The following is a 55,382-nucleotide window of genomic DNA, read 5'->3' as shown; positions in this document are numbered from 1 at the left end:
GCTGGCCTACGCGCGCCAGCGCCACCCGGAGGTGACGTTCGCCTGCGGCGACATGCGCGACTTCGCCCTCGGCCGCCGCTTCGACGTGGTGACGTGCCTGGACAGCGCGATGCTGTACTGCCACACCAACGCCGACCTGGCCGCGTTCCTGGACCGCTGCCGCGAGCACCTGCGCCCCGGCGGCCTGCTGGTCGCCGAGATGCGCAACGGCGCCCACTTCCTCACCCACCCGGTTCCGGCGCCCTTCACCCGCAAGGTCACCCACGCGGGCGTCACCTACACCTCCCGCACCGAACTGCGGCTGGACCACGCCGCCCAGTTGCTGCGGCGCCGCCGCAGGTGGAGCTGGCCCGGCGGCGGACCGCTGGAGCAGCACTCCGCCTGGCGGCTGCTCTTCCCTCAGGAGCTCACCTACTTCCTGGCCGTCGCCGGGTTCGAAGTCCTCGACCTGTTCGACCAGCCCGGGCCCCGGGCCGAGCCGCACGACGGCCCGCCCCTGTCCGCCGACCGACTCCACCTCGTCGCCCGACTCGTGAAGGACCCCCACCATGCATGACCGTCTCAGCCGCCGCGGCTTCCTCGGCCTGACCGCCGGAGCCGCCCTGCTCGCCGGATGCGGCACCGGCACCGCCTCCTCCTCCTCCTCCTCCTCCTCCGGAGGCGGCTCCGGCGGGCGCCTGTGTGCCGTGTTCGCCGGCGGCGGCGCCACCGAGGTGCTGGACCCGCACCTGGCCAACCTGTTCAACGAGGCCGCCCGCGCCAAAGCCCTCTACGACAAGCTCGCCGACCTCGGAGCGGACGTCTCCCCGCAACCCCGCCTGGCCGAGAGGTGGGAGGCGAACGCCGACTTCACCGTCTGGCGGGTCACCCTGCGGCAGGCGCGCTTCCACGACGGGCGGCCGGTACGCGCCCAGGACGTGCTGGCCAGCTACGCCCGCATCACCGACCCGGGCAAGACCTTCCGCGCCAAGTCCAGCCTCACGCTCATCGACCTGCCCGGCAGCCGGGCCGTCGGCGACCGCACGGTCGAGTTCCGGCTCAAGCGGCCCTTCGCGGAGTTCCCCAACGTGCTGGCCGCGTTCGGCGCCTACATCGTTCCCGAGGGGACCACGGACTTCAGCAAGCCGGTCGGCTCGGGCCCGTTCTCCTTCGTGTCGTGGAAGCCGGGCAGCTCCGTGCTGCTCAAGCGCAACCCGGACTACTGGGACGGCGCCCCGTACATCGAGGAGCTGGAGTTCCTCATCGCCAACGAGGAGTCCGCGCGGATCAACGCGCTGCTGGGCGGGCAGGTCGAGTACGCGCACGACCTCAGCCCGGCCTCCGCCCGCCAGTACGAGGGACGCGTCACGGTCGTCCGCGCCCCCAACAGCGCGATGCAGGCGTTCGCGATGAAGACCGACCGCGCCCCCTTCGACGACCGGGACCTGCGCCAGGCGCTATTCCTGCTCACCGACCGGCAGCAGCTGGTCGACGCCGTCATGCCCGGTGCCGGGCAGATCGGCAACGACCTGTTCGGCAAGGGCTACCTGCACTACGCCGAGAGCATCCCCCAGCGCACGCCCGACCTGGACAAGGCGAAGGCGCTGATCAGGAAGGCCGGAGCGAACGGCCTCACCATCGAGCTGACCACCTCCACCGCCGCCGCCGGTTTCGTCGAGGCGGCCACGGTCTTCGCCGGCCAGCTGCGCGCCGCCGGGCTGAAGGCCACCGTCACGAGCGGCAGCAAGGACACCTACTGGGCCGACATCCTCACCAAGGGCTCCATCGCCAGCTTCCGCTCCGGGGCCATGCCGATCGAGACCCACATCGCGCAGCGGCTGCTGTCGGCCTCCACGACCAACGCCACCAAATGGGCGCGTCCGGAGTTCGACGCGCTCTACGAGACGGCCGTCTCGGCGCGCGACGCCACCGACCGGGAAGCCGCCTACCTGAAGATGCAGCAGATGCTGCACGCCGAGGGCGGACTGCTGGTGTGGGGCTTCGCCGACTGGATCGTCGCGACCTCGCCGAAGGTGAGCGGCGTGCAGGCGGCACCCGCCAACACCCTGGACTGGGCCCGGTTCGACAAGGTGAGACTGGGGTGAATCTGACCCGCTACGCCGCGCGGCGGCTGGCCGTGGGCGCCGTTCAGGTCGCCGCGGTCGCCTGCCTGGTGTTCCTGATGACGGAGGCGCTGCCGGGCGACGCCGCGGTGGTGCTGGCGGGCGACCAGCCGGACCCGGCGCGGATCGCACAGATCCGCGCCGGGCTCGGGCTGGACCGTCCCCTCGCCGAACGCTTCACCGCGTGGGCCTCCGGGATGGTACGGGGCGACTTCGGCGCGTCACTCGTCTCCGGCCGCCCGGTCGCCGAGATCATGCTGGACGCGCTGGCTCCCACCGCCGTGCTGGCCGGACTCACCCTGCTGCTGCTGATCCCGCTCTCGGTCCTGCTCGGAGTGGCCGCCGCGCTGCGCGAGGGCGGCAGGCTCGACCGGGCGCTGACCGCCGCCGGCGCCGCGCTCTACGCGGTTCCGGAGTTCGCGCTGGCCATCGTGCTGGTGGCGGTCTTCGGCGTGGCGCTGGCATGGCTGCCGCCGACCGGGCTGGGCGGGCTCACCGCCGCCGCTCTGGTGCTGCCGGTGACGGTGCTGCTGGTGCGGCCCGTCTGCTCCACCGGACGGCTGATCCGCTCCACGATGATCGACGTACTGGCCGCGCCGTACGTACGGCACGCACGGCGCCTGGGCCTGAACCGGCTCGCGCACGCGCTACCGGGCGCGCTCGCGCCCGCCGTGCAGCACCTGGCCCGCACCGTCGACTGGCTGCTCGGCGGGGTCATCGTGGTGGAGGCCGTCTTCATCGTCCCCGGGCTGGGCAGTACCCTGGCCGACGCGGTCGGCCAGCGCGATCTTCCCATCCTGCAGGGGCTCGCGCTGCTGTTCGCCGCCACGACCGTCCTGGTGAACCTCCTCGCCGACGTCGCGGCCTTCCGACTGGCTCCCCGCGCATGAGACTCCTCCTGCTCGCCGTCCCCCTGGCCGTCGCCCTGGCCGGGCCGTGGTTCGCCCCCGGCGAAACGGCCCATGGCGTCTCCTACACCGCGGCGGGCCTGCTCGGCACCGACTTCGCCGGACGCGACGTGTGGCAGCAGGTGCTGCTGGGCGGGCGGTCCCTGGTGCTGACGGCCGTGCTCGCCACCGCCGGGGCCTATCTGCTGGGCACCGTCTGGGGCCTGGCCGCGGCGGGTGCGCCGCGGATGGCCGACGAGGCGCTGATGCGGCCGCTCGACGTGCTCATGGCGGTGCCCTCCCTGCTGCTGATCCTGGTGGTGGCGGCCCTGACCCCCGGCGGCGCGCTCGCCTGGATCGTCATGCTGGTCCATCTGCCCGACGTCGCCCGCCTGGTCCGTGCCTGCGCGCTGGAGATCGGCACCCGGCCCGCCGTGGAGGCCATGCGGCTGCAGGGCGAGAGCCGGTGGCGGATCACCACCGGGTTCGTCCTGCCCTCCATGGCCCGTGTGCTCGCCACCGACGCCGGCACCCGGCTGACCGGATCGCTGTACCTCGTCGCCGCCGCGAGCTTCCTCGGCGTCGGCGTGCCGCCGGACGCCGCCGACTGGGCGGTGATGGTCGACCGCAACCGGGGCGGCCTCTTCCTCAACCCGTGGGCGGTCCTGGCCCCCGCGCTGCTGATCGTCATGCTCGCCGTCGGGCTGAACCTCACCGCCGACCGCGCACTGAGAAAGGCGGCATCGTGATCGACGTCGACGGGCTGACGGTCGCCGTCCCCGGCCGGACCCTGGTGGACGGGGTCAGCCTCACCCTGCCCGCCGCGAGGACTCTGGCCCTGGTCGGCGCCTCGGGCAGCGGCAAGACGACCACCGCGCTCGCGCTGCTCGGCGAGCACCCGCCCGGCGCCCGCGTCACCGGACGCGTCACCGTGGCCGGGCACGAGGTCACCCCCGCGCAACCTCCACCGCCCGGAACCGTCGCCTTCATCCCGCAGCATCCCTCCGCCGTGCTCAACCCGGTGCTGCGCATCGGGACCGTGCTCCGCCAGATCGCAGCGCGGCACGGCGGAGACGTCCGCGACGCGCTGCACCGGGCGCGGCTCCCCGGCGACCGTGCCTTCCTGCGGCGTTTCCCCCACCAGCTGTCCGGCGGGCAGCAGCAGCGGCTCGTCCTGGCGCACGCGCTGCTGACCGGCCCGTCCGTGGTCGTCGCCGACGAACCCACCACCGGCCAGGACGCCGTCACCCGGGCCGAGATCGCCGCCGAGCTGTCCGGGCTCGGCGTCGCCGTCGTCCTGCTCAGCCATGACCTCGACCTGGTGCGGGAGCTGGCCGACCAGGTCGTCGTGCTCAGAGGCGGGCGGGTCGTGGAGTCCGGGCCCGCGGTACTGAACGCGCCGCGCAGCGACTACGCCAGGGCGCTGGTCACCGCACGCCCTCGCGCGGCGGCCGACCGCGTGGAACCCAGCCCGGAACCGCTGCCGCTCCTCCAGGTCGCGGGTCTCGGCACGGAAGTGCTGCACGAGGTGGACCTCGACGTCTTCCCCGGTGAGCGGCTGGCCGTCGTCGGCCGCTCGGGCAGCGGGAAGACGACCCTCGCCCGCTGCATCGCCGGCCTGCGCCCCTGGACGTCCGGGACCGTACGGCTGGCCGGCCGGCCGCTGCCCCGGTCCCCCCGCAGGCGCGGCCGCGCCGACCTGGCCCGCGTGCAGTACGTCTTCCAGGACGCCCGGGCCTCGTTCGATCCCCGGCGCGCCGTCGTGGAGCAGGCCGCCAGGACCGCGGTACGACTCCGAGGCACACCCGCACCTGCCGCACGCGAGAACGCCTTCGCGACTCTGGCCTCCCTCGGGCTGGACCGCGAGACCGCGCGACGCCGCCCGGACGGGCTGTCCGGAGGCGAGCTCCAGCGCGCCGCCCTGGCCCGCGCCCTGCTCGCCCGGCCCGACATGCTGATCTGCGACGAGATCACCTCCGGGCTGGATCCCGTCACCCAGGCGGACGTCCTCGACCTGCTCACCGGCCTCGACCTGACCCTGGTCGTCATCAGCCATGATCTGCCCATCGCCGCGCGTATCGCCGACCGGGTCGCGGTCCTCCACGGAGGGCGCCTGGTCGAGCACGGCCCGGCCGACCGGGTGCTCCGCCACCCCGCTCATCCCGTCACCCGTGCCCTCACCGGCCTGACCGAGGAGTCCTCCCATGCCGTATGACATCCGCCCTGCCCGCCGTCAGGACCTGGACGGCGCCCGCAGCCTCATGCTCGACACCTTCTACCGGGAGTTCGGCCACGGCTACCATCCCGAATGGCACCGGGACGTGATCGACCTGGAGGGCGTCTACCTCCGGGCGCCCCGGCACGCGCTGTTCGTCGCCGTCCACGACGACGAGGTGGTGGGCACGACCTGTGTGCGGGCCACGGGACCGAAGAGCCCTCCGCACCCGGCGTGGCTCGCCGAGCGGTACCCCTGCGGCAGCACCGCCCAGCTGTTCCGGGTCTACGTACGGCCCGCGCACCGCCGTCGCGGTCTCGCCCGGGAACTGGTGAGGCGAGCATGCGCCCATGTCGCCTCCACTCCCGGCTACAGCCGCCTCTACCTGCACACCGACACCCGAATCGAGGGCGCCGAGGCGTTCTGGAGGTCGGTCGCCGTCCCGGTCCACGACGCCCGTGACGGCGATCCGTCCCGTTTCCAGACAGTCCACTTCGAGATCCCCCTTTGAACTGGCGCGAGAGCATGCGGACGCTGACCGCCGCGCTGCGATCCGGGCTGTGCTGCAGCGCCAGGCCGGCGGCGACGGAGAGGACGAGCAGGCGGTGCTTTCGCATGGAGAACGGCCACGGGTCCTGACCGCGGGCGGCGGAGGGAGCATGCGCTCCGATAGCGGGCACAGAAGCGTTACACCTATGAGCTCTCCTGACGGGCGATTGAGCTCTCCTGACGAGCGATCCACGAGGTGGGAGCGTGAGGACGGAAGACCGCGTCCGCGATCCGGAACGGCTCGAGGCGCTGCGCACCACAGGCCTTCTGGACGCTCCCCGCGTGCCGATCCTGGACGAGGTGACCCGGATGGCGGTCCGGCTGCTGCCCGTACGGGCCTCGCTGGTGACGCTGATCGCCGAGGACCGGTAGATCATCCTCCGCCACGCCGGAACAGACGGGCCCGCGCGGCAGACGCCCCTGTCGCAGTCGATGTGCCGCCACCTGCTCGTCGATGACGCCCCGCTGGCGGTGGACGACACGCGAGGCGACGAGCGGTGGCACGACATCGGTGCCGTCTCCCGCGGAGAGCTGGCCGCCTACGCCGGCACGCCGCTGCACGCCCCCGGCGGCCAGCCGCTGGGCGTCCTGTGCGTGATCGGCGACCGCCCCCACATATGGGAGAAGGCAGAGCTGGAAACCCTCGGCAGTCTCGCCGTGCTGGCGGCGGCACCGTCTTCACCCTGTGCCTGCCCGTTGATCCACCGGCACCGACATGAGCTGTGCCGACACCCTCAGGTGAAGGCGCCGGACCGGTGAGCCGCCGTCGCGCCCCAGGTACATGTGCATCTCCGCGGCCGACGCGTTGCGCGGACGGCCGGCGTCGGCCGCCAGGGCCCTGCGGCGCTGCCGCCCGAGCAGCAGAGCCGCGTTCAATCCGGTGGGGCCGCCGCCGGCCACGACCACCTCATACATGCGTGTCCTCTTCGACCATGTACATTCCGAGATCTCCCGGGCCGACGGGGGTCAGCCCCAGGCCGCGCTCGCCGAGTTCCTCACGCAGCGCCCGCTCGCCGAGCACCCGCCAGGCGTAGTCCGTCTCGACCTCGCGGACGAGCCGCTCCCCCTCGTAGACCCGGTAGGCCATGTGCCAGGTGACGCTGTCAGGGCCCGCAGGCTCGGCCCTGCCCCACCCCTCGTACCGGTGCCGGCCCAGCCGCAGGTCGGCGAAGCGGGCCATCGGCAGCTCGGCCGGCTCGGCGGGAGGCTGCAGGTTCACCACCACCCGGCTCCCGGACGCCGGCAGGTCCCACAGCCGGTGCCGCTCCGCGGGGGTGAGATGCCCGAGGACGTTCATCGCGACCACTCCCCCGGCCCTGGGCGGGAGCGCGGCCTGCAGCAGGCCATCGGGCAGCACGGTCACCCGGTCGCGCAGCCCGGGGCGTTCGAACATGCGGGCCGTCAGCACCGACCGGAGCACGGAAGACGGCTCGATGGCGATGATCTCGGCATCCGGCAGCGTGTCGGCGATCACCAGGGTGCCCAGCCCGCCGCCCGCACCGAGATCGACGACCGGGCCGGGTCCGAACGCCCGCAGCGCCTTCGCCAGCGCAGGACCGAGGGCGTCCCGGTGCGGAGCCATCATGACGTCGACGAACTCGGCCGACCTTTCGTATGGATCAGTCACTCGCCCCTCCTGATTGAGTTTGATAATGGTTTCTATTTTCGATGTGCTTCGAGCGCAGCATCAAGGGCGGTCCCCGGCGAGGAGGCGCCGCCCTGCCGGGCCGCCGGCCCGGCACGCCGGACGCGCAGCACCCGGACCGACGGCTCACCTCTCCAGGCAGTCCGGACAGGTCCCGTGGATCTCCTCGATCCGGAAACCGTCCGCCAGGGCGGTCTGCAGAGCGGACGCCGCGACCTCGGTGACCGCTCCGCAGGCACGGCACACCACATGGCAGTGCTCGTCCTCGCCGCAGATCCGGTAGGCGGTCTCGCCGTTGCGCTCGAAGGCGTGCACGAGGCCGGCCCGGGCCAGGGCGGCGAGCGTGCGGTAGACGGTTGTCAGGCCGACGCGGTCGCCGCGGGAGTGCAGGTGGGCGTGGATCTCCCCGGCGCTCCAGGGCTCCCGCCGCGCGCGCAGGCAGCGCAGCACCAGCAACCGGCTGCCGGTCGCGGTCATCCCCCGCGACCGGAGGTCGCGGGCGTCCCGGTGGTCCATCGATCACCCCTGTGCGGACGGCGGCGGGGACGAGGGGGCGGCGTCAGCCGCGGGGGCGGGAGGCGTAGGGCAGCAGGGCCATCTCCCGGGAGTTCTTGATCGCCCGGGTCAGCTGCCGCTGCTGCCTGCCGGTGACGCCGGTGACCCGTCGGCTGCGGATCTTGCCGCGGTCGGAGATGAACCGGCGCAGCAGGTCGGTGTCCTTGTAGTCGATGTGGTCCACCCCGTGCAGGGGGTTGCTCTTCTTGCGGGGCGTACGGCGGGGCTTCATGCGGTCTCCTTCAGGTCGAGGACGCCGGTGAACGGGTTGTCGTAGCCGGCCCAGGCGTCGGAGCCGGCCAGCGTCTCCTCCTGCGTGAGCAGGCAGGAGTCGAGCAGCGCGGTGATGCGGTCGGGGTCGAGGTCGGGGCCGCTGAAGACCAGGTGCTGCACCCGGTCGCCGGTGACCTCGTTCCAGTCGAGGGCGGCGGCCGTACGGCGGGCCGGGGAGACCATCTCCCAGGCGGCCTGCGGCAGCGCGGCGAGCCACGGGCCGGCGTCCTCCACCGAGAGGATGCCTGCGACCGCGTCCCAGGCGAGCATGCGCTCGTGCCGGGTGGCCAGCCAGAAACGGCCGCGGGAGCGGACCGAGGTGGTGGCCAGCTCGTCGACGGCCTCGAACAGGCGCGCCGGGTGCAGCGGGCGCAGCCGGTGCCAGACCACCGTGGTGATCTCGTCGGTGCGGGCCTCGACGGGCAGCCGGGCGGTGGCCGGGTCGACGCGCTCGGCCAGCTCGGCCGTGCACACCGCGCCGCCGCGGACCTCGGGCAGCTCGATGGCCCGGTGGACGGGGGTGAGCGGGGCCAGGTGCGCGAGCACGGCGCGGGCCAGCTCGGCATCCTCAGCGTCGCCGCCGTGCAGCACCAAACCGGTGGCGTACTCGATCTGCCGGACCAGCACCTCGGCCAGGTACCGCTGGTCGCCTGCCGCCGCGACCTGACCCGTCTCGGCCAGGCGGTCGCCCCGGGTGATGTCGATCGGCATGTGCGCGGCGTGCAGCGCGGTCAGCACCGAGGTCAGGCGCAACGTGCCGCGGGCCTCCTCGCAGTCGACCGCCTCGGCCACCGAGCGGGGCTCTACCGAGTCCCACAGGTCCACGACCAGCAGGGAGGCGGTGGCGGCGCACCGTATCAGCTCGGGCAGCAGGTCTTCGCGCACGGTGCAGGTGACGCAGCCGTGCGCGAGCCGCACCTCGGCCAGGTCGAGCACGCCGGAGCGGTCGCGGACGACCCGCTCGACCCGGCCGCGGGTCACCTCGCGCAGGTCGTGGTGGATCGCGACGGCGCCGGGGTGCTCGTGCAGTAGCCGGTCGACGGCGGCGGTGCGGGCCTGGGCGTGCAGACCTGCGACGAGGACGACAGGGGTGGACACGGGGTTCTCCTTTGCGGGCGCGGGCGCGGTGACGCGCCCGGCGGCGCGGTCGGGCACAGGTTGACGGAATGAAAACCGTTCCCATTATCATTACACAGGTCGGCCACACGGAAGGAACCCCATGGCCCGGAACGAACTCCGCCCCGTGATCAAACTCAGATCCAGCGCGGGCACCGGCTACACCTACGTCACCCGCAAGAACCGGCGTAACGACCCCGACCGGCTCACCCTGCGCAAATACGACCCGACCATCCGCAAGCACGTGCTGTTCCGAGAGGAGCGATGACCCCGTGAAGAAGGGCGTCCACCCCGACTACCGCCCCGTCGTGTTCCGCGACCCGGGCGCGGACTTCGCATTCCTGACCCGATCGACGATCACCAGCGACAAGACGATCGAATGGGAGGATGGCAACACCTACCCGGTCGTCGACGTCGACGTCTCCTCGGCCAGCCACCCCTTCTACACCGGCCGCACCCGGGTGCTGGACACGGCCGGCCGCGTCGAGCGCTTCAACCGGCGCTACGGGAGGGCCTGATGTCGGCCCACTGCATGCTGACCGGCGCCGCGCCGGTCTTCGGCAACCGCGTCTCCCACTCCCACCGGCGCACCCGCCGCCGCTGGAACCCCAACATCCAGCACCGCCGCTACTGGCTGCCCGGCGAGAACCGGTTCGTCCGGCTCACTCTCAGCGCCAGAGCGATCAAGACCGTCGATGCGATCGGCGTCGAGGCCGCCGTGGCCCGCATCCGCGCCCGGGGAGGAAAGGTCTGATGGCCAAGAAGAGCAAGATCACCGCCAACGAGCGCCGCAGGGCCGTGGTGGCCCGCCACGCCGAGCGCCGAGCCGCGCTCAAGGAGATCGTCCGCACCGGCACCGCCGAGGAGCGGGCGGCGGCCGTACGGGCACTGGCCCGCCAGCCCCGCGACGCCAGCGCCACCCGCATCCGCAACCGCGACTCCGTCGACGGCCGCCCCCGCGGCCACCTGAGCAAGTTCGGCCTGTCGCGCATCCGCTTCCGCGAGATGGCCCACCGCGGCGAGTTGCCCGGCGTGACGAAGGCGAGCTGGTGAGCCGTGGCCGTCCCCAAGCGCAAGATGTCGCGCGGCAACACCCGCCACCGCCGCTCCCAGTGGAAGGCGACGGCTCCCGATCTGGTGCCGATCACCGTGGACGGGCGGGACCTGCTGGTCCCCCGCCGGCTGGTCCGCGCCTACCGGCGCGGCCTGATCACTCCCTGATGAGACCCGCCCGGACCCGGTGACGAGATCGGACATCCGGGCGGCACGGATGGCCGGACGGCTGCCGTCGGCGCAGGTCGTCGGGGTCGACGACGATCCACTGCTCCCGGCCCTGGCCGGAGGCGAGCACCGCGTGTCGGCCTCCGGCCACGCAGAGCTGCTGCGCCGCGCCGGATTCGGCCCGGCCTGCCCCGCGCCTGTGGACCTGATCGCGGCGGACCCTGCAGGGCCGGTGGTCCGGCCGGCGCCCGGAACCACCGGCATCTCCCGGCGGACGTCCCTGCGCACCCGGGCGCAAGGGCTGCCGGCCGTTACCGAGGCGGCGACCTGGCATGCCGCGCATCCTGGTTGCGACCGCGACGCCCGCCCGCACCGGACAGCCCAGCAGATCCACGATTCCTCACGGGTCTCGACGACCAGGTCGGCTCACTACGGTCATCGGCCGCACCGGTCCCGCTCGCGGTGATCACCCGGCCATGACAGGCAGGCCGCCGTGCCGCAGGAAGAGCGGGCCGAGCGCCGGAAGGTGCTCCACGGACTGCTCGACGGGTACCGCCGAGTCGCACGGCCGGCGCGAAGAACGCGCAGTGCGGTCCACACGGGACGGATTCCAGAGCGGGACGGATACCCCGGCACCGATTCCGCACCCGTACAGAAGATCAGCCCCGATTTGAGTAATGATAATGATTATCAGTACAGTGATCCGCCGTCGCCCGATCACCGGCGGCGCCCCTCCATGACAACCGTTCGAAACCGAGGTCGCCCCCTTGTCCCAAGACGAAGAACTTCCGCCCCGCAAGGCCAGACGCGCATGGATCGCCGCGGCGTCGGCGCTCATCGTGGTCGTAGGGGTGACCGCCGGTGTCACCACACGGTGGGGCCGGGCAGACGAGGGCGCGTCGCCCTCGAGTGAACCGCGGCACCGCGGCACCGAGCTCGTCGTCGCCGTCGGGGACATCGCCGGCGGCGAGTTCGACCCGCTGAAGGGCTGGGGTTCCAGACCGGCGCAGATCCGGCCGATCCACAGCTCGCTGCTCACCATCGACGCCGACGTCGACTTCGTCGGCGACCTGGCCTCGGAGTACTCCGTGAGCGACGACGCGAAGACCTGGAGCTTCACGCTCCGCGACAACGCCCGCTGGTCGAACGGCGAGCCGGTCACCGCCCGGGACGTCGTCTTCACCTACGAGACACTGAAGAAGGACGGCACGCGATTCGACCTGACGTTCGTCGACCGGATCACCGCCACCGACGAGTCCCATGTCGAGTTCCACCTGGAGGAACCGCGCTCGACCTTCGTCAGCCAGCTCTCGGAGATCCCGATCCTGCCCGCCGCGCACTACGGCCCGGACTACTCGAAGAACCCGATCGGGTCCGGCCCGTACACCGTCGCCGACTACCAGCAGGGGCAGCAGCTCATCCTCAAGGCGAACCCGCACTGGTACGGGCAGCGGCCGGAGTTCACCAAGCTCACCTTCCTGTTCCTGGGCGAGGACGCGGCGCTCGCCGCCGCCAGGGCCGGGACCGTCGACATCGCCTACGTCCCTCCGGCCTTCGCCGACCAGCGTGTCCCCGGCATGACGCTGCGGAGCTTCGAGAGCATCGATTCCCGCGGTCTGTCCCTGCCGACGCGGCCGGCCGGCGGCAGGGGCGAGATCCAGGGCAAGGACGTCGCGGTCGGCGACGACGTGACCGCGGACCCGGCGATCCGCAAGGCGCTGAACATCGGCCTCGACCGCGAGGAGATCACCGAGATCGTGCTGCAGGGCCACGGCCGCCCGGCCTACACCCTCGTCGACGGTCTGCCGTGGTTCAACCAGGAGGCGGCGTTCGAGGACGGCCGGGCCGACGACGCCAAGCGCATCCTCGCCGAGGCCGGCTGGCGCGACTCCGACGGCGACGGAATCGTGGAGAAGGGGGGGAAGAAGGCCGGGTTCACGCTGATGTACCCCTCCGATGACAAGCTCCGCAGCGACCTCGCGCTGGTGGTGGCGGAGCAGGCGCGTGCGCTCGGCATCGAGATCACCACCAAGGGCAGCACCTGGGACGGCATCTACCTCGACGGCAAGGCCAACGCCGTCACCTGGGGCGGCGGACGCCACCACGCCCACCAGCTGTACTCGATGTACTCGTCGAAGGTCCTCGACACCGGCTACAACAACATGCCGCAGTACTCCGACCCGACGGTCGACGGCCACCTCGACCGCGCGCTGTCCGCCGCCACCCAGGACGAGGCGAACACGCACTGGAAGCGGGCGCAGTGGGACGGCAAGGCCGGCTTCGCCGGGGAGAACGGCGACGCGCCGATCATCTGGCTCGTCCGCATCGACCACCTCTACCTCGTCCGCGACGGGCTGCACCTCGGCGACCAGCCGATCCACGGCCACGGACACGAGTGGGCACTGTTCAACACCCTCGCCCAGTGGCGCTGGGAGCGGTGAACACCCGCCGGAAGGCCGGGGCGGTGCCCGTCATGCCGAGATTGATCCTGCTGCGCGTCCTGCGCCTGGCGACCCTGCTCGCCGGGGTGTCGGTGCTCGCCTTCACCCTGGTCCACAACTCACCGATCGACCCGATCCAGGCCTACATCGGCGCTGATGTGGACCTCACCGACGAGCAGCTGGCGAAGCTTCGCGAGCAGTGGGGGCTGGACCGCTCGCCGGTCGAGCAGTACCTCGCCTGGGCCGGCACCCTGCTCCAGGGCGACTTCGGTGTATCGACGCTGTACAAGGCTCCCGTGGTCGATGTCATGGGAACCCGCTTCGGCGCGTCACTCGCGCTGATGGGGGTCGCCTGGACCCTGTCCGGGGTGCTCGGCTACCTGCTCGGGGCCGTCGCGGCGATGCACCGGGGACGGCTCGCGGACCGGATCATCTCCTGGTACAGCTACACCCTGTCGGCCACGCCCACCTTCTGGCTCGGCATCGTCTTCCTCGTCGTGTTCTCCGTATGGCTCGGCTGGTTCCCCGTGGGGCTCGCGGGACCGCATGGCGTCCCGGCGGCCGACGTCACGCTCACCCAGCGGCTCCACCATTTCGTCCTGCCGGCGATCACCCTGTCCGCGATCGGCGTGGCGAACATCGCCATGCACACCCGCGAGAAGATGACGGACGTCCTGAACAGCGACTATGTGGCCTTCGCCCGCGCCAGGGGCGAGACCGACCTGCAGATCTTCATGAACCACGGGTTCCGGAACTCCGTGGTCCCGGCGGTGACCCTCCAATTCGCCTACTTCGCAGAACTCTTCGGAGGCTCGGTGCTCGCCGAGACGGTCTTCTCCTATCCGGGTCTCGGCTCCACCCTGACCGAGGCCGCACTCGGCGGCGACGTCCCGCTGCTGCTGGGCATCGTGCTGGTCAGCGCGGTGTTCGTCTTCACAGGGAACCTGATCGCCGACGTCGTCAACGCCGCGATCGACCCGCGGATCCGGAGCGGGGCATGAGCGCGCCGACCGCTCACCGCCCACGCCTGCGCGGACGCCGGGACGTCGTCGTCTCGCTCTGCGTCGTGGTGCTCATCACCACCTGCCTGATCGCGGGCCACCTGTTCCTGAACGACGCCTCGTTGCGGCCGAACTCCGCGCTGCGGCTGTCGCCGCCGAGTTTCGATCACCCGTTCGGGACCGACCACCTGGGCCGGGACCTCTTCACAAGAGTGGTGAAGGGACTGGCGCTCTCTCTGGGAATCGGCGTGCTCACGGCGGCGATCAGCACGGTGATCTCCGCGGTGCTCGGCGTCTGCGCCGCACTCCTGGGCAAACGGGTCGACGGCCTGGTCTCTTGGCTCATCGACCTGTCCATCGGCATCCCGCACCTGATCTTCATGATCCTGCTCGCCTTCACCGTCGGAGGCGGGATCCCGGGCATCGTCCTGGGCATCGCGTTCACCCACTGGATGTCACTGGCACTGCTGGTCAGAGCCGATGTGAAGCAGATCCGCAGCGCGGAGTTCATCCTCGTGGCGCGCGGGCTCGGCAGATCACCGCTGTTCATCGCGTGCAGGCACGTCCTGCCGCTCGTCCTGCCCCAGCTCCTGGTCGGATTCGTCCTCATGTTCCCGCACGTGATCCTGCACGAGGCCGCGCTCACCTTCCTCGGCTTCGGCTTCTCCCCCCAGACGCCGGCGGTCGGCATCCTCCTGTCGGAAGGAATGCCGCACATCTCCAGCGGGATGTGGTGGCTGGCGGTGTTTCCCGGCCTCGCGCTCCTGCTGCTCGTGCTCGGCTTCGCGCGACTCGGCGACCGGGTGCGCACGGTGCTCGACCCGGCGACGTCGAACGGATGAGGGATCCGATGAACACACCGGTCCTGACGATCTCCGATCTCGGCGTCGGCTTCACCCGGTACGCGAGCGGGCTGCGCACCCGGACGGTCACCGGCCTCACCGGGCTGGACCTCGAGGTCCACGAAGGAGAGGTCCTGGCGGTCATCGGCGCGAGCGGATCCGGCAAGACCCTGCTCGCCCAGGCGATCCTCGGCATCCTGCCGCACAACGCGCACGTCACCGGCGAGATCCGGTACCGGGGCGAGCGGCTGACCGCCACCAGGCGGCGGCGCACGCTCGGCCGGGAGATCTCCTACATCCCTCAGTCGGTGACGAACCTCGACCCGCTGATGCCCGTCGGCAAGCAGGTGCGCATCGGTCTCGATCCGAAGACGGCGCAGCAGGAGCAACGCCGGCTGTTCACCCGCTACGGCCTGGAGAGCGAGGCGGCGAGGCTGTATCCGTTCGAACTGTCCGGGGGCATGCTCAGGCGGGTGCTCTTCGCCACCAGCGTCCGGGACACCGTCCGGCTGATCATCGCCGACGAGCCGACCCCGGGCCTGCACGCCGAGGCCGTCGCGGAGGTGCTGGGGCACCTGCGTGAACTCGCCGCCGGCGGTGTCGCCGTGCTGCTCATCACCCACGACATCCTCTCGGCGGTCACCGTGGCCGAGCGGGTGGCGGTGATGAACGGCGGGCGCCTCGTCACCGTAGAGTCCGCCTCCGCCTTCACCGGGGAAGGCGACGGGCTCGGCCACCCCTTCGCGCGCGAGCTGTGGCGCGCGCTGCCGCAGAACCGATTCTCCGCCGGAGGTGCGGATTGGCACTGGTAGTCAACGGTCTCAGCTACGGCTACCCGGGCGGGAGGACGTTGTATCGCGACGCCTCCTTCCGAGTGGAGGCCGGCACCGTGGTGGGCATCACCGGGCCGAGCGGCAGCGGTAAGTCGACGCTCGGCGCACTCCTGGCCGGCGACCTCCGGGCGCGGTCCGGTGAGATCACGGTCGACGGCGCCCCGCTGCCCGGACGCGGGTTCCGGCCGGTGCAGCTGATCCACCAGCATCCCGGACGGGCCGTCAACCACAAGTGGCGGATGCGCTCGGTGCTGCGGGAATCCCATGCGGTGCCCCAGGAGACGCTCGATCTGCTCGGCGTCAGGAGCGAGTGGCTCGACCGCTGGCCGGGCGAGCTCTCCGGGGGCGAACTGCAACGCTTCTGCATCGCCCGGGCGCTCCATCCCGCCACCAGGTATCTCGTCGCCGACGAGATGACCGCCATGTTCGACGCGATCACGCAGGCGCAGATCTGGCACGCGCTCATCCGGATCGTCCGCGAACGCGGCCTCGGCATGGTCGTCATCAGTCACGAGCCGACGCTGCTCGACCGGCTCTGCGACGAGCAGATCGCCGTAGAGCGTCTCCGGGACCCCGCGGGGCGGCGTCTCAGCTGACCGGGTCGGGCCGCGCCTGGGGCGGTCGCCGGTGCCGGGTCCCGTCGTGATCGGGGCCGCACGGCGCCGTCGGGTCTTCTGCCCGGGAGACGACGGCCCCGTGTTCACCGAGGCGCCTGTTGTGGCCGGTCACGACCGTGCCGCACCGATTCAACGCATATCGGCGGTGCCTACGGGACGCCCGGTACGCGTCGGCGCTGATCAGAGTGAGTCTGACAGCGGGCCACGATTTCCCCTTGATGACCCGTCCGCCGCGATCGGAACATCCATCCCGGCATGGCCCCGTCGGCTCCCGTAGCAGGGCTCGCATCCTCCACGCCGGGCCCCGGCCGAGCCCGGATGAGTGAGGACGAGCTGGCCGGCGTCGTCGCCTACGCCCTGCACCGTGGCCTGTCGCGCCGGCCGGACATCCACGCCGAGGTCATGGACGACCTCACCCCGGCCGAACGGGACGAGGTCGCCCGCGCCTGCGACCGCCATGCCGAACGGGTCCGCCGGATCACCGGCACGACGGGGCCGAAGGCTCCCCGGCCCGTCGGCAACCATGAACGAGACGCTGGGCATCACGGCCATACTCATGCCGGCTCGGCCCGAACTGGCGACGATCTCCTCGGCCGCGGTCCGCGCGGCTGCGGCCCAGAGGCACCGGTGAGAGCGGACCGGCCCGTCAACGGTCTTCGGCGGCTGCAACGCCGCCGTGGGCGCGGCGGCCGAATTCCGTACCGACCCGGATAATGGATTCGCAGGAACGGCTGTAGCACCGGACGGGCACGTGAGGTGTAGTGGCCTCGGGACGCGACCTACCGACCGACAGAAGCATGGTGAAGGTGATGACGACCGCGGTGGACCGGCTCGCGCCGGGTGACCACATCTGCTGGACCTTCCGCACCGACGACGAGCGTCTGACGACGATGCTGGAGTTCGTCGGCGCCGGCCTGGGTGCGGGTGAGAAGGTGCTGTGCTTCACCGAGGAGATCGCACCGCGGACACTGCGGTCGGCGCTCGCGGACCTCGGGGTCGACATCGAGGCGGCCGGCGCTCGCGGGCAGGCGCGGTTCCACACCGCCGACGCCTCCTATCTGGCCACCGGGCGCTTCGACGCCGAGGCGGTGCTGGACGGCTGGCACCGGCAGCTCGCCGAGGCCCGTCAGGAGGGGTACACGGGCCTGCGGGTGATCGCGGACATGACGTGGGCGGCGCGTCGCCCTCAGGTGGACGGCGCCGAGAGGCTGGCCTGGTACGAAGCCCGGGCCAGCCGGATCTTCGCCGACGCCTACGCCACCGTGGTGTGCATGTACGATCAGCGGCTGTTCCCCGGCGATCGGCTGCGCGACATCGCCGCCGCCCACCCGGCGGCCGTCTCCCCCCGCACCGCGGACGACTGGCACCCGCAGTTGCGGCTGGTGCGCACCGCGGACCCGGCAGGACTGTGTCTGATCGGCGAGGCCGACCGTTCCTGCCGCGACGCCCTGGAGGCGGTGCTGGCCGGATTGGCCGAGGACCTGCCGACCGGTGGTCCGGTGACCGTGGACGTGAGCCGGCTGGCCTTCGCCGACGTCGGCTGCGCGGCGGCGCTGGCGCGCACCGCAGGTGCCCTGCCGTACGGCATGCGGATCGTGGGCGCCTCGGCCGCGCTGCACAGGCTCCTCGAGATGATCGGGGCTGACGCGCCCTAGCTGACGGTCCTACCGGCCGATGACGCGACCCCGGCTGCCGCGGCGGGCCGTCGATGAGCGCTCTGACCGACGACCCCGCGATCAGCGGCGCCCGCGTCGGCGCGTTCGAGCATGTGGGCCTGCTCTACGACGGCGCCGAAGATTACCTGGCCGGCGTCTTGCCGTTCGTGTACGACGCCCTGGCCGCCGGCCGGCCGGTGCTGGTCGCCGTCCCGCATGCCAATCTCGGTCCCCTTCGCACCGTGCTGGCAGCCGTCCCGGGCGTGCACTACGTGGACATGACCCTCGCCGGGCGCAACCCCGGGCGCATCCTGCCCGGCGTGCTGCTGGCCTTCGCCGACGCCCACCCCGGCCGGCGCGTCACCGTGATCGGCGAGTCGGTCTGGCCGGGGCGCAGCCGCCCCGAACACTCCGCCTGCGTCCTGCATGAAGCCATGGTCAACATGGTCTTCGCCGGAAGGGATGCGCTCATCGTCTGCCCGTATGACGTCCGTCTCGGCGCCCCTGCGCTGACCGGGGCGCAGCGCACTCACCCGGTCATGATGCGAGAAGGATCACGCTTGCCCAACCCTCGCTACGACGACCCACTGACCATGATCGACGAGCTCAACCTGCCGCTGACTCCGGCACCCGCCCACGCGGCCGCCATCACCTACCACGACGACGCCTGCCTGGCCGAGGTGCGGCGTTTCACCGCCGAGCAGGCCGCCGCGATCGGCCTCCGTCCCGACCGGGTGCAAGAACTGGTCTTGGCCGTCAACGAACTGGCCACCAACACCATGGAGCACACCAGCGCCGGCGGCCGGCTCAGCATGTGGAGCGAGCAGCGGATGCTGGTGTGCCAGGTCGATGACCACGGCCACATGGCCGATCCGCTCGTCGGTCGCGTGCGGCCTGCGGGAGCACGCGGCCACGGGCTGATGGTCGTCAACCAGCTGTGCGACCTCGTGCGTGTGCACAGCCGGCGCGGCCGCACGATGATCCGGTTGCACATGCTGATCTGAATCCGGCCTGACCGGTTCGGACGGTTCACTGATCGCGCTCCACCGCTTGAGCCCGAGCGTCTGGCCGGGAAAGGCCGGGCGGCATTGCGGGTGGGGCCGTCCGAAAGCGGTGCGGCCGGAGCGCGACAGGGCACCGGTCGATGCCGCCCGAGCCCAGGAGGGCTACGTCCCGCCGGAGGTCGTGACCCTAAGATGATCGCTGTTCGGTAAGGGCTGGATCATCCGGGATCGGCTGCCGGGCCCTCACCAGAAAACTCACCGTGACCTCTGATCCTGAGACCGTACTGGAAGTGCAGAGCCGGTGCCTGGGCGCCATACGGGCGCTGCGTCTGGTCGGTGAGCTGGACGCCTACACCGCGCCCGCCGCCCAGAGGAAACTGGACGAGGTGATCTCCGGTGGCGGAGCCCTTCGGCTGATCGTCGATCGCACACCGCTGACGTTCATGGCCACGATGGGGATCACCCTCATGATGAACCTGCGCGCGCAGGTCGCCGGCCGGGAGGGACGTCTGGTGCTGGTCCTTGCCTTCCATGGGTTCCCGCGGCGGCTGTTCGAGGTGACCGGGCTGGTGCACCGCTTCGAGGTCCGCGAGACCATCGAGGAGGCCGTGGCCGTGCTGCGACGCGAAGGGCCGGACGACGGCACGCGGTGAAAGCCGCACGCGACAGGCCGGGCGTTCTTTCGTGTTTCTGGTGACGGGCGCCGGGCGCCTGCAGGGGCGGGCTCGGCAGGCGCAGCAGACGTAACCTGCGACTCGGAGGCCGTGGTCATCGCTGGAAGCGGTGGTGGCATGGCCTGCGCAGGGGTTCTGTTCCGGGGGACGTCGGTGTTCGGATTGCGGCGCCTGTGCGGTCGATGCCCGGCCGACCGGCTGTTCGCCTGGGTCAACGCACCGGGCTGGTCGTCGGCACCGAGGTACGCGATGCCGGCGACGGCGGGGGCACCGCGGACCTGACGGGCCGAGCGGCGCCGGAAGAGGCGGGGAGCGTGACCACTGCGGCGTCGGCGACCGTCGCAGGTTCGGGCCGCTGGGCGCGGCGGTTCTCCCAGGCGAACAGGTAGCGGCGGATGATCTGCACCGTGGGCGCGGACAGGGAGTGGAAGCTCACCACGATGTGCTGGCCGATGCCGTCGGGGGTCTCGCGCACGATGGTGACCTTCCCGATGTGGCTCAGGATCCCGGTGCTGAGGACCACCTGGACGTGCAGCTCTTCGCCGACGGCGATGTCGGAGGCCGGCGCCCAGCAGCGCAGCGCCTTTTCGCTCAGGTCCAGCAGGGTGCTGTCGAAGGTGACGGCGGGCTGGGCGGCCAGGGTGGAGATGCGCATTTTCTCCCCGCCGCCGCCGCGCTCATGCTGGCGGCGGCCGGTTCGGCGCGGTTCGCCCAGCGGGCGCAGGTGCCAGCGCTCGCGCGGGCCGGGGGTGATGCGCTCGAGCAGGACCGGCAGTACCACGCGGCCGCCCTCGTCGATCCAGGACACCGTCAGGTGGCTGCCCGTCTCGGCGGCCACCAGGTTCTTGGCTTCGGCGGGCGCGGCGATGACGAGTTCGCCGTTGAGGGTCGCCTCCAGGCGGGAGCGGTGTGCGGTGTCGTCGTCGACGCAGACGTACAGAGCGCTTCTCAGCGGGGGAAGCGGGTTCATGGGACCACACCCTTGTGATCACGGGAAACGGTGGACGGGAACGGGGTCTACCCCCGGGGGCACGGTGGTGGCTCTTGCTGACGCGCTTGGCATGACCGTCGGAAAGGCCCACCTACGGTGCGCTCCTGCAGAGTAGGCGAGCACGATACGTACTTCATCCATCACTTTTCGCAGCCGTTCGGAGATTCCCCGCCCGGTGGCCGCGCCGGCTCCACTCCGGGATCGAGCATGGGGTCGAGAGCAGATCCGCCGGCCGGAAGCAGGGGAGACCGCGTCTGGTCTTCGGTGCCGTTCGCGCCGCCCGGTGGTGTCGGTGGAGATGCCGTCGACCATGGTCCGGCCGTCCTCGCGGCGGGGCGTGCCCCGGCTCCAGATCCAGCGGGTGACGCCGTCCAGGCCGGTGATGCGGTACTCGGCCTCGGCGGGCCTGCCCGCGCGGAATTCGGCGATCATGCCGGTGAAGGTCTGCCGGTCGTCGGGGTGGACGTGGTCGCGGATCCAGACTGGGCGGGCGGTGGCCTTCACCCGGCCGGGCAGCCCCTGCCCGCGCCGGACGGTCATCGGATCGCCGCCGGTGAAGGCGGACAGGTCGAGGTCCGGCCGCGCCCAGGACGCGGTGCGGGTCAGGCAGGTGCCTTTCGGGCCGGCCTGCCAGTACTCGCCGCAGGCCCAGCCGAGCGTGCGGGTGATCACGCGGGAGTAGCCGGCCAACCCGGTCGGCGCCGAACCGCGCTTCCTGGCGGCGAGGAGGTCCGCCCAGAAGAAGCAGACAAAACCCCATAAAGGGTATGGGCTTCCTCTGGGGGTGAGGGCATGAACGCAGACGATCACGTCCAGGAGCCGGACCGGGTGCGGACGCTGCACGCCACCGGCCTGCTGGAGGCGGCCGAGGCACCGCTGCTGGACCGGGTGACCGCCATGGCGGTGCGCCTGCTGGGCGTACGGGCCGCCACGGTGTCACTGGCCGACTCCGACCGGCAGGTCGTGGTCAGCGCGGCGGGGACCGGCACCCCAGAACGGCGGAGTGCTCTGTCGCAGTCGCTGTGCCGGCAGGTCGTGGCCGCCGGCATCCCACTGCTGGTGACCGACGCCCGCGCCGATGGACGATGGCGCGACGTCGATGCCGTGCACGACGGGCAGCCGGTGGCCTGCGCCGGGATGCCGATGCGTGCACCGGCCGGTCAGGTGCTGGGCGCGTTGTGCGTGATCGACGCCGAGCCCCGGCAGTGGAGCACCGCGCAGCTCGGCCTGCTGGAGGACCTGACCGCCATGGCGGAGACGGAGATCGCCCTGCGCCTGGCGCGCGCCTCGGCGGCCCACCTGCAGCACGTGCTCGACGACATCCCCGAGCCGTGCCTGTGCCTGGACGCCGACGGGACCACCACGGTGTGGAACACCGCCGCGACACGCCTGTTCGGCCTGTCCGCCGAACAGGCCATCGGGCGGCCGGTGGACGAGCTGATCAGTCCGAAGCGGTCACGACGCGACTGCGCGCACCGGCTGCACCGGGCACAGCACGGTGACGCCCCGGCCGGGCAGCGGGTGGAGCTGACCTGCGCCGACGGGTCCGGACGGGAGTTCCCCGCCGAGATGATCGTGCAGACCCGCGACGTCGACCACCGAAGCGCCTGGCCCGCGGTGCTGCACGACGTCAGCGGGCGGCGGCGGACCGAGAGCGAGCTGGAGCGGGAACGTACCTTCCTGGCGGCGCTGTTCGACAGCCTGGACGTCGCGGTGGGAGCCTGCGACAGCGAAGGACACCTGATCTTCAACCAGGTGCTGCGGGAGAGCATCTGCTCCGCCGAACGGCCGGTGGAGATGAAGGACTGGGCCGAGGTCTACCAGCTGTACACCCCTGACGGGACGACGCTGCTGCGGACGGAGGAGCTGCCGCTGGTACGGGCGCTGGCCGGTGAGCGCTTGGACGGTCAGCAGATCGTGATCCGGGTGCCCGGGACCGGTCCGCGCCGCTTCCAGTTCAACGGACGGCCGATCACCACCGCCGACGGGCGCCGCCTGGGCGCGGTGGCCGTCGGCCAGGACATCACCGAACGGCACCGGATCGAACAGTTGCGCACCGCCCAGCACGCCGTGGCCCAGGCCCTGGCCGAGGCCCCCTCCAGCGACCAGGCCGCCTCCGGCGTGGTCGCCGCCGTCGCCGACGCGCTGGGCTGGACCTGCGGCGAGTACTGGCAGGTCGACCCCGGCGGCGAGACCATCTCCCGGCTGGGCCTGTGGACCCGCCCCGGCCGTGACCTGTCGGCGCTCACCCGCGACGAGCCGGACGTCTTCCCACCCGGACAAGGACTGGCCGGCACGGTCTGGGCCACCGACCGTGAGATGTGGATCCCGGACCTGGCCGCCGACCCCCGTGACTTCACCCGCAAGCAGACCATGCTGCGGTGCGGCCTGCGCGCCGCCATGGGACTGCCGGTGCGCAGCGGCCGCCAGATCCTGGGCGTGCTGACTTTCTTCTCCGACACCGTCCAGGAGGCCGATCCCGACCTGGTCGATCTGCTCGGAGGGATGGGCGCGCACGCGGGCCGGTACATGGAGCGGCGCCGCGCCGAGGAGCTGGAGCTGGCCCTGGCCGCCAGCCGACGCCAGTTCGACCAGGTCATCGCCCAGATCGACGACTACATCTGGACCAACGAGATCACCGTCGACGGCCGGATGCGCTCGGTCTACCGCAGCCCCAACGTCGCCGCAATCATCGGTGACGAGCTGCCCCCGGACGCCGACATGGCCGCCGTCACCGCCCGCCACGTCCACCCTGATGATCAGGCGGTTCTGACGGAGTTCATCGCCGCGCTCAACGCCGGGAAATCCGCGCAGGCCGAGTACCGGATCATCGGCGTGGACGGCGTCACCCGCTGGGTGTGGCCCCGGGCCTGGACGAGGAGCACCGGACCTTCATCGAGGTGATCGACCGCAAGAGCGACCACCTGCAGCGCCTGGTCGACGACCTGTTGGACCTGGCCCGCCTGGAGACCGGCCGCGTGGCCCTCGACGCGCGCACGGTGTGGCTGTCCCGGCTGATCCACCAGGCCGTCGACGACCACCGGGCGGTCGCGACCGCCAAGAACATCACGCTGACCACCGAGCTGGCCCACTACCTGCACGCACACGCCGACCCGATGCGGCTGCGCCAGGTACTCGACAACCTGTTGTCGAATGCGATCAAGTACACGCCTCCCGGCGGGACCGTCACCGTCACCGCCGGCTCACCTGGCGACAGCGACGATCACCCGGGCCACCATGCGGCCGTCACCGTGGCCGACACCGGTATCGGCATCCCGGCCGGGGAGTACGAGCAGCTGTTCTCCCGGTTCTTCCGGGCCTCCACCGCCAAGGAGGCCGGCATCAAGGGCACCGGGCTCGGCCTGACCATCACCAAGGCGATCGTGGACGCGCACGGCGGCGCCATCACCGCCGCACCGCGCGAGGGCGGCGGCACCGTCTTCACCGTGTGCCTGCCGGTCGATCCCCAGACTTCCCCCTGACCGCAGCTCGTGCGATCCGGCGTCCGGGGAGGAGGTCCGCCTTCCCCTGACCGCAGCTCGTGCGATCCGGCGTCCGGGGAGGAGGTCCGCCTTCCCCTGACCGCAGCTCGTGCGATCCGGCGTCCGGGGAGGAGGTCAGCCTTGGACCGGCGTCCACCCGAAAGACATCGTCCCTCAACTGCGCCCTGGCATGGCCGATAAGTCGACCGCGAGCGCATGTGGCGCTCACCACACACGGCATCACAGGGAACCGGACATGAGAAAGATCAACGATTTGAAGGTCGGCGCACGCCTGGGCGGTGCGTTCACCGCCGTGAGCGTGCTGCTGTGCGCGGCCGTCGGCGTCGGCATGGCGGGAATGTCCTCGGCCCGGGAGGCGACCGACCGGCTGGAGGCCGGCACGTCGGTCCGCGCCGCGGCGCTGACCGCCAAGTTCCGCACCGCCGACTTCGCCGGCTGGCAGACCGGGTACGCCTTCGACACCATCCGCGGCGTGCCGGGCGCCACCGACGACGCCACCGGCCAGCGCAAGAACTTCCTGGCCTCCACCGACGCCTTCCGCCAGGACCTGCGGACGCTGGACGGCCTGGAGCTGACCGCCACCCAGCGCGAGGACCTGCAGCACGCCCAGACCGCGTTCGAGGACTTCATGCGGGCCGACGAGCAGGCCGTCGCCGCCTACCGCCAGGGCACGCCTGCTGCGATCAAGCAGGCCAACGACCTGGTCTCCGGCCAGGCGCTGGAACACTTCGCGAAGGCCGCCACCGCCGTCGACGAGCTGGCCGGCGAGGCCAGCGCCAACGCGGCGGCGGCCGCCGCCGACGCCCGCGCCGCCAGCGAATCGTCGATGCGCCTGATGCTGGGCGCGGGAGCGCTGTGCCTGCTGCTGGCCGCCGTGCTGGCCGTGACGGTCACCCGGAGCATCACCCGGCCGCTGGCCGCCACCGTGGCCACCTTGCGCACCATCGCCGCCAAGGACCTGACCGCGCGCATCGACGTCTCCCGCCGCGACGAACTCGGCGACATGGCCCGCGCCCTGGCCCAGACCGTGGGCGTGCTGCGCGACGCCTTCGCCGCGATCGGCCGCCACAGCGCGACGCTGACCGGCGCCTCGCGCGAGCTGGGCACGGTCTCGGCCGCGATGGACAGCGCCGCCGCCGGCACCTCGGCCCGCTCGGACCAGGTCGCCGCCGCCGCCGAGCAGATCTCGGCCAATGTGCAGACCATCGCCGCGGCCAGCGAGGAGATGACCAGCTCCATCGCGGAGATCGCCGGCAGCGTGAGCCAGGCCGCGCGCGTCGCCGACGGCGGCGTGCAGACCGTGCGCGAGGCGAGTGACACCGTGGCCAAGCTGGGCGTCTCCTCGGCCGAGATCGGCACCGTGATCAAGACCATCACCTCCATCGCCGAGCAGACCAACCTGCTGGCGCTCAACGCCACGATCGAGGCCGCCCGCGCCGGCGAGCAGGGCAAGGGCTTCGCGGTCGTGGCCGGCGAGGTCAAGGACCTGGCGCAGGAGACGGCCAAGGCCACCGAGGACATCGCCCGCCGCATCGAGGCGATCCAGGCCGACACCGGCGCGGCCGTCGCGGCCATCGCCGGTATCAGCGAGGTCATCACGGCCGTCAGTGAGCACTCCACCACCATCGCGGCCGCGGTCGAGGAGCAGAGCGCCACCTCCGAGGAGATGAGCCGCAACATCTCCCAGGCCTCCGTGGGCGCCGGCGACATCGCCGCGGGCATCACCGAGGTCGCCGGCGCCGCGCAGACCACGACCGCGGGGGTGGCCGAGGCCCGCCGCACCGCCGGCCGGCTCGACGAGGTCGCCGCCGAACTGCACGGTATCGTCGGCCGGTTCACCGTTTGATCCTGCGGCGTACAGAGGGATGATGCTGGGAGCGCCGCCGGATCGGCCGGCGGTCATCGAGGCGTGGCTGCGGCAGGTCCTGTGCCTGGCGGGTCCCTGTGCGAGCGCACACGTCTTGGATGGGACATCCGCGGTACAGCGGCGCTCTCAGCCGAAAGGCACCGTCTCTTGAGCCGGACGCCTACCGGTGGCCCGCAGGGGGCGCCGTGTGCCTGTTCCCGGCGGGGTCATCCCCGCGCCGGTGGGCTGGCGGTGGCCGTCTCGGCGTGCGAGTAGGGCAGGAGCGGCCCTGCCCGGGTGACAGGTCACCGGTGCGTGCTGCTCCTGCCCGTGGCGCTGGCGGGTCTCCCCCCGTGAGCCCGGCCGCGCCCGAACGGACATCTACCCGCCGCAGCCATGCCGGCATCACCGCGCCCGGCCAAGAAGGGGGAAGGAACCGGCCACCGAATCAGGAACGCTCACCGTTCGGGGACACCGGCGAGATCGCCGTCAGGTGCACGCCGGCCACGGCCGGCCTCAGTCCGGTGCCGACGGGTCGGCCGGCAGCCGCACGGTGAAGGCGGTGCCGCCGCCCTCGCGTGGCGCGGCGGTGACGGTGCCGCCGTGCGCCTCGACGATCGCCCTGGTGATGGCCAGGCCGAGGCCGGTGCCCTTGATGCCGGCCTGCCGGGCGGTGGAGGCGCGGAAGAAGCGGGAGAACAGCTGCTCGTACTGGTCGGCCGGGATGCCGATGCCGGTGTCGGCGACGGTCACCGTGACCGTCCCGCCCTGGTCACATCCGTTCCCGCGGCCGGATTCGGTGCCGGGGTCGCAGGCGGCGGTGACGGTGACGGTGCCACCGTCGGGCGTGTACTTGATCGCATTCGACAGCAGGTTGTCCATCACCTGGCGGAGCCGTACCGGGTCGGCGTGCACGTGCAGGTGGTGGGAGAGGTCGGCGGTCAGGTCGATCCGCTTGGCCTGGGCGGTCGCCCGGTGCTCGTCGACGGCCTGGCGGACCAGGCGGGTCAGCCACACCGTGCGCGCGTCGACGCTCACCCGGCCGGACTCCAGGCGGGCCAGGTCCAGCAGGTCGTCGACCAGGTTCTGCAGGTGGTCGCTTTTCCGGTCGATGACCTCGATGAAGGTCCGGTACTCCTCGGGCAGCTCGGGGGCCTCGCGCAGCATCTCGGCGTAGCTGCGGATGACGCTGATGGGGCTGCGCAGCTCGTGGCTGGCCATCGCCATCAGGCCGTCCTTCATCGCGTCCAGCTCCCGCAGCCGGTCGACCTGCTGCTGCCGCTGGGCGAGCAGGTGCTCGCGCTCCTCGGCGAGCCGGTGGTGTTCGGTGACGTCGGTGGAGATGCCGTCGACCAGCAGCCGCTCCCCCTCGCGGCGGGGCACGCCGCGGCTCCAGATCCAGCGGGTGACGCCGTCCAAGCCGATGAGCCGGTACTCCAACTCGGCGCGGCGGCCGGAGGTCAGCTCGGCGCAGTAGGCGCGGAAGGCGTCCTGGTCGTCGGGGTGGATCATGCGGAGCATGACGGCGATGAAGTCGTCGTCGGGGGAAAGATGCAGATGACCGCCGAAGACGGTGGTGTGCGCGGTGTTGACGTAGACGGGGCGGGCGGTGCCGTCGGGTGCGACCTCGGCGGTCCAGATCTTGTCGGTGAGCTGGTTGACGATCTGGTCGAGCTGGCGGCGGCTGGCGGCCAGGGCGACGGTGAGCTCCTCGGCGCGGCGGCGCTCCATGTACCGGCCGACGTGGGCGCAGACGCCGTCCAGCAGGTCGACCAGGTCGTCGTCGGGCTCCTGGGGGTGGTCGGTGACGAAGACGAGCACGCCCAGCACCTGGTCGCCGCTGCGCACCGGCAGGGCCATGGCAGAGCGCAGCCCGGCCCGCAGCGCGGCCTGCGAGATGGGGAAGTCGCGTGCGGTGGCGTTGTCGGCGATCCAGATCGGCTCGCCGCGCTCCCAGACCAGGCCGGGCAGCTCCTCTCCCCGGGCGAACACGGTCGGATGGCCGGCGGTGAAGGCCGACAGATCCCGGCCAGGCCGGCTCCAGCAGCCGATCCGGGTGATGGAGGCCTCATCCTCGTCGACCTGCCAGTACTCGCCGTAGGTCCACCCCAGCGCTTCGGTGACCGCGGCGGCCACGCCGGTGGCGGCCTCCTGGCTGGAGGCGGCGCCGGCCAGAACCTGGGCCACGGCGTGCTGGGCCGAGCGCAGCGTCTCGGCCCGGTGGGCGGCGGTGACGTCGCGCAGGATCACCACCGCGCCCAGGTTGGAGCCGCTACCGTCGCCGTCGATCGGCCGGCCGGTGACGGAGAAGCGGCGCGGTTCGACGCCCGGCGGGCGGGCGACTATCTCCTCGCCGTCGATGCGTTCGCCGGCCAGGGCCCGTGGCAGGGGCACCTGCGCGCCGCGCAGCGGGGTGCGCCCGTCGGCGGCGAAGATCTGGAAGACCTCGCCTATCTCCATGACGTGGCGGTGGGGGCCGCCCGGGCGGATCTCCCGCAGCAGCCGGTTGGTCAGGATCACCCGGCCGTCGCGGTCGCAGGCGTCCACCCCCACGTCCAGGCTGTCGAGGAGCGTGCGCAGGAACACGCGCTCGTCGTCCAGCTGCCGCCGGACCTCGTGGTGGTTGCTGACATCGTGCAGCACGACCAGGCACAGCGGCCCGTCCGGCCCGGGACGGGCCTGGGCGATCAGCTCGGCCGGGAACTCCCGTCCCGACCGGTCGGCGCAGCTCAGCTCCAGCCGGCACCTGTCCCGGGCGCGGGCCTCATCGTCGCCGGCACCGCCGCTGTCGCTGCCGGTCTCGTCGGCGCACGCCTGGTGCAGGAGCCGCTCGCACTCATCCCGCGCCCGCTCGGGGCTGATCAGGTCGCCGAGCAGCCGACCGGTCGCTTCGGCCTCCGACCAGCCGAACAGGCGCACCGCCGCGGCGTTCCACGCCGTCACCGCTCCAGAGCTGTCCAGACAGGCGAGCGCCTGCGGCACGTGGTCGAGCGCCACCTGTGCACGGCCCGGCCGCTCAAGCGGCTCGGGCCGTCCGTGCCGGGGCGACCTCGCCGCGATCTCGGCCTCGGCCAGCGCGGCCAGGTCCTCCAGCATGCTCAGCTGCTCGGTGTCCCACTGGCGGGGGGAGTCGTCGATGACGCACAACGTGCCCAGCACCTGACCGGCCGGGGCACGCAGCGGCGTCCCGGCGTAGGCGGCCAGATCCCCGCAGGAGACGGCCTCGACCTCCTGCCAACGCACCTCGTCGCGGGTGTCGGCTATGGTCAGCGGCGCACCGGTGGCGACGATGTGCCGGCACAACGACTGCGACAAGGGCATCTGCCGGCGCGGCGCGGGAGCGGCGGACCCGGCCGCGCTGACGATGACCTGCCGGTCGGCGTCGATCAGCGACACCATCGCGACCGGCACCCGCAGGCAGCGGACCGTCAGGCGGGTCACCCGGTCCAGCAGCGGCACCTGTTCCGCCTCCAGCAGGCCGGTGGCGTGCAGCGCCCGTACCCGGCGTGTGTCCCGGATCGGATCGACCATGTCCATCTCCCCTCCCCATGTACCGGATTCATACCCTTTAGGAGGTTTGCTCGGTTTCTTGTGAAGAGAATTCGCCGGGGCAGGTGATCGAGCATCATGCTGTGCAGTGCGTCGGTGGATCACCCGGCGCGAGCCGGACGGTGCAGCACCCCTGCCGTGTGGCCCACCGGAACGCCGGGCCGTCATCCGTACCCGTGACGCCGCGCATGCCGAGTGGCGGGAGCTTCTCCGAGCGTCTTCACGAAGTGAGAGACGCGATGGTCTACGGAGGCACCCTGAGCACCGGGACCGGGTGACAGAGCTTCACAGAGCGCCCCAGAGCCGCCCGGTTCTGGGGCGCTTCGCCATCTGCCGGGACAACCGCCCGGAAAGAATCTTGAAATGCGCGGGCACTTGGACTGCCTGCCTTCCCGTATTCAAGTGAGGGCGAGAAACGCGCGTCCGCGCGGTGCCCGCCCGGCTCCCGCGGTGTCTTCGGCACCGCGGGGCGACCGTCGGCGGAGAGTCCCCGTTCCGCTCTCCGCATCCGGAACGACGCGACGGAACAGCCTTATGCAGGCGGTGAACACCTACACCCACCACGGGCAGACGGTCCGCGGCGCCCGCCGGGCCGAGCGGAACCTGCTGCGGGCGGTGACCGGCGGCTTCGACGACCTGGACCGCGAGACCCTCCGCCTGCTGGAGCAGGTCCTCGACCGGCCGGTGCCGGTCCCCGCGGCATGAGACCACGCCGTGGGGCTCCCGGCTCCGCCGCCGCGAGCCCCACGGCGGGAAGTCACTGCCTCCTCATGCCACTCGGTCTTCCACGCCACCGGTACGGCGAGGCCCTCAGCGCGATGCCGGCGCGCCGGGCAGCACCGGCAGCCCGCTCCCGGCGTCGAGCAGGAGCCGGTCCCCGAGGGGCGCGTCGAGCGTCACGGTGACCTGGTCGATCTTGCCTATGTCGGGGCATGCCCCGTCGCCGGTGGGCTCGACGTCCACGTCGACCACCACCAGGTCCCGGGTCTCGTAGGCGCGGGCGCCGTGCGTGCGGTCGCAGGCGCCGTGCAGGTAGCGCAGCAGCAGCTCCCGCTCCCTGCCGGGGACGGGGTCGAACGCCGTCACCTCCTGGTACTCGCCGTCCCGCGCCGCCGGGCGCGGGGTGATCGCCGACGGGTGGACGGCGATGCGCACGAAGCGCGCCTCCAGGCCCTTCAGCGTGAAGCGCCAGGCGGGCACCTGGACCGTCCCCCGGTTGGTGCGCACCGGCACATCAACGAGCTTCACGCCGGTCACGTGCAGCTTCCGGCACCCGGCGGGCGGGCAGTCGTCCTCGATGAGGTCGGCCGGCTCGCTGACCTCCGCGTACGCCTGCGCCGCCGTGACCAGCGGAACGGTCAGGGCAGAGCCGTCCGGCCATCGCAACCGCCGGGCGGGCGGGGTCTCCGCGGGCAGGTCGACGTCCAGACTCCAGGCGCCGTTGTGGTCGCTGCGGTTCGCCCAGGCGGGCAGCCGTTTCCAGTCCGAGGCCGCCTCCGGGTGCTCCAGCGGCACGAAGCCCCCGCGCCACGTGCGGTCGGCCGCCGAGCCCTGCCAGCGCCCGGCCACCTCGCGGGCACGGTCCTCGAACTCTCCCTGCGACATGGGACAGCCGCCGCACCCGGCCACCGGCAACGCCAGCGCGAGCGACCAGATCACCACGCGCCCGGCGGCTCCCGGAGCACGGAACGGGGCACGGAACGGGGCACGGAACGGGGCACGGAGTGGGAAAGCGCGGGACCGCCGCGTCCGAACGGCATCCGTGGACAGGCGGGCGGCGGCGAACCGGGATCTCATGCCCTCGTCACATATCCCGCCGGATGATGGTTCGATGTCGGCAGCGGATGTCCGGGAGCGGAGGGAGCGGCATGAACGACGAGACGACAGCCCTCCTGTTCGACGTGGTCGGCCGGCTGGAGAAGAGCATCGTCGCCCGTGACCGCCCGGCCATCGTGGCCCTGGACGGTGAGCGCAGGCTCGTGCTCAGCGACTACGACTACCTGCGCGACGAGCCGACCGCTGCCGCGTTCGAGGCGCGGGCCGCCGCCAAGGCGCACGAGATCGCAGCCACACGCTGGGTGCTGGCCGTACCGCAGGTGTGGGTGTTCACCCCGCCCAGCACGGTCTCCGTGCGGGCGGTGTCGAACCATCCCCTGCGCGAGGGCGAGCAGGAAGCGATCACCTGGATGAGCTGCGACCGCGGCGACGGCGTGGACTACGGCCGGGTCGCCTACGCCCGACGCCCCAGCGGTGAACCCGTCTTCGAGGACCCCGAGGTGTTCACCGTGGGCATCCGGCCGCACGAGGGCATGCCCGGCTTCGCCCTGCTCCAGGCCTACCTGGCGGACGAGCCGAACGCGTGACGGAGCGCTGACGAGAGGGGCCGGCTCGCGAACGAACCGGCCCCCTGACCCACTCATCGCAATCGACCAAGAAAACGGTGAGAGCGGTCACCGGCCAGCCCACGCCTCACCGAAAGATCACGTCCGCTGGAGACTACGGCTGTCGCTGTCGACCGTCCGTACCGGCTTTTCGCGCCGCGCGCGTCGCTCTCCAGCGGGCGACGCCGTACGCGCCGGCCCACGGCAGCACCGTCAGCAGCAGGACGTAGACGCCCACGAAGCTGAGCACGTCACCGCTCTCCGCTGGAACGTCGTCGGGCTTGAACATCGCCACGGCCGGCACCCCGACCGCCACCCCCGGGACGACCGCGGAGCACAGGAAGCCCACCCTGCGGGCACGACCCCCGGCACGTGCGCAGACCACGCCGAGAACGGCCATGACGACCGGCCCGAAGGGCAACCAGAACAGCATCAGGGCGTAGATGATCACGGTCCAGTCGTCGCTGTAGCCGAACATCATGGCCGCCTCCGGTGATCGACGACAGGCGTATCCGACACTACGGCCGGCCAAGGACGCACTCAACCGCCGGCCGGAGATCTCAGCGTGGCCGGACCGCGCCCATGAACCCGCGTCGCCGGATCGGATCCACCTTGACGACCGAACCGGTGCGAGGCGCGTGGACATCGCGGTGCCGGAGACGCACCCCGGCGGCGCTGAAGACGTACTCGAAGGCCAGGGGGCTGTCCGAACAGGATCCGTTTCCAGGCCGGCCGGAGCAGCCCGATGAGGTTGCCCCACAGCGCCTCGGCACCCGGCATGTCGGCGACGGGCGGAGCGAGGATCTCCACGCAGCGGGCACCGCGGGCGAGCCGCCGGTGGCGGAGCCGTACGGTCACGGACCACCCGAGCAGCGCGGCGGCCTCAGCGGCCACCGGCCGGCCGATCAGCTGCCCGGCATGCACCGACAACCAGGCGATCAGCCCGTCCAGGACGGCACCGGGATCGGCGAGCAGATCGTGGATCATCGCGCTTCACCGCCCCAGCGGTGATCGGGGAGGATGGCGGGATGCCGCACACCGAGCAGACACCGTGGGGCCCGTGGGAGCCCGCACCGCTGGATCAGGTGGTCGCCCTGTTCCAGGGCCTGGACGCGCCCTGGTGGGTCAGCGGCGGGTACGCCGTCGAGCTGGCCGTCGGCCGCGCCTACCGCGAGCACGGCGACGTGGACGTCTCCGTGCTCCGCCGCGACCAGCGCGCGGTGCGCCGCCTGCTGGCCGGCTGGGACTACCACGTCGCCGACCCGCCGGGCACGCTGCGGCCCTGGCCGGTGGACGAGACGCTGCCCGATCGGGCGCACGACATCTGGGTGCGCGAGCACCCCGGCGGGCCGTGGCGCTTCCAGCTGATGCTCGACGAGGCCGACGGCGACACCTGGGTCTACCGGCGCGACGCGCGCATCCGCCGCCCGCTGGCCACGGTCACCGCCGACGCCGGCGGCTTCCTCCGCCTCGCCCCGGAGATCCAGCTGCTGTTCAAGGCCAAGGACTCGCGCCCCAAGACCGAGCTGGACTTCGACCAGGTGCTGCCGCTGCTGACCGCACAGCAGCGGGCCTGGCTGGACGGGGCGCTGGGAGTCGAGTACGGCACGCATCCCTGGCGGGAGCGGCTGCGCGGATGAACAGGAGAACCGATGCCCTTCGACGCGGTGCTGTGCGACTTCTACGACGTGATCGGCTACGTCGACCTGACCGAGCACGAACGGCGTGAACGCGCCTGCGGACTGGTCCCGGGCACCACGGAGAAGATCGCCTTCGCTCCGGAGCTGGCCGTACCGGCGGCCCTCGGACGGATCACGGTCGGCCAGTGGACGGAGGCGATCGCCGCCGGGCTCGCCAGGCTCGCCGGCCCGCAGGACGCCGCGGAGCTGAGCCGGGGATTCATCGAGGCCGGGTGCCGGATCGACGCGGAGGTCGTCGGCCTGCTGCGGCAGGTCCGGGCCCGGGTGCCGGTCGTGCTGGTGTCCAACTCGACGCTCCAGCTCAACGCCGTCCTGGAGACGGCCGGACTGGGCGGGTCCTTCGACGCGGTGGTCACCAGCGCGCAGGTGGGGGTGGCCAAGCCGAACCGGCGGATCTACGAGGCCGCCGCGCAGGCCGCGGGAGCCGCCGCCCCCCGTTGCCTGTTCGTCGACGACCGGGCCGCGAACGTGGACGCCGCGGTCGAGCTGGGCATGACCGGTGTCGTCTACCGGGAGCCGGACGATCTGCTCGGGGTGCTGGCCCCGCTGCTGGACGAGGATCACAGGTCGTCCTCTTCGTAGTCGAGGTCGGCCAGTTCCTGAGGGTCGCTGGTGACCAGGTCGTGTTCGCGGCGGCTGGCGATCACCTGGAGTGGGACCCGCCGGGCTCCCGCTCCCGCGGTGAGCAGGCCGGTGCCGCGTTCGGCCGACAGCAGCAGCTGCCGTTCGCCGTCGGACAGGTGGAAGGCGTCGGCGGCGTCCCGGGTGACGACCGACCGGCAGGGCCAGCGCTCCGAACGCGGGCGGCGGCGGTGGGGGTGCACGGTGGCGCGCGGGGTTCTCCGGCCAGTCCGCCGAGCCGGGGATCGGGGCGTTCGGCGGGACGATCGGCCGGACCGGGCGGCAGGGGATCGGCGGGACCCGCGGCAAGGGCGGGCATGGCCTTTCCGGCCAGTGCGCCGACCGCGGCACGCTTGGCCGTACCGCTTCCGCGGCCGGAGCCCTTGCGCAGGGGCAGGACGTTCAGCAGCGGGTTGGTCAGCTTGTAAGCCAAGGCGTACTTGACGATCCGGACCACGCCGAGCCCGCGCCAGGCCGTCGGTCTGCGGCAGGGCGTGGCAGCACAGGGCCAGCGGCGCGGCGACCACCAGCAACGTGGTCAGGGCCACCCGGAGCATGAACGTGATGAGCAGCAGGACGAGCAGCACCACGGCCACCAGGGCGAGCAGGATGTAGAAGATCTCCGTGTCGCCGGGCTGGAGGATCAGGAAGCGGATCGCGTTCGCGGCCCGGCATGCGTCGAACCCCTGGCCGAGCACCGCCTGGGCGAGGGCGTTACTGATCTCGGTGGCCTTGCTGGTCAGCAGGAGGCCGGCGTTGGCCGTCAGGAAGGCCGGGACGAGGCGGGGCAGGATCTCCTTGAGTGCGTGCCGGGTCTGGACGGTCTCGTGTCCCATGACCAGCACGCCACCGGCGACGACGAACATGACGAAGGCGCCGTCGGCCGTGACCGTGGTGGCCCGCCACTGCTGCGGTCTCAGGCGAAGGCGAGCACGGCGGAGACGAACGCCTCCAGATGGGCGGGGAACTCCGGCCGGGGCGGCTCGGGCGTCGGAGGGGCGAGCTCGACCACGCCGGGGATGAGGGCGAGCAGGGCCTCGGCGGTGCGGCGCTGGTGGAACGGGTTGGGAATGGACGGGGCCACCGCCACCGGCAGGCGCAGACCGGCCAGCTCGGCGTCGGTGACACCGCGCAGCGTCTGCCCGGCCAGCAGGGCCTCGATGGTGGCCTCGGATGCTCCCTGGGCGGTCAGCGCGGTGCAGGTGCGCCGGTCGACGTCCGCATCGCCGCAGGTGGCAGGCCAGGCCAGGATCAGTTTCGCAACCCGGCCGGGGTGCACCAGCGCCAGCCGTACCGCGGCCGAGCAGCCGTTGGAACCGGCCAGCAGCGTGAACGACCCGCCGGGCAACAGCCGCTCCAGGTGGGCGACCTCCGCCTGCCAGCCGGGCGGGCGCGGCAGCCGGTCGGGAGTGTACACTGCCAGACCGCGCTCACGCAGCGCGTCGGTCACGCCGGGCTCGGTCCAGAACCGCTCCGCGTCCATGCCGTCCTCCCACAGTCCGCCGTGGACCAGCACCAGCGTCACGGGCGGGCCTTCCGGCAGGCCGGCGCGGCGGCCAGGACGGCCGCCCGGTGGACCCGGACGTCGGCGTCGATCTCGGACATGGTCACGCCCCCGGGCATGACGAGCATCTCGGCTCGCCGGTAGGCGACCCGCCCATAGAGCGTTTCTCCCGAGCCGGTCAGGCAGACTGCACGGTCGTCGTCGTTCACGCCGTCCATGATCGCAGGATCAGGGCCGCCATGCGGATCGGGCACGGCCTGATCGCTTTCCGACTGATGCGAGGAGATGACGTATCCCCGGTCGGTTCGTTTCCGAAATTCAGGCACATGACTGCCGTGCAGGTCATATCTGCCGGCCCGCACAGGAACACTGATCGGTTTCTATGGCTTCTCACCATCCACGCCGCTCGAGAGCGATCACCACCCGGGGTAGCGCTCCCACCACAACGGATCCTTCGGAGGCCCGTACCCATTTCCGGCGGGACTCTCGGTGATCTGCAGGGCCAGGTCACGCGCGAGCGTGTCCATGACCCACACCAGTTCCAACCTGCTGATCAGCTCGACCGGCCAGATCTCGACGCCGTGCAGCGCTCCGAGCAGAGCGCCCGTGACGGCGGCGACGGAGTCGCCGTCGGGCGCCGCGGCGGCGCAGGTCAGGGCCTCCATCGCCTTTCCCGCTGTCAGGGGCGACTCCCTCACAGGCCGGTAGGAGGCGACGACGTACACGCCGCCGAGAAGAGCCGACAGGGCGGTGGCGTCAGGGGCGAGCTGCGCCAGCCGGGCTTTCTCCCGAGGCGTCTGCTGCGCCTGGTCGAAGGCCTCGCGGATCTGACCGTAGAACTCTGCCATGTCCGGCAGCCGCAGCAGGTGGGGTTTGGACATCACCGCTTCGTCGAAGGCGTCAGCGGCCAGACACTGTCCGAGCAAGGTCACCGCTGCCGCGCTCGTCTGGTAAGCACGCGGGTCTCCGTGGGTCAGCGCGGCCACGTCACGGGCGAGGTCGGCCAGCTGGTCCGCGGTGATCTTCTGGGACAGAGCCGCCAGCGGCAGGGAACGGGTGAGAGCATGGCAGCCGCGGCTGTGCGTGGCCGGCCAGTGGACGCTGCCCTTGTGCTCGCCACGGATCCAGGCGCGGATGATCCCGTCGATCGTGAAGGCCGCCAGCTGGGTGCTGACCCCGGCCCGGATGGGCCCGGACGCAGGCACCGCCCCGCGACCGACGCTGTCGCCCAGCGCGAGGCCCAGCACCAGGCCGCGCACCCGGTTGGCCCACGTAGCGGATCCTTCACTCATCGGTCGCCATCCCGGGGACCGGCGAGAGGGCCCCTGTCACCATCGGCTTGCCTGCACGTTGACGCCACAATAGTCACATACATCGCAAAGCCGACATTCACCGTTCACTGCGAGACAGAGAACATCACTCTCCGTGACGATCAGACCGGGCCGCCGCGCCAGGAGATGATCTTCCCCGAGACGTGGCCGGACGCTCTGACGGAACAGCGACGGAACAGAGGCCGGGACCGGGGCCTCACACCATGATCAGAAAATCGGACATCCTAGCGAACCGGCAGGCCGGTGACCGCGCGGCCGATGATCAGGCGCTGGATCTCGGACGTGCCCTCGAAGATGGTGTAGATCTTCGCGTCGCGGTGGAAGCGCTCGACCGGGTGCTCGCGGGTGTAGCCGGCGCCGCCCAGGATCTGGATCGCCTGCTCGGTCACCCACACGGCGGTCTCTCCCGCCACCAGCTTGCTCATCGAGCCTTCGGCCTGGTCGAACGTGCGGCCGTTGCGGGCCATCCAGGCCGCACGCCACGTCATCAGCCGGGCCACGTCGACCCGGGTGGCCATGTCGGCGAGCAGGAAGGCGACGGCCTGGTTCTCACCGATCTTGCGGCCGAACTGCTCCCGTTCGCGGGCGTAGTCACGTGCGTACTCGTAGGCGGCGCGGGCGATGCCGACCGCCTGGGCGGCCACCGACGGCCGGGTCGTCTCGAAGGTGCGCATGGCCGCCTGCTCCTTGGCCCGGCCGCCCTCACGGACCCGCGCCAGGCGGGCGTCCAGCTTCTCCTTCCCGCCGAGCAGGCAGGAGCCGGGGACGCGGACGTCGTCGAGCACGACCTCGGCGGTGTGGGAGGCGCGGATGCCGTGCTTCTTGAACTTCTGGCCCATCGACAGGCCCGGGGTGCCCGGCGGGACGACGAAGGAGGCCTGCCCCCGGGTGCCGAGCTCGGGGTCGACGGAGGCGACGATGACGTGCACGTTGGCGATGCCGCCGTTGGTGGCCCAGGTCTTCACGCCGTTGAGGACCCAGTCGCCGGTGGCCTCGTCGTGGACGGCCCGGGTGCGGATGGAGCCCACGTCGGAGCCGGCGTCGGGCTCGGAGGCGCAGAAGGCGCCGAGCTTGACGTCGTCGGGGGTGCCGAACATCTGCGGGAGCCACTCGCCCATCTGCTCCGGGGTGCCCGCGGACGAGAGCGCGGCGGCGGCCAGGCCGGTGCCGACGATGGACAGGCCGATCCCGGCGTCACCCCAGAAGAGCTCCTCGAAGGCCACCGCCAGGCCGAGGCCGGTGGGTTCGAAGGACTGCTGGGCGAAGAAGTCGAGCGAGTAGAGACCGATCTTGGCCGCCTCCTGGATGATCGGCCAGGGGGTCTCCTCCCGTTCGTCCCATTCGGCGCCGGCCGGACGGACGACCGTGCGGGCGAAATCGTGCACCCAGTCGCGCACCTCGCGCACGTCGTCGCTCAGTTCCGGGCAGAATCCGGCCTCACTCATCGTCCACCCCTCCAGAAAGGGTTACCACCGGTAACACCCCTACCTTACTGTTCGGCGGGCCGGTCCGCGCAAGCACCCTTCCCTCTCCCGTGGTCGATCTCTCGCCGTCCCCGCGCCGCGGACGGCGAAACAGCCGCTCCGCCCTCCGTGCGAGGAGACGGCCGGCAGGATCAGATGCGCGGGCGGGCGCCGTACCCGGAGACGGCGATCATGGGCGGGCGCTCGGCGACGGCCACGTCCCGGACCGTCACCCGGTGCCCGGCCGGCTCCCGGCGGAACTGGGTCAGAGCCGTCGCCGGCGTGTGCAGGGGGACCATCTTCCCCTGGCGCTCCAGCCGCGACCAGGAGGTCTGCAGGATCTGCGCGGCCATCCCGCCGAGGGCCTCGACGGACTGGTGGGAGTGGATCCTGCGGCCCAGGTCGACCTGGGCCAGCGCGTCGAGGCCGCACAGCTCGAGCAGGTCGACCAGGAGGCCGAGCTCCACCCCGTACCCGGTGACGAACGGGACCTGCTCCAGCACCGAGCGCCGCCCGGCGTACTCCCCCGCCAGCGGCTGGACGAACCCGGCCAGCCGCGGCCAGTGCAGGTTGAGCAGCGGCCGCGCGACCAGCTCGGTGACCCGCCCGCCGGCGCCCTGCGTCCCGGCCAGCGGCCGGTCGTAGCAGCCCTTGACGTAGACCACGCCGGGATCGGCCAGGAGGGGGCCGAGCAGGCCGGTCACGAACGACGTGCGGAACTCGCGCAGATCGGCGTCGATGAACACCAGCAGGTCACCGGAGGTCACGGCGAGGGACTTCCAGAGCGCCTCGCCCTTGCCGTCCAGCGGCTCCAGGTCCGGCAGGACCTCGTCCTGCGCCACCACCCGGGCCCCGGCCGCGGCCGCCCGCCTCGCGGTGTCGTCCGTGGAGCGGGAGTCGATGACCACGAGCTCGTCGACGAGCGGCACCGCCTCCATCAGCTCGCGCCGGATCGCGGTGACGATCTCGCCGACGGTCTCGCCCTCGTCGCGGGCGGGCAGCACGACGCTGACCGTCGTGTCCCCGCGGGCCTCCAGCAGGCGCGGCAGCGGCCAGTCGGCCGAGGACGACGTACGGCTGCGCAGCCATGCCTCCACCTCAGGCAGCACAGCTCATCCTCCCCGTCACCCCGGAACGCACGGGTATACACCCTATGCCGCGCCGGGGAACGGCCGATCACCGGCCGTGCCCGTCCCGGTCGCCCCGGCACGGCGGTCCGGTGATCACCCCGCGGCGTGGCGCTCCAGGAAGGTGTAGACGTCGGCCTCGTCCACACCGGGGAAGGAGCCGGGCGGCAGCGCCGCGAGGATGTGGGAGTTGGCGCGGGCCGAGGGCCAGGCGTAACCCTCCCAGCGCTGCGCCAGCTCCGTGGGCGGCCTGCGGCAGCAGTCGCCGTTCGGGCACTCGGACTTGGTGCGGACGGTGGTCTCCCGGCCGCGGAACCAGCGCGACTCGCGGTACGGCACGCCGAGGGTGATGGCGAAGTCCCGCTCCCGGCTCGGGTCGACGTGCGCGACGCAGAAGTAGGTGCCGGTGGGCGAGTCGGAGTACTGGTAGAAGACCGAGAAGCGGTCGGGCGAGAGGAAGACCTGGCGGCCCGACCACTGCACGCACATGCGCTGGCCCTCGATCGCGCCCTGCTCGTCGGAGGGGAAGACGATGCCGTCGTTCTCGTAGGCCTTGTAGATGATGCCGCCGGCGTCGTTGCGGACGAAGTGGCAGACCAGGTCCAGGTGGTGCGTGGCCAGGTTGGTGAAGCGGTGCGCGGCCATCTCGTAGGAGACGGCGAACACGTCGCGCAGGTCCTCCACGCTGAGCGCCCGGTCCTGCTTGGCCTCCTTCAGGTACGGCACGGCGGCGGCCTCGGGCACGAGGACGGCGGCCGCGAAGTAGTTGGCCTCGGTCCGCTGGCGCAGGAAGTCGGCGAAGTCGCGCGGCTTGTGGTGGCCGAGCGCCAGGTGGCCGAGCGTCTGCAGCAGGATCGTGCGCGGCGTGTGCATGCCGAGCTGCTCGTACTTGACGTAGATGCGCCGGTTGCGCAGGTCGGTGATCGAGCGGACGGTCCGCGGCAGGTCCGGGACGGTCTGCACGGTGTAGCCGAAGTGGGTGACCAGCGCCTGGACGGTGCTCTGCGACAGGGCCCCGGAGCGGTAGCCGACGGCGGAGAGCGCCTCGGCTGCGGCCTTCTCGATCTCGGGGAAGTAGTTGCCCTGCTCGCGCTGCTTGCGGCGGAGCTCGGCGTTGGCGACGCGGGCGTCCTCGGGGGTGGCGGTGCCCTTGGCCTGGCGCGCCCGCAGCTCTCCGTAGAGGCCGAGGATGTGCTCGAGCACGTCGTTGGGCACCCGCGCGGAGACCTTGAGCCGGGGCAGGCCGAGACCCGCGTAGACGGGGTCGCGCTGCGCCTCCTCCAGCGCCATCTCCAGCTGGGCGCGCCGGTTGGGCGCCTGCCGGCGGAGCAGCTCCTCCACCGGGACGTTGAGCGCCGAGGCCAGGGACTTCAGCAGCGAGAGCTTCGGCTCGCGCTTGCCGTTCTCCAGCAGGGAGAGCTGGCTCGGTGCCCGCCCCACGCGCTCCCCCAGGTCGGACAGGGTGAGACCGCGCTGCTTGCGCAGGTGGCGCAGGCGCTGACCGAAGGCGATGAGGTCGAGCTCCTGCGTCAAAGAAAGCGGTTCTTCTCCGACCAAAGATGTCATAGCACGATCCTAAGCGAAATTTCTGCTCATCTTCCACTACTCAGGCGCACATCTCCAGGTCACAGGCGGGTATCCCCCTCTCCCGCCCGGCCTCCGGCGCCCACCGGAGAGGGGGCCACTACCACGGGGCGCCCGGGGTGCAGGGTGGTCCGCAGTGAGGTGGACCACACAGATGATTGGTCTAGTCCATAGCGCAAAGTCTGAAGTTCTTCTCTGCCGAATACTCGCCAGTATTCCTAATTTGAGAAGAAATGGCAATCTTTCTGAGAAAAGTGTCTTGTTTGCACGTTTCGTCGGGGCACAGACTCTGAGCAAGGCATCCCAGGGGACGACAAGGAGTGAGAACAATGAACGATCGCCTCAAGGGAGCCGCAGAGGAACTGCGGCGTGAGTGGGAGACCAACCCCCGTTGGAAGGGCACCGAGCGCACCTACACCGCCGAGGACGTCGTGCGGCTGCGGGGCTCGGTCCAGGAAGAGCACACTCTCGCCAGGCTCGGCGCGGAGCGGCTGTGGAACCTGCTGCACACCGAGGACTACGTCCACGCCCTCGGCGCGCTCACCGGCAACCAGGCCGTCCAGCAGGTCAAGGCCGGCCTGAAGGCCATCTACCTGTCCGGCTGGCAGGTCGCCGCCGACGCCAACCTCGGCGCCCAGACCTACCCGGACCAGAGCCTCTACCCGGCCAACTCGGTCCCGGCCGTCGTGCGCCGCATCAACAACGCCCTGCTCCGCGCCGACCAGATCACCTGGTCCGAGGGCGACGAGAACGCGCCTCACTGGCTCGCCCCGATCGTCGCCGACGCCGAGGCCGGCTTCGGTGGCGTGCTCAACGCCTTCGAGCTGATGAAGGGCATGATCGCCGCCGGTGCCGCCGGCGTGCACTGGGAGGACCAGCTGGCCTCCGAGAAGAAGTGCGGGCACCTCGGCGGGAAGGTCCTCATCCCGACCGGCCAGCACATCAAGACCCTCAACGCGGCCCGCCTCGCGGCCGACGTGGCGGGTGTGCCGTCCCTGATCATCGCGCGGACCGACGCCCAGGCCGCGACGCTGCTGACCAGTGACGTCGACCCCCGCGACCAGAAGTTCGTCACCGGCGACCGTACCGCCGAGGGCTTCTACCGGGTCCGCAACGGCGTGGACGCCTGCATCGCCCGCGGTCTGGCCTACGCGCCCCACTCCGACCTGCTCTGGATGGAGACCTCCACTCCGGACCTGGACGTGGCCCGCGAGTTCGCCGAGGCCATCAAGGCGCAGTACCCGGACCAGATGCTGGCCTACAACTGCTCGCCGTCCTTCAACTGGAAGAAGCACCTGGACGACTCGACCATCGCCAAGTTCCAGCGCGAGCTCGGCCACATGGGCTACAAGTTCCAGTTCATCACGCTGGCCGGCTTCCACTCGCTGAACTACTCGATGTTCAACCTCGCCCAGGGCTACGCCAACGAGGGCATGACCGCCTACGTCGAGCTGCAGGAGGCCGAGTTCGCCGCCGAGTCGCGCGGCTACACCGCCACCCGCCACCAGCGCGAGGTCGGCACCGGTTACTTCGACCTGGTCAGCACGGCCATCGCGCCGGACTCCTCCACCACGGCCCTCAAGGGCTCCACGGAGGAGGAGCAGTTCGAGGCTCACTGATCTGAGGAAGGACGGGATGGAGGTCCCGCCCGTCCCGCAGGCCGCGGCTGCTCTCAGGGCATGCAGAGCCCGCCCGTCCTGCCGGACCCCCGCCTGAGGCGGGGCCTCCTCCCCCGTCCCGTCCCCGGACTCGGACGCCTTGACCAGGACGAAGACCCCGCCTCCTTCCCCCCAGGGAGGCGGGGTTTCCTCGTTCCCGGACCGGGTCCCCGCCCTCGGGGCCCGGCCGGACGCCGGGGGGCGGACCCCCGGCATCTGGACGAGTCCGTCTATCCGGATGAAGACCGTTATGCCGTATTTCTTACAGGAGTTTGCATGCTCATCGGGATTCCATCGTTATATGCCCTACGAGTTACCCCGTTCTTACCTGTTCCTCCCTAGCCTCGGCCTTATGGGGATCTGGCTGGGACCGAACGGCATCGAGGTCGAGGCGCTCGTGGTGAACGATCGACCGTGTCTACGCGTCACCCGCCTGGTGGGCGGGAGGCGCACGCTCGTGGCGGACTGCGCGGACGTGCAGGAGGTGAGCCGGTACGTGGACCTGTCGCAACTGGTCCTGGCCGACACCGAAGAGCGGGAAAGATTCAGCCACGTCACCGCATGATTCGGCATGACCGTGAACTTCCGCGGGTGGCGGTGCGTCGGTGTAGTCAGGGAGGCCCGATGGAAGTGAAGATCCCGGACGGCCTCGTCGACGACGACCTCCGGCTGGAGCTCCTCCTCGTCGAGGCCCTGCAGTGGGAGGCGGAACGGCTGGCCACCGGCTCCGGCCGCCCTCCACCCGCTCCACCGCCGGAACGCCGCTGACGCGCCCCGGCCGGCACGCCCGCCTCGGCGGGCACGCCTCATGGACCGCGGGGCCCTGCCGGCACGGCCCTGATACGGCCCTGCACACGGCCGGTACGGCACGCGGCGGGCCCCGGCCGCGCTCGGTGCGGAAGAGGTGCGGCAAGGGCCCGGTAACCGGCCCTCCCCATCTCCGAGCCCTTCATGTATCTATATGGGACAATAATCCGTAAAGTCGGGATCCTGGCCGTCCCGCGAGGGGCGCCGGTGCCCGAACTGAGCGCACGCGGCCCGCGAGCAGCGCCGGTGTCCGGATCGAGGGCACGCGCAGCGGAGCGAGCACGTGACGAGGGAGGACACCGATCACCAGCCCCCGAGCCGCGGCGCGCGGCGCCGCGTCCCCGGCCGTCCCCACCGGCCGGGGATGGAACAGGCCGGATGGTCCCCGTAGTGTTGGGCCTCCCAGGCATCCGTAGGAGGGGTCCCCGGCCCGGAGGCCGGGGTTCCCACGCTGGAGACGATTGATGAACAAGCGCGAGCTGATCGAGAAGGCCGCAGCGGAGGCGGGTCTCACCCGGCGTCAGACCGCCGCGGCCCTGGACGCGATCCTGGACACCATCCAGCACGCCGTGGCGAGCGAGGAGAAGGTCGCGATCCCCGGCTTCGGCTCCTTCGAGATCGTGCACAAGCCCGCCCGGACGGGACGCAATCCGCAGACCGGAGAACCGCTGGAGATCGCCGAGACCTGGACCGCCCGGTTCAAGCCGAGCCCGGGGTTCATGGGGCTGATCCGCCAGCGCAAGAAGGACTGACCCGCACCGGCCGCCGCGCCCCGCCTCCCGCCGCGATCGCACCCCGCACTCCGCACCCGGGCTCCGGCTCCGGCCGCGCGGGCTATCCCCGTACGGCGCGGGCGGACCAGCGGCCGTCCAGGCGGTCGATCCGGAGCGGGCGGCCGAAGCACTCCGACAGGCGCCCGGCGGTGAGCACCTCCTCCACCGGTCCCGCCATCTGGACGCGGGCGTCCCGCATCAGCAGGGCGTGCGTCGTGGTGGCGGGCACCTCCTCCAGGTGGTGCGTGACGGTGATCGTGGTCAGCGCGGGCCGCGCCGCGGCGAGCTCCTCCAGCGCGGTGATGAGATCCTCCCGGGCGGGCAGGTCGAGCCCGGCGAACGGCTCGTCCAGCAGCAGGATCGCCGGGTCGGCCAGCAGCGCCCTGGCCACCCGGATCCGGGCCCGCTCCCCCTGCGAGCAGACACGGAAGGGCCGCTCCCCGAGGTCCTTGCAGCCCAGGTCCGCCAGGAGGCCGCGGGCCCGCTCGTGCTCGGCCGGGCCGTAGCGGTCCCAGAGCGGGGCGCTGGTCCCGGTGTGCCCGGTGAGGACGACCGTGTGCGCGGTGGCGCCCTCCGCCTCCAGCAGTTCCTCGTCGACGAGCCGCTGACTGGCCGCGACCAGGCCGATCCGGCGGCGCAGCTCCCGCAGGTCCACCCGGCCCAGCCGTTGTCCGAGCACGGTGACCGCGCCCTCGCTGGGATGCCGGACCGCGGCCGCCAGCGAGAGCATCGTCGTCTTGCCCGCCCCGTTGGGCCCGAGCACGACCCAGTGCTGGCCGTACTCCACCCGCCAGTCGACGTCGGCCAGCAGCGTCCGCCCGACCACCCTGACCCCGACGCCGCTCAGCTCGACCGCACCCGGCACCGTCTCCCCTTCCGCCTCCGATCCCGCGCCGTTCACCCTAGGGCGTGTCTCCCCCATCGGGTAATCGCCACCGGTCGGGGCGGCCCCGCCTGCCGCCTCAGCCGCCGATCTGCACAGAGGGCCCGGAGGTCGGGGAGGCGGTGGCGGTGGCGGTCGGCGTGGCGGAGCCGCTCGGCCCCGGGGACGGGCTCTCCCCGTCGCCTGTCTGCGGGATACGGGTGAAGGAGGGCTTCGCACCGCCCGTCGGCGACGGGCACTCCCCGCCGGGAGCGGGCCGCGCGCCCCCGGCCCCGCAGGGCCGCGGCTCCTCCGGAGCGCCGCTCCCGTCCCCGTCTCCGTCACCGTCGCCGCGGCCGCCGGGCCGCTCCTCCGGCCCCCACCGCCCGTCCTGATCGGATCCGCCCGAACGGCCGCTCTCCTCCGGCGCCGGCAGGGTCCGCGTCGCGGTGACGGTGACCTCCGACGGGGTGGACGGGCGCGCGGGCCGTACTCCGCGGCCCGCGGGCCGGGGCACGCCCGAGACCGTACTCGTGCCCGGGTCGTCGGCCGGGATCACCAGCGGCACGGGCTCGAACCGCCGGGGACCGCCGTCGGCGCCGGCGCCGCCGTTGCCCGCGGCGACCACCGCGAGCGCCGCCATGGAGACCGTGGCCAGCACCGCGAAACCGGCCTGGGAGAGGTGGACGCCGTGGCGGGGCGCGGCCCGGCGGGGACGGCGGACCGGGGGCACGGTCTCCTCCGGGGTGCGGGGCCCGCCCCGGCCGGTCATCGGACGGACCTCCGGACGGGCGGGGAGAGCCGGTCGGCCGGGGAGAGCCGGGCGGGGCCGCGGGTCGTGCCGGGCGGGGAAGAGCGGGGCGGGCCCGCCGGGCACCGCCTGCGGGAGGTCGTCGTCCTGCGGCGGATGGGGAAACGGCGTCCAGGTCTCCGCCAGCACCCAGTCGACCGCCTCGCGCAGGTCCCGGGGGTCGCCGACCCCGCCCGCGGCGAGCAGCGCGCCCAGCAGGTCCGCCGCCGAGGGCCTGCGGGAGGGCTCCTTCTCCAGGGCGGCCTCGACGATCGGGCGCAGCAGCGCCGGGACCGTGGAGATCCCGGGCGGTTCGACCAGGATCCGCCGGGTCAGCACGTCCGGTTCGCCCGCGCCGAAGGGATGGTGGCCGGTCGCCGCGTAGGCGACCAGGCAGCCCCAGGAGAAGACGTCCGAGGCCGGCAGCGCCCGGCCTCCGGTGAGCCGCTCCGGGGCGACCCAGCCGGGGCTCCCCATGACCTGCCCGGCCTCGGTGTGCGCGGCGAGGCCGTCCACGTCCCTGGCGATCCCGAAGTCGATCACCCGGGGGCCCGCCGGTGAGAGCAGCACGTTGGCCGGCTTCAGGTCGCGGTGGACCAGCCCCGCCTCGTGCACGGCCGCCAGCGCGGCGGCCACGCCGAGGGCGACACCGTAGGCGAGGTCCGGGGTGAGCGGGCCCCAGGCGGTGACCACCTGGGCGAGGGACGGCCCCGGGACGTACTCCGAGACCAGGTAGGGACGCTCCCGGTCGGTGCCGTCCTCGATCACCGCGGCGGTGCAGAACGGCACCACCCGCCGGGAGAATTCCACTTCCTCCGCGAAACGGGCACGGAGCGTGGGATCGTCGAGGTGCACGGGATGCGGCGTCTTGATCGCGACCATCCCGCCCCGGGGATGTTCGGCCAGGTAGACCACGCCCATGCCGCCCGCCCCCAGGCGGCCGAGCAGGAGATGGCGGCCGATGATGACCGGGTCCCCCACGGTCAGCGGCCGGACGCCAGGGGGCATCCCGTTCTCGGGGCCGGTTCCGCCACGTGCCATCCGGATCGAGCCTCTCGTGTGCGCGCTACGGCAAGCACACTGTGACCGGAGGGCGGGAGCCCGCGCCCGCGACCCGTCAGAAGGGATATGGCGGGTAAGGCGAATGATCCCTCAAGGTGAGTAACCGGTGAGGCCGGAGAGGCGGGATGTGCCTTCGCGACCCGCGGGCACAGCGGACGGGCGGCCCGCGGAGGACCGGACGGAGGCCGGACGGGGCCGGACAGGGACCGGGTGAGGGCCGGACGGAGATCCGCGGCCCCGGCCCCGGTCCGGCCTCAGGCAAGGGTCGGGGCCGGGGCCGGGGCCGGCGCGGTGGTACGCCCGGGGGGTGACGGGACTCACCGGGTCGTGAATCCTCAACCGGCCCGCTCCTCCGCCGATGGTGGGCTCGTGTCGTCCCGCGCAGGCCACAGCAGGAGGAGGCGGTGATGGAGCAGTCGTTGCTCGCCCTGCTCTTCGTGCTGTCGGGGGGTGTCGCCCTCGTCGTGGCGGCGGTGGCCTGGCGGCGGCGGCACGCGGCGCCGCCGGCACGAGCCCTGGCGCTCGTCTCGGCCTCCGTCGGAGTCTGGTCCGTGAGCGACGGGATCATCGCCCTCGACAAGACCCTCGAGACCGTGCAGCCACTGCTGGTCCTCAAGTTCCTCGCCGTCGGCGCCCTGCCGGCGGGCTTCCTGTGGATGTCGCGGGCCATAGCCGACCGCGCCTGGCTGCTGCCACGCCGTGCGATCCCGTGGCTGGCGGTCGAGCCGGCACTGGTCATGGTCGCGCTGCTGAGCAACGACCGGCACCACCTCTTCCTCACCAGCCTGGGTTCGGCCGGAGTCCACGAGGGGGAGAACACCGGCCCCCTGTTCTGGGCCCACAGCGCCTACAGCTACCTGCTGATCACCGCCGGTGTCCTCCATCTGCTCCGGGCGTGGATGCGCAGCCCGCACTCCCAGCGCCGCCTGTACGGCGCCAGCCTCCTGGCGGCCCTCCCTCCCCTGCTGCTCAACGCGGCCGGAACGCTGGAGATCATCAAGCTCGAGTACCTGACGCCCGTCGGATTCTGCGTCACCACGGTCACGATCCACTGGGCGCTGGTACGGCGTTCGCTGTATGACCTGGTGCCGGTGGAACGCGCCCGCCTCTTCGACATGCTCGACGACATGGTCATGACGGTTGACGCCGCCGGCCGGGTCCTCGACCTCAACCCGTCGGCCGAGCGCCTGTTCCACCGGCTGTCCCCGGACCTGCCCACGCGTCTGGGCGGCGCCGTGAGCACCGGTGCGCTCGGCCGCCTGCCGCTCACCGACGGCATGGCCTTCGACCACACGATGACGGGCGCCGAGGGCTCGCCGGTGGACCTGAACGTGCGCGTCTCCGCCCTGCGCGACCGCCGCGGCGAGGTGCAGGGGTGGGCGTTCGTGGGCCGGGACGTCACCGCCCTCAACGACCAGCACCGGGAGCTGCAGGAGGCCAACGAGCGGCTGCGCGCCCAGGTCGCCACCATCGAGGCGCTCCGCGCGGACCTGGCCGAGCAGGCCGTGCGGGACCCGCTGACCGGCCTGCACAACCGCCGCCACCTGATGGAGGCCCTCCGGCGTGAGCTGCGCCTTGCCGCCGAATCCGGCGCTCCCCTCAGCGTCGCCATCTTGGACATCGACCACTTCAAGCAGATCAACGACCGCTACGGCCACGGCGCCGGCGACCAGGTCCTGATGCGCTTCGCCAAGCTGGTGGGCGGGCAGGTACGCGTCGACGACGTGCTGGCCCGCTACGGCGGCGAGGAGTTCGTGCTCGTGCTGCCCGGCGCCACCGGCGGGCAGGCCGCCGAGCGCGTCGACACGATCCGGAGATGGGTGACGGCCGGGCGCCTGCCGGCCGGCGGGCACACGCTCTCGGTGACCTTCAGCGCCGGGGTGGCCGCCCTGACCGGCGAGCAGAAGGCCGAAGACCTCCTCCACTCCGCCGACGAGGCGCTGTACGCGGCCAAGCGGGCCGGCCGCAACCGGGTGGTCCTCGCGCCGGCCGAGGACGCCTCCGGCTCTCCGGCGCCCGAGGCGTCCACGATCTCGGCCGCCGCCTGAGGGACGTCCCGGCGGGCCGCTGGCGGGCCCGTCCCGGTGGCCCGGCCCGCGGACGTCAGGCGGCGGCGGAGTCGGCGTCCGCGGCGGGGTCCCCCGCGACGGGCCCGCCGACGGGCGTCCCACGGCCGGTGAGCGCCTGGGCGGCGCCCAGGAAACGGGCGATGTGCCGGAACGCCTGGCGCGCCTCGGGCAGGACGTCGGCGAGGAGGGGGAAGACGTGCGGCATGTGCCGCCACTCCTCGTAGGTCACCGGGACACCCGCCGCACGGGCGCGCCCGGCGACCCGGCGCCCCTCGTCGCGCAGGATCTCCGTGGAACCGGTGATGACCATCAGCGGCGGCAGGCCCGCGTAGTCACCGAGCACCGGGGAGACCAGCGGGTCGCGGGCGTCCAGACCGGAGGTCCAGCGGCGGGCGAGCCAGTCGACGCGGCCGGCCGGCAGCAGCGGGTCCGCGAACCGGTTGACCCGGCGCGGGGTGTCGGTGAGGTCGGCCCACGGTGACAGGCACACGGCGGCGGCGGGGAGCGGCAGCCCCCGGTCGCGCAGCGCCAGCAGGGAGGCCAGGGTGAGGTGGCCGCCGGCGGAGTCGCCCGCGAACACCACGTCCTCGGGCGCGTAACCCCGCTCCAGCAGGCCGAGGTAGGCGGCGACCGCGTCCTCGAGCGACTCGGCCAGCGTGTGCACCGGGCCCTGGCGGTAGTCGACGGCCAGCACCGGGCGGCGGGCGGCGGCCGACATGCGCCAGGTGATCGGCCGGTGGGTGGCCGGGGAGCAGACGAAGTAGGCGCCGCCGTGGAAGTAGAGCAGCGCCTTGTCCTCGTCGAGCTCCTGCCCGGCGCGGACCCACTCCGCCTCGCACCCCGCGATGGACTCCTCCTCGACGGTCACGTGCCCGGGCAGCCGGAGCGGGACCTTCTTGGCGAGGGAGACGATCCGGGAGGCGGCGACCACGCTGACGTCCGACCTCAGCAACAGTCCGGAGATCGGCTTGAAGGTGCCCCTCATGATCGTGGTGAGCGCCATGGCCTGCCAGCTGACAGGGTAACCAGGGCAGACGTCCACATTGATCCCGTCGTGCATTCGGGCACCTCCTTTGCAGGAAGGATGCCCTTTAGAACTTCCTTCTACCATCCCTTGGGCATATCGCGATGGTTACGGCTGTGTCACACATCACAACGACCCGCCGTCCGGCACGTCACGCGGCCCGCGGTGCGACCCGCCGCAGGACCGGGGCGCCCGGCGGTCCGCAAATCCGTTGCCCGGAACCGGGGCGCCGAGGACAATGGCATGGGCCCGCGGCCCCCGGGACACCTGTCCGCTCCGGGACGCGCGTTCCCCGGGAGGACGCGAGCCCTCACAGGGATCGTCGCCCGCCCCTGTCACCGGAGCCCCACGCCCGAACCCCAGAGCCGCCCGGGCCCGTCCGCGGGCCGCCCGACAGCCAGCCAGGAGGTCGTCTTCCCGCTCTACGCGCGCGTCGCCGCCTACGGCTTCCGCCGCCACTCCGCCTACCGGGCCGCCGCCCTCGCCGGCGCCTTCACCAACACCGTCTTCGGCGTCCTGCGCGCCTACGTCCTGATCGCCCTCTGGCAGGCCAGGCCCGGCCTCGCCGGGTACGACATGATCGACGCCGTCACCTTCTGCTTCCTCAGCCAGGCGTTCATCGGCCCCATGCAGGTCTTCGGCGGCGGCCTCCAGCTCGCCGGGCGCATCCGCAGCGGGGACATCGCCATCGACCTGCTCCGCCCGGCCTCCCTGCAGCTGTGGAGCCTCGCCGACGACCTGGGCCGCGCCGCCTACCTCTTCCTGCTGCGGAGCCTGCCGCCGACGTTCGTCGGCGCCGCGCTGTTCGGCATCGTCGTGCCCGTCTCCCCGGCGACCTGGACGTTCTTCGCCGTCTCCGTCGTCCTCGGCATCGTCGTCAGCTTCGCCTGGCGCTACCTGATGGCGCTGGCGTGCTGCTGGATCGTCGACGACCAGGGCGTGCAGTCGTTCTCCCTGGTGCTGACGCTCTTCCTCAGCGGCATGGTCCTGCCGCTGAACCTGTTCCCGGGCTGGTTCGGCACGCTGGCCCAGTCCCTGCCCTGGGCGGCGATGGTCCAGGTCCCCGCCGACGTCTACCTCGGCAAGCGGGACGCGCTGGAGGCGCTCGGCTTCCAGGTCCTGTGGGCGGCGGCGCTGCTCTCCCTGGGCGTGCTCGTCACCCGTGCCGCCCGCCGCAAGGTGGTGGTCCAGGGTGGCTGACCCCGTACGGCCCGCACCGCCACGGCCCGTATCACGGCCCGCGCCGCCCGCGCCGGGACGGTCCGCGCCGCCCGCGCCGGGACGGTCCGCGTCACCCGCTGCGGGCGGTCCGGCGCCGCCTCCGGAGCGCGCCGCACGGCCGGAGCGGGAGGCGGCCCGTGGTTAGGACCTACCTGCTGCTCGCCTGGACGTGGCTGCGCGCCTCGGCCCAGTACCCGGTCTCGCTGACGATGATGATCGTCGGCTCGTTCGCGGTGAACGCGCTGGACGTCGCGGCCATCTGGGTCATCTTCCGGCACACCGAGACGCTGGCCGGGTTCCGCCTGGCCGAGGTCATGTTCCTGTACGGCACCTCCCACATGGCGTTCGCCCTGGCCGACATGCTCTTCGGCAACGTCGACCGGCTCAGCGCGCACATCAGGGCCGGCAGCTTCGACGTCATGCTGATCCGCCCGGCCGGCGCGTTCGTCCAGATGGCCACCGACCGGTTCAGCGTGCACCGCCTCGGCCGGCTCGCCCAGTCGGCGGTGGTGCTCGGCCTCGCCCTGCCGCGGCTGGAGACCGGCTGGGAACGGGCGTGGATGATCCCCGTGATGATCGTGTGCGGCGTGGTGATCTTCGCTTCGATCTTCACGCTCGGCGGGACGCTGCAGTTCCTGCTGACCGACGCGCCCGAGGTGGCCAACGCCTTCACCTACGGCGGCAACACGCTCACCCAGTACCCCCTCAGCGTCTACGGCGACCAGCTCGCCAGGACGGTGACGTTCATCGTGCCACTGGCGTTCGTCAACTGGCAGCCCGCCCTGTACGTGCTGGACCGGCCCGACCCGCTCGGCCTGCCGTACTGGCTGCGCTTCGCCGCGCCGCTCGCCGCCCTGCTGCTCGCCCTGGCCGCCGCGGCGGCGTGGCGGGCGGGCATCCGCCGCTACCGTTCCACGGGGAGTTGAACCGCATGATCGAAGTCGACCGGGTGGGGCGTTCCTTCACCGTCGGCCGGGGCCGGGCCAGGAGGACCGTGCACGCCGTACGGGACCTGTCGTTCACCGTCGGAGCCGGTGAGTTCGTCGGCTATCTCGGGCCGAACGGCGCGGGCAAGTCCACCACGATCAAGATGCTCACCGGCATCCTCGCGCCCACGTCGGGCCGGCTCCGGGTGGCCGGGCTCGATCCGACGCGCCGCCGCACCGCGCTGGCCCGCCGGATCGGGGTGGTCTTCGGCCAGCGGACGACCCTGTGGTGGGACCTGCCGCTGAAGGACAGTTTTCAACTGATCCGGCACCTTTACAAAGTAGATCGTGTTGATTTCCGACGGCGGCTCGACGAGCTGGCCGGGCTGCTGGACCTCGGCGCGTTCATGGACACGCCGGTCCGCCAGCTCAGCCTGGGCCAGCGCATGCGCGGCGACGTCACCGCCGCGCTCCTGCACGACCCGGCCGTGCTGGTCCTCGACGAGCCCACGATCGGGCTCGACGTGGTGAGCAAGGTCGCCATGCGCGACTTCCTGCGCCGCCTCAACGCCGAGCGCGGCACGACCGTCCTGCTCACCACGCACGACCTCGGCGACATCGAGAAGCTCTGCCGTCGCGTGATGCTCATCGACCACGGCCGCCTGGGCTTCGACGGCACCCTCGGCGAGCTGCGCGCCACCGCCCCGGGCGAGGACTCGCTGGAGGACGTCGTCGCCCGCCTCTACGCAGGCCCGTCCCCCGACGCCTCCGCGGCCCGGTGAGCGGCCTCGGTGGGCGGCCCCGGCGCGGGGTCCTCAGTTCCGATCCCGCGCGGATCCGGCACCGGTCCGGTGCCGGATCCGCGCTGCTTCGATACCGGTTCAGTGCCGGTTCAGTGCCGCGGTATGCCCAGGGTGGCGAGCAGGTCCTCGTGCAGCTGGAACCAGACGGCGTGGTAGGAGTCGAGGCCGTCCGCCACGTAGTCCGCCGCGCCGGCGCGGGCGCGGGTGAGCGCGTCGGTGAGCCGGATCCGGTACCGCCGGAACCGCAGGAGCACCGCCGACAACTCCGCGCAGACGGCGTCGGCCCGCCGGTCGAGGTCCGTGAGCAGGTCGATGACCCGGGAGTCGTAGACGGGGTCGGTGTGGTCGTTCGGCACCGCGACGCCGTCTGCGGAGCGCAGCTGCCACGCCGTGCAGAGGTCGAGCAGCTCCGGGTTGAGCACGAGGAAGGCCTCGTACGCCCCGGTCACCGCGGCCCGGGCGCCGGCCGTGTCCAGCTCGCCGGAGATCCGCTCGGCGTCCGCGGCGCGGCCGGCCTCGGTGAGGCCCCACCCGCCGAAGTCACCCGGGATGCGCGTGACGAGGCCGGCGACCGCGAGGTCGATCAGCTCGGACTCGGCGTCGGACTCGGGCAGGCCCGCCGCCCGGGAGACACGCGCGAGGTCGGCGAACCCGATGCAGCGCAGCGTGTGGAGCACCAGCAGATCCGGGCTGGTGGAATGAGGCGAGATCGGCACGGCGAAAGGCTATACCGGTGACCTGGATCCACCCGCTCTCGGCGGAGACCGAGGAGAGCGCGGACGTCCTCGGCGGCAAGGCGCACGGCCTCGTCGTCCTGCGGCGTCTCGGACTGCCCGTGCCCGACGGGTTCGTCATCGGCACGGCGGCGTGCCGCGCGTTCCTGCGCGACGGGCGGCTCCCCGACGGCCTCGGCGCCGAGCTGGCCGCCGCCGTCTCCGGGCTCGAGGCCGCCACCGGCCGGCGGCTCGGCGGGCCGGAGCGGCCGCTGGCGGTGGCGGTCCGCTCGGGCGGCGCCGTGTCGATGCCCGGCATGATGGACACGATCCTCAACCTCGGTCTCACCGCCGGGGCCGCGGCGGGGCTGGCGGCGGAGACGGGCGACCAGCGGTTCGCGCTCGACGCGCGCCTGCGGTTCCTGTCCGGGTTCGCCTCGGTGGTCCTCGGCCTGCCGCCGGAGCGCCTGGACGCCGTCGTGCGCGGGGCCTCCGCCCGGGCCGACGGCGCCGCCGGGGAGGCGAGCGGCGAGGAGGCGAGCGGCGAGGAGGCGAGCGGCGAGGGGACCCGCCGCACGGAGGCGGACGGGGAGGCGGCACGCCTGACCGAGGCGATCCGGGACGTCGAGGCCCTGATCCGCGAGCGGACCGGCGAGCCGGTCCCGGACGACGCGACGCTGCAGCTGGAACCGGCGATCAGGGCCGTGTTCTCGTCCTGGGACACGCCCCGCGCCAGGACCTACCGCGACCTGCACGGCGTCCCGCACGACCTCGGCACGGCCGTCACCGTGCAGGCCATGGTGTTCGGCAACCGCGACGACCGCAGCGGCAGCGGCGTCGCGTTCAGCCGTGATCCCGGCACCGGTGAGCGCGTCCCGTTCGGCGAGGTCCTGTTCGGCCGCCAGGGAGAGGAGGTCGTCTCCGGCAGGTCGGCGACCCGGCCCCTGTCCGAGCTCGCCGGCCGGGAACCGGAGGTGTGGAGCCGTCTCCTGGAGGCCCTGGACCGCGTCGAGGGGCACTACCGCGACGCGTGCCACGTGGAGTTCACCTTCGAGGCGGGTGAGCTCTGGATCCTGCAGGTACGGCCCGGCGGCCTCACCGGGCGCGCCGCCGTCCGCGTCGCGGTGGACCTGGCCGACGCGGGCGTCATCGGCCGCCGCGAGGCGCTGCTCCGGGTCGCCCCGCACCATCTCCGGTACGCCCGCACGCCCCGCACGGAGGCGGCCGACGCGGCCGACGTCCTCGCCCGGGGGCTGGGCGCCTGCCCGGGGGTCGCGACCGGCAGGGTGGCGACCACCTCCGACAGCGCGGCGCGGATGGCCGCCGACGGCCCGGTCGTCCTGGTGCGCCCGCACACCTCCCCGCTCGACATGCACGGCCTGGCGGCCGCCGCGGGGATCGTCACGGCCGTCGGCGGGCCCGCCAGCCACGCCGCCGTCGTCGC

At 72.3% G+C, this 55,382-nt stretch carries 59 protein-coding genes (1 of these 59 only partly in view); 39 read left to right on the top strand and 20 right to left on the bottom strand.

From position 1 onward, the window contains the following. The 8 genes from ACFOWE_RS11690 to ACFOWE_RS11655 form a co-directional block, all read left to right on the top strand. Positions 1 to 556, top strand: partial view of a class I SAM-dependent methyltransferase gene (locus ACFOWE_RS11690; protein ID WP_377287286.1) — the 3' portion only. 206 nt of this gene lie to the left of the window's left edge; the window shows 556 of its 762 coding nt (coding positions 207–762); its start codon lies off the left edge, out of view; the stop codon is at positions 554 to 556. Continuing rightward, complete coding sequence (locus ACFOWE_RS11685; RefSeq protein WP_377287285.1) at positions 549 to 2,084, top strand: ABC transporter substrate-binding protein; 1,536 nt, start codon at positions 549 to 551, stop codon at positions 2,082 to 2,084. Before ACFOWE_RS11690 ends, ACFOWE_RS11685 begins: the two co-directional genes overlap by 8 nt. After that, the gene (locus ACFOWE_RS11680) at positions 2,081 to 2,992 is read left to right on the top strand and encodes an ABC transporter permease (RefSeq protein ID WP_377287284.1); all 912 of its coding nucleotides are present in this window, start codon (positions 2,081 to 2,083) and stop codon (positions 2,990 to 2,992) included. The genes ACFOWE_RS11685 and ACFOWE_RS11680 overlap by 4 nt, the downstream gene beginning before the upstream one ends. Continuing rightward, a complete protein-coding gene (locus tag ACFOWE_RS11675; protein ID WP_377287283.1) occupies positions 2,989 to 3,738 on the top strand; it encodes an ABC transporter permease in 750 nt (249 codons plus the stop codon). The genes ACFOWE_RS11680 and ACFOWE_RS11675 overlap by 4 nt, the downstream gene beginning before the upstream one ends. Continuing rightward, entirely contained in the window at positions 3,735 to 5,204 is a 1,470-nt protein-coding gene (locus ACFOWE_RS11670; RefSeq protein ID WP_377287282.1) for an ABC transporter ATP-binding protein, read from the top strand. Before ACFOWE_RS11675 ends, ACFOWE_RS11670 begins: the two co-directional genes overlap by 4 nt. Then, on the top strand, positions 5,194 to 5,715 hold the full coding sequence (locus ACFOWE_RS11665; RefSeq protein WP_377287281.1) for a GNAT family N-acetyltransferase: 522 nt from the start codon (positions 5,194 to 5,196) through the stop codon (positions 5,713 to 5,715). Before ACFOWE_RS11670 ends, ACFOWE_RS11665 begins: the two co-directional genes overlap by 11 nt. 242 nt (positions 5,716 to 5,957) lie before the next feature. Then, positions 5,958 to 6,125: a hypothetical protein gene (locus ACFOWE_RS11660; protein ID WP_377287280.1), complete on the top strand. Its 168-nt coding sequence runs from the start codon at positions 5,958 to 5,960 to the stop codon at positions 6,123 to 6,125. Next, a complete protein-coding gene (locus tag ACFOWE_RS11655) occupies positions 6,126 to 6,512 on the top strand; it encodes a GAF domain-containing protein (protein WP_377287570.1) in 387 nt (128 codons plus the stop codon). It abuts the gene before it with no gap. 148 nt (positions 6,513 to 6,660) lie between these two features. Here the strand turns inward: ACFOWE_RS11655 and ACFOWE_RS11650 are convergent, their stop codons facing one another. The 4 genes from ACFOWE_RS11650 to ACFOWE_RS11635 form a co-directional block, all read right to left on the bottom strand. Next, complete coding sequence (locus ACFOWE_RS11650; protein WP_377287279.1) at positions 6,661 to 7,380, bottom strand: class I SAM-dependent methyltransferase; 720 nt, start codon at positions 7,378 to 7,380, stop codon at positions 6,661 to 6,663. 144 nt (positions 7,381 to 7,524) lie between these two features. Next, on the bottom strand, positions 7,525 to 7,914 hold the full coding sequence (locus ACFOWE_RS11645) for a Fur family transcriptional regulator (RefSeq protein ID WP_377287278.1): 390 nt from the start codon (positions 7,912 to 7,914) through the stop codon (positions 7,525 to 7,527). A 43-nt stretch (positions 7,915 to 7,957) separates the two neighbouring features. Next, complete coding sequence (gene rpsR, locus ACFOWE_RS11640) at positions 7,958 to 8,185, bottom strand: 30S ribosomal protein S18 (RefSeq protein WP_377287277.1); 228 nt, start codon at positions 8,183 to 8,185, stop codon at positions 7,958 to 7,960. Then, entirely contained in the window at positions 8,182 to 9,324 is a 1,143-nt protein-coding gene (locus ACFOWE_RS11635) for a CobW family GTP-binding protein (RefSeq protein ID WP_377287276.1), read from the bottom strand. Before ACFOWE_RS11635 ends, rpsR begins: the two co-directional genes overlap by 4 nt. A 121-nt stretch (positions 9,325 to 9,445) precedes the next feature. Between ACFOWE_RS11635 and rpmG the strand changes: the two genes are divergently transcribed. The 15 genes from rpmG (at position 9,446) to ACFOWE_RS11560 (ending at position 19,609) form a co-directional block, all read left to right on the top strand. Further along, positions 9,446 to 9,610, top strand: a complete 165-nt coding sequence (gene rpmG / locus ACFOWE_RS11630) for a 50S ribosomal protein L33 (RefSeq protein ID WP_377287275.1) — start codon at positions 9,446 to 9,448, stop codon at positions 9,608 to 9,610. A 4-nt stretch (positions 9,611 to 9,614) separates the two neighbouring features. After that, on the top strand, positions 9,615 to 9,860 hold the full coding sequence (locus ACFOWE_RS11625) for a type B 50S ribosomal protein L31 (protein WP_377287274.1): 246 nt from the start codon (positions 9,615 to 9,617) through the stop codon (positions 9,858 to 9,860). After that, positions 9,860 to 10,096, top strand: a complete 237-nt coding sequence (gene rpmB, locus ACFOWE_RS11620) for a 50S ribosomal protein L28 (protein WP_377287273.1) — start codon at positions 9,860 to 9,862, stop codon at positions 10,094 to 10,096. Before ACFOWE_RS11625 ends, rpmB begins: the two co-directional genes overlap by 1 nt. Then, the gene (gene rpsN, locus ACFOWE_RS11615; protein ID WP_377287272.1) at positions 10,096 to 10,395 is read left to right on the top strand and encodes a 30S ribosomal protein S14; all 300 of its coding nucleotides are present in this window, start codon (positions 10,096 to 10,098) and stop codon (positions 10,393 to 10,395) included. Before rpmB ends, rpsN begins: the two co-directional genes overlap by 1 nt. A gap of 3 nt (positions 10,396 to 10,398) precedes the next feature. Further along, positions 10,399 to 10,563 (top strand): 50S ribosomal protein L32, encoded by a 165-nt coding sequence (gene rpmF, locus ACFOWE_RS11610; RefSeq protein WP_377287271.1) that lies wholly within the window; start codon positions 10,399 to 10,401, stop codon positions 10,561 to 10,563. A 49-nt stretch (positions 10,564 to 10,612) separates the two neighbouring features. After that, positions 10,613 to 11,029 carry a hypothetical protein gene (locus tag ACFOWE_RS11605; protein WP_377287270.1) on the top strand — a complete coding sequence of 139 codons (417 nt, stop codon included), beginning with the start codon at positions 10,613 to 10,615 and terminating at the stop codon, positions 11,027 to 11,029. 301 nt (positions 11,030 to 11,330) lie between these two features. Beyond that, a complete protein-coding gene (locus ACFOWE_RS11600; protein WP_377287269.1) occupies positions 11,331 to 13,004 on the top strand; it encodes an ABC transporter substrate-binding protein in 1,674 nt (557 codons plus the stop codon). A 32-nt stretch (positions 13,005 to 13,036) separates the two neighbouring features. Then, a complete protein-coding gene (locus tag ACFOWE_RS11595; RefSeq protein ID WP_377287268.1) occupies positions 13,037 to 14,005 on the top strand; it encodes an ABC transporter permease in 969 nt (322 codons plus the stop codon). Continuing rightward, complete coding sequence (locus ACFOWE_RS11590; RefSeq protein ID WP_377287267.1) at positions 14,002 to 14,847, top strand: ABC transporter permease; 846 nt, start codon at positions 14,002 to 14,004, stop codon at positions 14,845 to 14,847. Before ACFOWE_RS11595 ends, ACFOWE_RS11590 begins: the two co-directional genes overlap by 4 nt. A gap of 8 nt (positions 14,848 to 14,855) precedes the next feature. Further along, on the top strand, positions 14,856 to 15,659 hold the full coding sequence (locus ACFOWE_RS11585) for an ATP-binding cassette domain-containing protein (RefSeq protein WP_377287266.1): 804 nt from the start codon (positions 14,856 to 14,858) through the stop codon (positions 15,657 to 15,659). Then, positions 15,647 to 16,276, top strand: a complete 630-nt coding sequence (locus ACFOWE_RS11580; protein WP_377287265.1) for an ABC transporter ATP-binding protein — start codon at positions 15,647 to 15,649, stop codon at positions 16,274 to 16,276. Before ACFOWE_RS11585 ends, ACFOWE_RS11580 begins: the two co-directional genes overlap by 13 nt. 339 nt (positions 16,277 to 16,615) lie before the next feature. Then, positions 16,616 to 17,011, top strand: a complete 396-nt coding sequence (locus tag ACFOWE_RS11575; protein WP_377287264.1) for a hypothetical protein — start codon at positions 16,616 to 16,618, stop codon at positions 17,009 to 17,011. 95 nt (positions 17,012 to 17,106) lie between these two features. After that, positions 17,107 to 17,952 carry an MEDS domain-containing protein gene (locus ACFOWE_RS11570; protein ID WP_377287263.1) on the top strand — a complete coding sequence of 282 codons (846 nt, stop codon included), beginning with the start codon at positions 17,107 to 17,109 and terminating at the stop codon, positions 17,950 to 17,952. A gap of 53 nt (positions 17,953 to 18,005) precedes the next feature. Beyond that, positions 18,006 to 18,956: an anti-sigma factor RsbA family regulatory protein gene (locus ACFOWE_RS11565; protein ID WP_377287262.1), complete on the top strand. Its 951-nt coding sequence runs from the start codon at positions 18,006 to 18,008 to the stop codon at positions 18,954 to 18,956. Positions 18,957 to 19,216: 260 nt separating this feature from the next. Further along, complete coding sequence (locus ACFOWE_RS11560; RefSeq protein WP_377287261.1) at positions 19,217 to 19,609, top strand: anti-sigma factor antagonist; 393 nt, start codon at positions 19,217 to 19,219, stop codon at positions 19,607 to 19,609. A 232-nt stretch (positions 19,610 to 19,841) separates the two neighbouring features. Here the strand turns inward: ACFOWE_RS11560 and ACFOWE_RS11555 are convergent, their stop codons facing one another. After that, entirely contained in the window at positions 19,842 to 20,600 is a 759-nt protein-coding gene (locus ACFOWE_RS11555; RefSeq protein ID WP_377287260.1) for a PilZ domain-containing protein, read from the bottom strand. A gap of 18 nt (positions 20,601 to 20,618) precedes the next feature. Then, positions 20,619 to 21,431, bottom strand: a complete 813-nt coding sequence (locus ACFOWE_RS11550; protein WP_377287259.1) for a PAS domain-containing protein — start codon at positions 21,429 to 21,431, stop codon at positions 20,619 to 20,621. On the opposite strand from ACFOWE_RS11550, the gene ACFOWE_RS11545 reads away from it, so the two are divergent. From ACFOWE_RS11545 to ACFOWE_RS11535, 3 genes are all read left to right on the top strand, one after another. Beyond that, positions 21,414 to 23,525, top strand: a complete 2,112-nt coding sequence (locus tag ACFOWE_RS11545) for a GAF domain-containing protein (RefSeq protein WP_377287258.1) — start codon at positions 21,414 to 21,416, stop codon at positions 23,523 to 23,525. The two genes, ACFOWE_RS11550 and ACFOWE_RS11545, sit on opposite strands and share 18 nt — an antisense overlap. Next, positions 23,480 to 24,103: a sensor histidine kinase gene (locus tag ACFOWE_RS11540; protein WP_377287257.1), complete on the top strand. Its 624-nt coding sequence runs from the start codon at positions 23,480 to 23,482 to the stop codon at positions 24,101 to 24,103. The genes ACFOWE_RS11545 and ACFOWE_RS11540 overlap by 46 nt, the downstream gene beginning before the upstream one ends. Before the next feature lie 256 nt (positions 24,104 to 24,359). Next, positions 24,360 to 25,970, top strand: a complete 1,611-nt coding sequence (locus ACFOWE_RS11535; RefSeq protein WP_377287256.1) for a methyl-accepting chemotaxis protein — start codon at positions 24,360 to 24,362, stop codon at positions 25,968 to 25,970. A 516-nt stretch (positions 25,971 to 26,486) separates the two neighbouring features. Here ACFOWE_RS11535 and ACFOWE_RS11530 read toward each other — a convergent pair. Further along, positions 26,487 to 29,501: an ATP-binding protein gene (locus ACFOWE_RS11530; RefSeq protein WP_377287255.1), complete on the bottom strand. Its 3,015-nt coding sequence runs from the start codon at positions 29,499 to 29,501 to the stop codon at positions 26,487 to 26,489. A 552-nt stretch (positions 29,502 to 30,053) separates the two neighbouring features. Between ACFOWE_RS11530 and ACFOWE_RS11525 the strand changes: the two genes are divergently transcribed. After that, positions 30,054 to 30,224, top strand: coding sequence for a hypothetical protein (locus tag ACFOWE_RS11525; protein WP_377287254.1), 171 nt, complete (start codon positions 30,054 to 30,056; stop codon positions 30,222 to 30,224). A 105-nt stretch (positions 30,225 to 30,329) separates the two neighbouring features. On the opposite strand, the gene ACFOWE_RS11520 is transcribed toward ACFOWE_RS11525, so the two are convergent. Further along, complete coding sequence (locus ACFOWE_RS11520) at positions 30,330 to 31,181, bottom strand: hypothetical protein (RefSeq protein ID WP_377287253.1); 852 nt, start codon at positions 31,179 to 31,181, stop codon at positions 30,330 to 30,332. A gap of 206 nt (positions 31,182 to 31,387) precedes the next feature. Between ACFOWE_RS11520 and ACFOWE_RS11515 the strand changes: the two genes are divergently transcribed. Further along, positions 31,388 to 31,882, top strand: a complete 495-nt coding sequence (locus ACFOWE_RS11515; protein WP_377287252.1) for a hypothetical protein — start codon at positions 31,388 to 31,390, stop codon at positions 31,880 to 31,882. A 133-nt stretch (positions 31,883 to 32,015) separates the two neighbouring features. On the opposite strand, the gene ACFOWE_RS11510 is transcribed toward ACFOWE_RS11515, so the two are convergent. Continuing rightward, entirely contained in the window at positions 32,016 to 32,381 is a 366-nt protein-coding gene (locus ACFOWE_RS11510) for a hypothetical protein (protein WP_377287251.1), read from the bottom strand. A 547-nt stretch (positions 32,382 to 32,928) separates the two neighbouring features. Between ACFOWE_RS11510 and ACFOWE_RS11505 the strand changes: the two genes are divergently transcribed. Together ACFOWE_RS11505 and ACFOWE_RS11500 are read left to right on the top strand one after the other, a co-directional pair. Next, on the top strand, positions 32,929 to 33,540 hold the full coding sequence (locus ACFOWE_RS11505; protein ID WP_377287250.1) for a nucleotidyltransferase domain-containing protein: 612 nt from the start codon (positions 32,929 to 32,931) through the stop codon (positions 33,538 to 33,540). A gap of 12 nt (positions 33,541 to 33,552) precedes the next feature. Continuing rightward, positions 33,553 to 34,182, top strand: a complete 630-nt coding sequence (locus ACFOWE_RS11500; protein WP_377287249.1) for an HAD family hydrolase — start codon at positions 33,553 to 33,555, stop codon at positions 34,180 to 34,182. On the opposite strand, the gene ACFOWE_RS11495 is transcribed toward ACFOWE_RS11500, so the two are convergent. The 7 genes from ACFOWE_RS11495 to ACFOWE_RS11465 form a co-directional block, all read right to left on the bottom strand. Further along, complete coding sequence (locus ACFOWE_RS11495) at positions 34,161 to 35,087, bottom strand: hypothetical protein (protein WP_377287248.1); 927 nt, start codon at positions 35,085 to 35,087, stop codon at positions 34,161 to 34,163. The two genes, ACFOWE_RS11500 and ACFOWE_RS11495, sit on opposite strands and share 22 nt — an antisense overlap. 50 nt (positions 35,088 to 35,137) lie before the next feature. Continuing rightward, positions 35,138 to 35,746: an alpha/beta fold hydrolase gene (locus ACFOWE_RS11490; RefSeq protein WP_377287247.1), complete on the bottom strand. Its 609-nt coding sequence runs from the start codon at positions 35,744 to 35,746 to the stop codon at positions 35,138 to 35,140. Then, entirely contained in the window at positions 35,743 to 35,943 is a 201-nt protein-coding gene (locus ACFOWE_RS11485) for a hypothetical protein (RefSeq protein ID WP_377287246.1), read from the bottom strand. The genes ACFOWE_RS11490 and ACFOWE_RS11485 overlap by 4 nt, the downstream gene beginning before the upstream one ends. 198 nt (positions 35,944 to 36,141) lie before the next feature. Beyond that, positions 36,142 to 37,017, bottom strand: a complete 876-nt coding sequence (locus ACFOWE_RS11480; protein ID WP_377287245.1) for an ADP-ribosylglycohydrolase family protein — start codon at positions 37,015 to 37,017, stop codon at positions 36,142 to 36,144. Positions 37,018 to 37,280: 263 nt separating this feature from the next. Further along, entirely contained in the window at positions 37,281 to 38,501 is a 1,221-nt protein-coding gene (locus ACFOWE_RS11475; RefSeq protein WP_377287244.1) for an acyl-CoA dehydrogenase family protein, read from the bottom strand. Between the two features lie 170 nt (positions 38,502 to 38,671). Then, positions 38,672 to 39,628 (bottom strand): glucosyl-3-phosphoglycerate synthase, encoded by a 957-nt coding sequence (locus ACFOWE_RS11470; RefSeq protein WP_377287243.1) that lies wholly within the window; start codon positions 39,626 to 39,628, stop codon positions 38,672 to 38,674. 114 nt (positions 39,629 to 39,742) lie between these two features. Further along, positions 39,743 to 41,212 carry a helix-turn-helix domain-containing protein gene (locus tag ACFOWE_RS11465; protein WP_377287242.1) on the bottom strand — a complete coding sequence of 490 codons (1,470 nt, stop codon included), beginning with the start codon at positions 41,210 to 41,212 and terminating at the stop codon, positions 39,743 to 39,745. A 347-nt stretch (positions 41,213 to 41,559) separates the two neighbouring features. On the opposite strand from ACFOWE_RS11465, the gene aceA reads away from it, so the two are divergent. From aceA to ACFOWE_RS11445, 4 genes are all read left to right on the top strand, one after another. After that, positions 41,560 to 42,849 carry an isocitrate lyase gene (gene aceA, locus ACFOWE_RS11460; RefSeq protein ID WP_377287241.1) on the top strand — a complete coding sequence of 430 codons (1,290 nt, stop codon included), beginning with the start codon at positions 41,560 to 41,562 and terminating at the stop codon, positions 42,847 to 42,849. Between the two features lie 391 nt (positions 42,850 to 43,240). Further along, positions 43,241 to 43,453 (top strand): hypothetical protein, encoded by a 213-nt coding sequence (locus tag ACFOWE_RS11455; protein WP_377287240.1) that lies wholly within the window; start codon positions 43,241 to 43,243, stop codon positions 43,451 to 43,453. A gap of 59 nt (positions 43,454 to 43,512) precedes the next feature. Further along, positions 43,513 to 43,656: a hypothetical protein gene (locus ACFOWE_RS11450; protein WP_377287239.1), complete on the top strand. Its 144-nt coding sequence runs from the start codon at positions 43,513 to 43,515 to the stop codon at positions 43,654 to 43,656. Between the two features lie 503 nt (positions 43,657 to 44,159). After that, complete coding sequence (locus ACFOWE_RS11445) at positions 44,160 to 44,447, top strand: HU family DNA-binding protein (RefSeq protein ID WP_377287238.1); 288 nt, start codon at positions 44,160 to 44,162, stop codon at positions 44,445 to 44,447. A gap of 82 nt (positions 44,448 to 44,529) precedes the next feature. Here ACFOWE_RS11445 and ACFOWE_RS11440 read toward each other — a convergent pair whose 3' ends face one another. Next, positions 44,530 to 45,333 (bottom strand): ABC transporter ATP-binding protein, encoded by an 804-nt coding sequence (locus ACFOWE_RS11440; protein ID WP_377287237.1) that lies wholly within the window; start codon positions 45,331 to 45,333, stop codon positions 44,530 to 44,532. Positions 45,334 to 45,430: 97 nt separating this feature from the next. Then, positions 45,431 to 47,161 (bottom strand): protein kinase domain-containing protein, encoded by a 1,731-nt coding sequence (locus ACFOWE_RS11435; RefSeq protein ID WP_377287236.1) that lies wholly within the window; start codon positions 47,159 to 47,161, stop codon positions 45,431 to 45,433. 428 nt (positions 47,162 to 47,589) lie between these two features. Here ACFOWE_RS11435 and ACFOWE_RS11430 point away from each other — a divergent pair, with 428 nt between their 5' ends. Next, positions 47,590 to 49,230, top strand: coding sequence for a histidine kinase N-terminal 7TM domain-containing diguanylate cyclase (locus ACFOWE_RS11430; protein ID WP_377287235.1), 1,641 nt, complete (start codon positions 47,590 to 47,592; stop codon positions 49,228 to 49,230). 55 nt (positions 49,231 to 49,285) lie between these two features. On the opposite strand, the gene ACFOWE_RS11425 is transcribed toward ACFOWE_RS11430, so the two are convergent. Next, positions 49,286 to 50,311, bottom strand: coding sequence for an alpha/beta hydrolase (locus ACFOWE_RS11425; protein WP_377287234.1), 1,026 nt, complete (start codon positions 50,309 to 50,311; stop codon positions 49,286 to 49,288). Positions 50,312 to 50,518: 207 nt separating this feature from the next. Here ACFOWE_RS11425 and ACFOWE_RS11420 point away from each other — a divergent pair, with 207 nt between their 5' ends. The 3 genes from ACFOWE_RS11420 (at position 50,519) to ACFOWE_RS11410 (ending at position 53,204) form a co-directional block, all read left to right on the top strand. Continuing rightward, positions 50,519 to 51,475 (top strand): ABC transporter permease, encoded by a 957-nt coding sequence (locus ACFOWE_RS11420; protein ID WP_377287233.1) that lies wholly within the window; start codon positions 50,519 to 50,521, stop codon positions 51,473 to 51,475. A 158-nt stretch (positions 51,476 to 51,633) separates the two neighbouring features. Beyond that, positions 51,634 to 52,422, top strand: a complete 789-nt coding sequence (locus ACFOWE_RS11415) for an ABC transporter permease (protein ID WP_377287232.1) — start codon at positions 51,634 to 51,636, stop codon at positions 52,420 to 52,422. 5 nt (positions 52,423 to 52,427) lie between these two features. Beyond that, entirely contained in the window at positions 52,428 to 53,204 is a 777-nt protein-coding gene (locus ACFOWE_RS11410) for an ABC transporter ATP-binding protein (protein ID WP_377287231.1), read from the top strand. 110 nt (positions 53,205 to 53,314) lie between these two features. Here the strand turns inward: ACFOWE_RS11410 and ACFOWE_RS11405 are convergent, their stop codons facing one another. Further along, a complete protein-coding gene (locus ACFOWE_RS11405) occupies positions 53,315 to 53,941 on the bottom strand; it encodes a transcriptional regulator (RefSeq protein WP_377287230.1) in 627 nt (208 codons plus the stop codon). Between the two features lie 17 nt (positions 53,942 to 53,958). Here ACFOWE_RS11405 and ACFOWE_RS11400 point away from each other — a divergent pair. Next, on the top strand, positions 53,959 to 55,382 hold a 1,424-nt coding region (locus ACFOWE_RS11400), incomplete at its 3' end, for a pyruvate, phosphate dikinase (protein WP_377287229.1).

This window comes from Planomonospora corallina (assembly GCF_042650625.1).
GTDB lineage: Bacteria > Actinomycetota > Actinomycetes > Streptosporangiales > Streptosporangiaceae > Planomonospora_B > Planomonospora_B corallina.
The sequence above is the reverse complement of the archived record's forward strand: the minus strand, read 5'-3'. Positions and strand labels throughout refer to the sequence as shown.

Coding starts and splice junctions, on each gene's coding strand:
- ACFOWE_RS11480 (WP_377287245.1), bottom strand. CDS start 37,017: ATGAGTGAAGGATCCGCTACGTGGGCCAACCGGGTGCGCGGCCTGGTG.
- ACFOWE_RS11420 (WP_377287233.1), top strand. CDS start 50,519: ATGGGCCCGCGGCCCCCGGGACACCTGTCCGCTCCGGGACGCGCGTTC.
- ACFOWE_RS11590 (WP_377287267.1), top strand. CDS start 14,002: ATGAGCGCGCCGACCGCTCACCGCCCACGCCTGCGCGGACGCCGGGAC.
- ACFOWE_RS11435 (WP_377287236.1), bottom strand. CDS start 47,161: ATGGCACGTGGCGGAACCGGCCCCGAGAACGGGATGCCCCCTGGCGTC.
- ACFOWE_RS11675 (WP_377287283.1), top strand. CDS start 2,989: ATGAGACTCCTCCTGCTCGCCGTCCCCCTGGCCGTCGCCCTGGCCGGG.
- ACFOWE_RS11685 (WP_377287285.1), top strand. CDS start 549: ATGCATGACCGTCTCAGCCGCCGCGGCTTCCTCGGCCTGACCGCCGGA.
- rpsR (WP_377287277.1), bottom strand. CDS start 8,185: ATGAAGCCCCGCCGTACGCCCCGCAAGAAGAGCAACCCCCTGCACGGG.
- ACFOWE_RS11595 (WP_377287268.1), top strand. CDS start 13,037: ATGCCGAGATTGATCCTGCTGCGCGTCCTGCGCCTGGCGACCCTGCTC.
- rpsN (WP_377287272.1), top strand. CDS start 10,096: ATGGCCAAGAAGAGCAAGATCACCGCCAACGAGCGCCGCAGGGCCGTG.
- rpmG (WP_377287275.1), top strand. CDS start 9,446: ATGGCCCGGAACGAACTCCGCCCCGTGATCAAACTCAGATCCAGCGCG.
- ACFOWE_RS11425 (WP_377287234.1), bottom strand. CDS start 50,311: ATGCACGACGGGATCAATGTGGACGTCTGCCCTGGTTACCCTGTCAGC.
- ACFOWE_RS11525 (WP_377287254.1), top strand. CDS start 30,054: ATGCAGGCGGTGAACACCTACACCCACCACGGGCAGACGGTCCGCGGC.
- ACFOWE_RS11570 (WP_377287263.1), top strand. CDS start 17,107: ATGACGACCGCGGTGGACCGGCTCGCGCCGGGTGACCACATCTGCTGG.
- ACFOWE_RS11450 (WP_377287239.1), top strand. CDS start 43,513: ATGGAAGTGAAGATCCCGGACGGCCTCGTCGACGACGACCTCCGGCTG.
- ACFOWE_RS11665 (WP_377287281.1), top strand. CDS start 5,194: ATGCCGTATGACATCCGCCCTGCCCGCCGTCAGGACCTGGACGGCGCC.
- ACFOWE_RS11485 (WP_377287246.1), bottom strand. CDS start 35,943: ATGGACGGCGTGAACGACGACGACCGTGCAGTCTGCCTGACCGGCTCG.
- ACFOWE_RS11645 (WP_377287278.1), bottom strand. CDS start 7,914: ATGGACCACCGGGACGCCCGCGACCTCCGGTCGCGGGGGATGACCGCG.
- rpmB (WP_377287273.1), top strand. CDS start 9,860: ATGTCGGCCCACTGCATGCTGACCGGCGCCGCGCCGGTCTTCGGCAAC.
- ACFOWE_RS11575 (WP_377287264.1), top strand. CDS start 16,616: ATGAGTGAGGACGAGCTGGCCGGCGTCGTCGCCTACGCCCTGCACCGT.
- ACFOWE_RS11515 (WP_377287252.1), top strand. CDS start 31,388: ATGAACGACGAGACGACAGCCCTCCTGTTCGACGTGGTCGGCCGGCTG.
- ACFOWE_RS11510 (WP_377287251.1), bottom strand. CDS start 32,381: ATGATGTTCGGCTACAGCGACGACTGGACCGTGATCATCTACGCCCTG.
- ACFOWE_RS11410 (WP_377287231.1), top strand. CDS start 52,428: ATGATCGAAGTCGACCGGGTGGGGCGTTCCTTCACCGTCGGCCGGGGC.
- ACFOWE_RS11445 (WP_377287238.1), top strand. CDS start 44,160: ATGAACAAGCGCGAGCTGATCGAGAAGGCCGCAGCGGAGGCGGGTCTC.
- aceA (WP_377287241.1), top strand. CDS start 41,560: ATGAACGATCGCCTCAAGGGAGCCGCAGAGGAACTGCGGCGTGAGTGG.
- ACFOWE_RS11465 (WP_377287242.1), bottom strand. CDS start 41,212: ATGACATCTTTGGTCGGAGAAGAACCGCTTTCTTTGACGCAGGAGCTC.
- ACFOWE_RS11535 (WP_377287256.1), top strand. CDS start 24,360: ATGAGAAAGATCAACGATTTGAAGGTCGGCGCACGCCTGGGCGGTGCG.
- ACFOWE_RS11605 (WP_377287270.1), top strand. CDS start 10,613: ATGGCCGGACGGCTGCCGTCGGCGCAGGTCGTCGGGGTCGACGACGAT.
- ACFOWE_RS11475 (WP_377287244.1), bottom strand. CDS start 38,501: ATGAGTGAGGCCGGATTCTGCCCGGAACTGAGCGACGACGTGCGCGAG.
- ACFOWE_RS11530 (WP_377287255.1), bottom strand. CDS start 29,501: ATGGTCGATCCGATCCGGGACACACGCCGGGTACGGGCGCTGCACGCC.
- ACFOWE_RS11495 (WP_377287248.1), bottom strand. CDS start 35,087: ATGTTCGTCGTCGCCGGTGGCGTGCTGGTCATGGGACACGAGACCGTC.
- ACFOWE_RS11545 (WP_377287258.1), top strand. CDS start 21,414: ATGAACGCAGACGATCACGTCCAGGAGCCGGACCGGGTGCGGACGCTG.
- ACFOWE_RS11505 (WP_377287250.1), top strand. CDS start 32,929: ATGCCGCACACCGAGCAGACACCGTGGGGCCCGTGGGAGCCCGCACCG.
- ACFOWE_RS11455 (WP_377287240.1), top strand. CDS start 43,241: ATGGGGATCTGGCTGGGACCGAACGGCATCGAGGTCGAGGCGCTCGTG.
- ACFOWE_RS11565 (WP_377287262.1), top strand. CDS start 18,006: ATGAGCGCTCTGACCGACGACCCCGCGATCAGCGGCGCCCGCGTCGGC.
- ACFOWE_RS11585 (WP_377287266.1), top strand. CDS start 14,856: ATGAACACACCGGTCCTGACGATCTCCGATCTCGGCGTCGGCTTCACC.
- ACFOWE_RS11430 (WP_377287235.1), top strand. CDS start 47,590: ATGGAGCAGTCGTTGCTCGCCCTGCTCTTCGTGCTGTCGGGGGGTGTC.
- ACFOWE_RS11500 (WP_377287249.1), top strand. CDS start 33,553: ATGCCCTTCGACGCGGTGCTGTGCGACTTCTACGACGTGATCGGCTAC.
- ACFOWE_RS11555 (WP_377287260.1), bottom strand. CDS start 20,600: ATGAACCCGCTTCCCCCGCTGAGAAGCGCTCTGTACGTCTGCGTCGAC.